The sequence below is a fragment of the Agrobacterium sp. rho-13.3 genome, assembly GCF_033957765.2.
Taxonomy (GTDB): domain Bacteria; phylum Pseudomonadota; class Alphaproteobacteria; order Rhizobiales; family Rhizobiaceae; genus Agrobacterium.
Genome location: NZ_CP192775.1, coordinates 1,681,886 through 1,739,556, shown reverse-complemented (window position 1 = coordinate 1,739,556; position 57,671 = coordinate 1,681,886). Strand labels below are relative to the sequence as shown.

Below are 57,671 nucleotides of genomic sequence, written 5' to 3'. Positions count from 1 at the left end.
AGCCGTGCTCGACATCCTGCCTGATACCCACAACGGTGCGTTTACGAAAGAAGATGGCGAACGCGTTCTTGATGCGGAGGGCAAGCGCGTTGTCTGATTTGCTCGCCGCCGATTTCGAACATCTTCGAGTACCAGACGTCCAGTCACTGCGTCCCGTTCCTTCGACACACAAGCCGCGCATCCTGATCTTGTATGGATCGCTCCGCGATATCTCGTATAGTCGCCTGCTTGCGTGCGAGGCAAAACGGCTGTTGGAACATTTCGGATGTGAGGTTCGTATGTTCGATCCGAGTGGATTGCCACTTCCGGATGAAGCCCCGCCAAGCCATCCAAAAGTGAGGGAATTGCGTGATCTCTCAGAATGGTCAGAAGGCCAAGTATGGGTAAGCCCAGAGCGTCACGGCGGCATGACCGGCATTATGAAAGCACAAATAGACTGGATACCCCTTTCCATCGGATCCGTGCGCCCAACGCAAGGTAAGACGCTCGCAGTCATGGAAGTGTCCGGCGGCAGCCAGTCTTTCAACGCGGTCAACCAAATGCGTATTCTTGGACGATGGATGAGGATGATCACGATTCCAAACCAATCGTCGGTATCTAAGGCATTTCAAGAGTTCGATGCCGATGGCAGAATGAGGCCGTCGCCATTCTATGACCGTGTCGTGGATGTTTGCGAGGAACTGGTAAAGTTCACACTCCTCACCCGCGATGCGTCTGACTATCTCACAGACCGCTACAGTGAGCGGAAAGAAGATGCCACAAAGCTCGAACAGCGTGTGGCGTTAAAGTCGATATAAATGCCGAGGTACAATTAAAACAATCGAGACCGTCTCTTGCGAGACGGTCCAACATTGATTGAAGCCGATTGATCAGCTTACCACGCACAGTCCTCAATCATGAACGTAAAGCCATCACCCCCACTTCATCTCGCCCTTTGCGACTTTGGCACCGAGTTCGAGTGAGCTTGCGTCCTTGAGGTCCGGGTAGCGCTTTTTCATAGCTACGATGACTGCTGCGCTGTCTTTGCCTTTTTCGACTTCCTCTTCGAAGGCGAGGAGGTAATCGCGAGTGAATTTCACGGCTTCGATGCCCTGTGGGGCATCTTCTGACTGGTGGCCCGGAATGACGATTTTGGGATTGCGGGCGATCAGGCTTTCTAGCGCTTTAACCCATGCTGCACGCTTTTCAGCGGTGCCTTCGTCTGCCACCCAAACGTGGATGCCGGACGAAACGAGGACGCCGCCGAAGACGGCTTCCAATGATGGCACCCAAAGGTAACGGCGATCGTGCATGGTGGTCACGTCAACGATTTCGATGCTTGTGCCTTCGATCTCCAGCTTGGTGACATCGAATGCCGTCGGGATGACGACGTCGGCGAGCTTTTGCGGGCCGTTTTCTTTAAGTTGCGGACCCCAGACGTCCAGCTTGCCCTGAACGTTGGCTTTGATTGCTTCAACTGTGGCCGGGTTTGCGATGATTTTGGCTTTTGGAAAAGCATCGGCAATTGGGCGCAGGCTGAAATAGTAATCCGGGTCGTTGCAGCTAATGTAAACGGTTGTCAGTTCTTTTCCTGTCGCCTTGATGGCACCGGCCACTGCGCGACCGTCCGACAATGTGAAACCGCCATCCAAAAGAATGGCTTCTTTTTTGCCCGTCAAAAGCACAGGTGTACGGCGAAAACCGGCTTCATCGGCCTGAAACACTTTCCAGTTCAACGCGCCGTCAGCGGCGTGGATGGCAGACAGCGGTAGGACCGTAAGTGTGGTTGCAGCCGCAGAAAGCTTCAGGGCATCGCGTCTCGTAAACATGGGTTTCCTCTTTTATTCTGATTGCCGAGTGTGTGCGGATGAAACCATCTCGCCAAAGTCTAAAATATAGACCTTGAGGCAAAGCTATGATAATCGGTGGGGCCACACAAGAAGTCATCTTTCCCTGACAAGGTCATTCAGCGCTGACCCACGGGCATAAGGAACTGAAATGACAGGTAAATCAGAAAAAGACGATACGTTCTCCTTCGAGCAGCCGTGCCCTATTCGGGACGTTCTGGACCGCATTGGCGATCAATGGAGCCTGCTGGTTCTGGAATCGCTTGAAGCGGAAACCAAGCGGTTTAATCAGTTGCTGCATGAGATTGGCGACATATCCAAACAGATGCTTTCCAAAACGCTGAGGCAACTGGAACAGGATGGTTATGTGAACCGCACTGTTTATCCGCAGGTGCCGCCCCGCGTGGATTATGAGCTGACGGAGTTGGGCCGCTCTTTTCTTGCGCCTTTGAAAACCCTGGTGGGGTGGGCCGATACGAACCACCGCGCGATTGTGGATGCGCGCCAGAAATATGACGCGCGCACCGGCACGCTTTGACCTTAACTCAAAACGGCCTTGTCCGCTCTGCGGCTGCGTGCAGGCACCTTGCCCGGTTTGCCGAACAGATAGCCCTGCGCTTGCGCGCAGCCCTCATCCACAACCATGCGGTATTGGCTATCGGTTTCGATGCCTTCTGCTGTCACCGGCAGGTCGAGGCTGCGGCCGAGGCCGATGATGGCGCGGACGATGGCGTGGGCGTTTTCGTCCTGTTTCATGGCGGCGATGAAGCTGCGGTCGATCTTGATTTTATCGAACGGAAAGCTGCGCAGGTTGCTGAGCGAGGAATATCCGGTGCCGAAATCATCCATGACGATGGTGATGCCGAGTTCCTTCAATTGCCGCATGGTGGCAAGCGTGACGGCCCTGTCTTTCAGCAGCGCGGCCTCTGTCATTTCGAGTTCGAGGCGCGAGGGTGCGAGGCCGGTTTTTTCCAGCGTGTTGCAAATCGTATAGGCGAGATTGGCCAGCGAGAATTGAACGGGTGACACGTTGACCGCGACTTTTATATGCGGCGGCCAACCCACTGCTGTGGAGCACGCTTCATGCAATATCCACTCACCCAGGGTGATGATGATGCCGCTTTCTTCCGCAATGGGGATAAAGACATCTGGCGGGACCATGCCGCGTGTGGGGTGTTGCCAGCGCACAAGCGCTTCGTAACCGGCGACTTCGCCGTTTTCCACGGAATGCACGGGTTGATAAAGAAGCTCAAGCTCGTTGCGGCTGATGGCCTGGCGCAGATCGGATTCCAGCCGGCGACGTTCTCGCGTTTCGAGGTCCATCGCAGCATCATAGAAGGCAACGATGCCACGGCCATTAATCTTGGCGCGGTAAAGGGCCATATCAGCAGCGTGCATCAGGGTTTCGCTGTCATCGCCATTGGCTGGGAACGTTGCGATGCCGATTGTGACGCCGACGGCTGTTGGATCGCTGACGTAATCCATCTCGCGCCGGAAGGTGGACAGGATGTGTTCGCCAAGGGTGCGGGCTTCATCGCTTGTCGTTCCGAAAGCGGTGAGGATGACGAATTCATCCCCGCCCAGTCTTCCCACAAGGTCGCCTTCGCGTGAGGCGCGCTGCAATATTCTGGCAACGGCTCTCAGAACACGGTCCCCTTCCGCATGGCCGAACAGGTCGTTGACCGCTTTGAACCTGTCGAGATCGAGCGCCAGAAGCGCAAACTGATCATCGTTTTGGGCAATGGTGATGTGATTTTTCAGCCGCTCCTGAAACAGCGTGCGGTTGGCAAGGCCGGTGAGAACATCGTGGCGGGCCAGATATTCGACCTCGCGCTGCGCCCTGCGCTTCTCGGTCAAATCACGAACAGCCATGACTTCGCAAGGACGTCCGCGATATTCGATTGTCCGGACCGCAAGTTCGAATGTGCGGGATCTATCGCCCCGGTTCGGAACGGCTTCCACACCAACGGCACGGGCAACATGTGCGGGTATACCATCATCGGCGTGCATCAGGTCATCGGCATTTTCACCAATGAGGGACGCTTCGCTGGCATCGAAAAGCTGTGCGAAACGCGCGTTGACCTCAACGATGCGGCCTTCCCGCACCACCGCCATACCATCCAGCGTTGCGCCGACAAGGCCTTTCAGGTCCACGAGGTAGCGGTCTATCAGGGCGGCAGCGCCGGTGATGGCCAGCACGACGAAAGTAACGCCGCTGATGGCCGCCATCAGCACCAGACGATCAAACCCATCGATATCGGGTCCGTGCATGGTCGGATCGGGGATGAGAATTGTCGAGGACATGGCGGTGAAATGCAGCGCCAAGATGCCGAGGATGGATGCGCTGGCGGACACCACGACCTGTTGCCAGCCGCGCAGGTGCTTGAACGCTACGAAGGAGAGCGTGAAAAGCACAGCGGCGACAGCCGTGCCGACCAGGATGGGTGTGATGTGGTAATCAATACGGGCGGCGACCTGCATTCCTGTCATACCGATGAAATGCATGGCGCCGACAGTCAGGGTAATGGTGACGCCGGAAAGGACTGCCGCAGCTTTTTTATCCCACAAAAACTGAAGGCTGACCCAAAAGCCGAGGACCGCAACGACCGCAGATAACCCCGTGAACGGAAAATCAAAGCCGATGGGGACGCTTCCCTGATAGGCCAGCATGGCAATGAAATGCGTTGCCCAGACGCTGAGGCCCGACGCAAAGGCAGCAACCAGCACCCATGTGGGTCTGCGCTTCAGCGGACTTTCATCTGCCCGAAGCAGGAGATGATAGAAGGACAGCATTCCGAGTAGTGCGATCAAAGCCGCAAGAATAACGATCCGTCGATCATGTTGTACAGCAACACACTCCAGTACAGCGAACACGGCGACTATACTCCCAATGATGAGCAACTGGCTTAGTTTATTAGTACAGTTCAATTTAGAAATTACTAATGCAAATTGTGATGGGTCATTGGGCACAGGAAAAAGCCCGCGAAAAGCGGGCTTCAACAGGTCAAAAAAATTTCGCTGGGAATGATCTGAATGATCAGATTTCCGGGCAACCGCGTTCGTTTGCGAAGGTAATCGTATCAGAGCCGCGGCGGGTGTAGCCCTGCACGACGATGCGTCGAGGTGTAGAGCGGACGATTTCCGGATCGCGAAGACCGGATTGACGCGCTGCGGATCGGGCTTCGCGCTCACTGCATCCCCGCATCGGAGGGCCACGGCGGTCCATATCACGGTCACGATCACGAATGACCGGGCGGATACCATCGCGCCCAACGCGTAGTTCTACGTCCTGCGCACTGGCAGAACCAGTCATAGCAAAACCTGAAACCGCCATCGTGGCGGCAAGACCGGCAATTTGGATCACCTTGAGCATATTTCCTCCTCGGTGCCTTTTTGCGGCACCCGACAATGTTCACGGGCCTATAACGCGAATTTGCGTTGCTTGTTCCGTTTTGTGAGCAGGAAAGAAAAACGCCCGACCATGACGGCCGGGCGAAAGGTTCAAGCAGCGACGTCTGCCGTGAACGCCGACTCGATGAGGGTCTTCGTGTAGGCGGCAGTGGGGTTGTGGAAGACGGCGTCCGTTTCGCCCTCCTCCACGATCTTTCCGTCCTTCATCACGATCACGTAGTCCGAAATCGCCTTGATGACCGAAAGGTCATGGCTGATGAAGATGTAGGACAGGCCGTGCGCTTTCTGAAGATCACGCAGCAGATCGATGACCTGCCCCTGCACAGACCGGTCGAGCGCAGAGGTTGGTTCATCGAGAATGACCACATCCGGTTTGAGGATGATGGCTCGGGCAATCGCGATGCGCTGACGCTGGCCGCCGGAAAATTCGTGCGGATAACGGTTGCGGGCAGCAGGGTCGAGACCCACCTCCGTCAGCGCCTCGATGGCACGCTTGTCCCGTTCGGCACGGCTGAGTTGAGGCTCATGCACATAGAGACCTTCGGTGATGATCTCACCCACCGTCTGGCGTGGCGAGAGGGAACCGTAAGGATCCTGAAACACCAGCTGAAGCTGGCGGCGCATGGGCCGCATGGCTTTTCTGTCCAGACCGGAGATTTCCTTTTTGCCGAAGAACAGCCGTCCCGTCGATGGCGTCAACCGCAACAAGGCACGCCCAAGCGTGGATTTTCCCGAACCGGACTCACCCACGATGCCGATGGTCTGGCCTTGCCGCAGATTGACCGTCACACTGTCCACGGCGCGGAATGCGGTGGCTCTTGTGAAGAGGCCACCGGGGATTTCGTAATCCACGGTGACGTTCTGACCGGAAAGGACAAGCGGAGCATCCGGCCCTACCGGCGGCTTGTGACCGCTGGGTTCGGCATCCAGAAGCATCTTTGTGTAGTCCGCCTGCGGGCGCTCGAAGATATCTTCCGTGGTTCCGGTTTCGACGATCTCGCCGCGACGCATGACAGCGACGCGATCCGCAAAATGCCGGACAACACCCAGATCATGGGTGATGAGGACGACAGCCATGCCGAAACGCTGTTGCAGCGATTTCAGCAGGTCGAGGATTTGCGCCTGAATGGTCACATCAAGAGCCGTTGTCGGCTCATCGGCAATCAGAAGATCAGGCTCGTTGGCGAGAGCCATGGCAATCATGACACGCTGGCGCTGACCGCCGGACAGTTCATGCGGATAACTATCGATGCGCCGATCAGGGTCGGGAATCCCGACGAGTTTCAGCAAATCGAGAACGCGGGTGCGCGCTTCGCTTCGGCTGCATCCCCGGTGGTGGATAATGGGTTCGGCAATCTGCTTGCCGACTTTGTAAAGCGGATCAAGCGAGGTCATCGGCTCCTGGAAAATCATGGTGATTTTCGCACCGCGAATGCCGTTCAGCTCATCGACCGGAAGATCGATGAGTTCGCGGCCCCGGTATTTTGCTGAGCCCTGAACACGGCCATTGGCGGCTAGAAGACCCATGATGCCCATCATGGTCTGGCTTTTGCCGGAACCGGATTCTCCGACGACGGCAAGGGTTTCCCCCTGCCGCACGTCGAGATCGATGCCCTTGACGGCACTGACCGTGCCATCCGGTGTGGTGAAATTGACCTTGAGGTCGCGGACAGTGAGTATGGTTTCAGATGTCGTATTCATGTCAGCGATCCTTTGGATCGAGTGCATCACGCAACCCGTCGCCCACAAAGTTTAGTGAAAACAGGGTCAGCACGAAGAATGTGGCCGGGAATATCAGCAGCCATGGAGCGGACTGGATATTCTGCGCACCTTCTGAAATCAACGCGCCCCAGCTCGTCAGCGGCGCTTGCACACCAAGGCCGAGGAAGGACAGGAAGCTTTCCAACAGGATCACCTTCGGCACCACCACGGTGACGAACACCACGACCGGGCCGATGGTGTTGGGAATGATGTGACGGCGAATGATCTGCCAATCCGTCAAACCCAAGGCCTGTGCAGCCCCGACGAACTCACGCCGCTTCAACGCCAAAGTCTGGCCACGCACGATGCGCGCCATATCCAGCCATTCCACCGCGCCGATGACGAGGAAGATGAGAATGAAACTTCGCCCGAAGAACACCACGAGCACGACAACGAGGAACACGAAGGGCAGCGAATAGAGAATTTCCACAAACCGCATCATGGTATTATCGACGCGACCGCCGATATAACCCGCCGTTGCGCCATACACGACGCCAATGCCCAATGACACAAGGCTGGCAAGAACGCCGACAGCGATGGAGATTTGACCGCCCAGCATGACGCGAACGAGAAGATCACGCCCGTTGCTGTCCGTGCCGAAGAAAAAGTATTCACGATTCACATCGCCTGAAATTTTCAGGGTCAGGCCATTGTCTTCGGTGGCGACGACTTTGGTATTTTCGAACTCGTTGGCACGGTCGAAATAGCGGGTCGTGCGCGGATCGATCTCGGTGGCGGAGGTAACGGTTGCGGTGAAGGTCTGGCCTTCAACGGCAAATTCCTTCAGTTGCACACGGGCTCTGCCGGCGATGTCCTCCACCACACCCTGAAGGTTGGCGACATCCGGACGTGCATCCAGACTTGGCGGCACGGAAACATAGGACGAAAACACCTGATCATAGGTGTGGGTGAGGAAATGCGGCCCCAGAAACGAGAACAGCGTAATCAGCACCAGCATGACCGAACCGGCCATGGCAGCGCGATTCCGCCGGAACCGCATGGTGGCAAGTTGGAAAAGACTGCGGCTTTTGACCGAAGGCAGGGGGGCGATAGTGCCGGGGATATCAGTCATGTCTGACCCTCGGATCAAGCAGGCCGTAAAGAATATCGACCACTAAATTGAAAACAATGACGAAAATGGCGATGAGAACGACGGTTCCCATGACCAGCGTATAGTCACGATTGATGGCACCCAGAACGAAATAGCGACCGACACCGGGAATGGTGAAGATCGTTTCGATCACGGCGGAGCCAGTGAGAAGCGCTGCAGCGCACGGCGCAAGGTAAGACACGACCGGCAACATGGCGGCGCGCATGGCGTGAATGATCACGACGCTACGGGCCGGAAGGCCATAGGCTTTGACGGTGCGAATATGATCCATGCGCAAGGCTTCGATCATGGAGCCACGTGTCAGGCGGGCGATAACCGCAAGCTGCGGCAAGGCCAGCGCAATCATCGGCAGGATGAGATACCGCAACGACCCATCACCCCAACTTCCTGCGGGCAGAAGCCCGAGCATAATTGAGAACACCAGCGTCAAGACGGGTGCCACAACGAAGTTGGGCACAGTGACGCCGACAGTGGACACCGACATGATGGAAAAATCGAAGGCGCTATTTTGTCTCAGCGCGGCAAAGGTGCCAGCGGTGATGCCACCGACCAAGGCCAGAAGCAGCGAATAGAAGCCAAGTTCCAGCGAGTAAGGCAGTCCCTTGCCAATCAGTTGGGCAACGGTGTTGTCCTTATAGATATAGCTGGGTCCGAAATCGCCGGTGACGGCATTGCCGATATAGATGAAATACTGGCGCCACAATGGTTCATTCAGATGATAGGTTTTCATCAGATTTTCCATGGTTTGCGGCGGCAGAGGCCGTTCAAGATTGAACGGACCGCCCGGTGCAAAACGCATCAGGAAAAACGAAATCGTGACGACGATAAACAACGTCGGCACGGCGCTCGCCAAACGGCGCAGGATAAAAGAGATCATATGTTTTCAGGCTCCGGGCATGGCACGGCGGTTTGAGCCGCCGTGCCAGCACTGCTTATTCGGAAACGCTCAGGAAGCGGCTGAGGTGCTCATTGGCTGCATTGTCTTCCCAGCCTTTGACGCGCGTAGACACCAGCCACAGATCAGCCTGCGTGAGAAGCGGTGCAACCGGCTGCTCTTTCATGAGGATCGTTTCAGCGTCGTGCAAGAGCTTGGAGCGGGCAGCCTCGTCCTTCTCGTCGTAAGACTTCTTCAACAGGGCATCGAATTCAGGATTGTTGAATTTCGAGTAGTTGAAGGTCTTGTTGGACGACAGCGAGAGCGCGAGGAAATTCTCCGCATCCGCATAGTCGGCAACCCAACCGGCGCGGGCAACGTTGAACTTGCCGCCTTCCTGCAAGTAGCCATAGTGCGAGGCAACGTCGAGGTTCACCAGCGACACTTTGGCGCCGAGGCTGTTCTTCCACATATCGGCAATCGCAGTGGCAACGCGCTCGTGGTTCGGGTTGGTGTTGTAACGGATTTCGATGTTGAGCGGCTTGCCGCCTTCACCATAACCGGCTTCCTTGACGAGCTTTGCGGCTTCGTCTTCACGGTCCAGCTGCGACAGCGTGGCGAAATCAGCCTTGGCTGGCTCGCCGTAATTCGCCATGCCCGGAGGCACCATGGAGTAAGCAGGAACCTGCGATCCGTTGTAGATTTCCTTGGCAAGAAAATCACGGTCTACGGCCATGGAAAGCGCGCGACGAATGCGAACGTCATCATAGGGCGCTTCGCGGGTGTCGAAGGTGTAATAATAGGTCGCAAGTGTTGGGGACACGTGGACCTGTTCACCGTAGGACTTGCGCAGACGCGCCAGCTGGTCAGCGGAGAAATTGTACGCGAGGTCCATTTCCTTGGCTTCAAAACGGCGAACCGATGCGGCCTGATCGTCGATCGGGTAGAAAATGACCTTATCGATCTTGGTGTTGGCGGCATCCCAGAAATTGGCATTCTTCACGACAGTCAGGCTGTCATTGGGAACGTGTGCCTGAAGTGTGTAGGCACCGTTCGACACCATGATGCCGGGCTTTACGAAGTCCGTGCCGTTCTTCGTGACGCTTGCCTTGGAGACAGGTAGCGCGGTCTGGTGCGCGAGAAGTTCAAGGAAGAAAGGCGTCGAGCGCTCAAGCGTGATTTCCAGCGTCTTGGCATCCACTGCCTTTACGCCGAGTTCCTCAGGCTTGGCTTCGCCCTTGTTGATCTTTTCGGCATTCTTGATGGGATAAAGAATGTTTGCGTATTTCGCAGCGGTCTTGGGGTCTTCTACGCGCTGGTAGGAGAAGACGAAATCTTCAGCCGTAACAGGAGTGCCATCCGACCACTTTGCATCAGCGCGAAGCTTGAAGGTGTATACGGTACCGTCATCCGAAAGGGTCCAGCTTTCCGCAGCGCCAGGCACGATTTTGCCTGCGGCGTCATAAATGGTGAGACCTTCGTAAAGGTCTTTCAGAATGAAGGCTTCAATGTTGATCGAAGTCTGAGCCTGATCGAGAGTTTGGGGTTCCCCGGAATTGCCACGATGCAGAACGGTTTCTGCAAGAGCTGAACTGGCGCCAATCAGAAGCGAGCCTAGCAGGATTGCGGCGCGCGTTGTTGTTTTTGTCGAAAGCATTTTTTTATTCTCCCAAAAAAAGTCGAGAGCCCGCAAACAAGGACATAATCAGCGCAGGCGCACCCCCCAATATTTATCAGCCGGACAATTTAGAAATCTGTCGGGTGCTTGCTGTGGAAAACTCGCCACGGAAGAGCATGGAATACCACTTTCGTTTTTTATCAAAATGAAATAGAAACGAAAGTCAAACATCATCGCCTTTATCCGATTATACAGCATATGAGGCTCAAAGCTCATGTTTTTCACACCGCGCCAGCTGGAAATCATAGGTCTGGCCAAATCCGAAGGCAAAGTGATCGTCGAAGATTTGGCGTTACGGTTTTCAGTGACATCGCAGACGATCAGAAAAGATCTGAACGAACTGTGCGAAGGCCGGGCTTTGACGCGCATTCATGGCGGCGCGATTTTTCCCAGCAGCACTGAAAATGTACGGTATGAGGCGCGGCGCTCTATCGCAGCCGGTGAAAAACAGGCGATAGGCCGGGCGGCAGCAGCGATTATTCCGAACAAATCATCGCTTTTCATCAACATCGGAACCACAACCGAATCCGTTGGCGAAGCGCTGATGAATCATCACGAATTGATGGTGATTACAAATAATATCAACGTTGCCAATAGGTTGCGCATATTCCCATCCATTGAAGTGGTGATAGCTGGCGGCGTCGTGCGCGGCAGCGATGGCGGCATTGTGGGCGAAGCTGCGGTCGATTTTATTCGGCAATTCAAGGTGGATTATGCGGTCATCGGCGTATCGGCCATCGACCAGGACGGCGCGCTGCTGGATTATGACTTGCGCGAAGTGAAGGTGGCACAGGCCATCATCGCCAATGCACGGCATGTAATCCTGGTGTCGGATTCCAGCAAGTTCGACCGCACAGCACCGGTGCGAATCGGCCATCTTTCGCAAGTTCACACCTTCATTACGGATCGCTGCACAGCGCCGTCCGTGCGTGCAATCTGTCGCGAGAGCGATGTGCGGCTGATCGAAACCGAAGCTGACGCGGTTTGAGCGTAAACCGATTAACATTCGTTTGACATTCGATTTATTTTCGCTTTAACTCCTCTCAATTTCGGATTTCCAATAATAAGCGGCCAAGACGCCGCATCAGGGAGAGTTTCAGTGACTGAGAATGCGGTCCGCGATATTTTCGTGATCGGTGGCGGAATCAATGGGTGCGGCATTGCACGCGATGCTGCCGGACGTGGGTATTCCGTGACACTGGCCGAGATGAACGATTTCGCATCCGGCACGTCTTCGGGCGCGACCAAACTCATTCACGGCGGACTGCGGTATCTGGAACATTACGAGTTTCGTTTGGTGCGCGAAGCTTTGATGGAACGCGAAGTTCTGTGGGCCATGGCCCCGCATATCATCTGGCCGATGCGTTTCGTTTTACCGTTCCACAAGGGCGGCATTCGCCCTGCGTGGCTCATTCGTCTGGGGCTTTTCCTGTACGACCATCTGGGCGGCCGCAAGTTGCTGCCCGCCACGAAATCTCTTGACATGCGCCGTGATCCGGCGGGCAAGCCGCTGAAACCGCTGTTTACCAAGGCTTTCGAGTATTCGGACGGATGGGTGGATGATGCGCGGCTGGTGGTGCTGAACGCTCGCGACGCTGCGGATCGCGGTGCAGACATTATGAGCCGCGCCAAAGTGGTTTCTGTTCGTCGCGATGGCGGTTTGTGGCATGTGGACGTGAAAGACACGATCACCGGCACGGTCAAAACCGTGCAGGCGCGCATGTTGGTCAACGCCTCCGGTCCTTGGGTGGACAAGGTGCTGTCCAATGCGGCAGGAAAAAATCAGGTTCACAATGTGCGGCTGGTTCAGGGCAGCCACATCATCGTGAAAAAGAAGTTCAACGATCCGCGTGCCTATTTCTTCCAGAACCCCGACAACCGCATCATTTTTGCTATCCCTTACGAGACGGATTTCACGCTGATAGGCACCACCGACCGGGATTATCAGGGCGATCCGGCGGACGTTAAAATCAGCGGCGAAGAAACCGACTATCTTTGTAACGCGGCAAGCGAATATTTTGCTGAACCCGTCACCAAAGATGATATCGTCTGGACTTACTCTGCGGTGCGTCCGCTGTTTGACGATGGCGCATCCAGCGCACAGGAAGCGACGCGGGATTATGTTCTAAAGCTTGAAAACACAGGCGGCGAAGCACCATTGCTCAACGTTTTCGGCGGAAAACTGACCACCTATCGTCGTTTGGCAGAACATGCGCTGGAAAAAGTGGCTGAAGCAATTGGCGACAAGGGTACGCCATGGACGGGCAAAAGCTCGCTTCCGGGCGGTGACTTTGCAGCCACGGGTTACGAGACTGAAGTTAAGAAACTTCAGGGAAAATATATTTTTCTATCCGAACGCCAGGCACGCCGGTTGGTTCGCCTCTATGGTACGAAGGCAAACGCCATTCTGGGAGACGCGACGAGTGCGGATGCGCTGGGCCAACATTTTGGCGGCGATCTTTACGAGCGCGAAGTTGAATGGCTGATGCGTCAGGAATGGGCCAGAACAAGCGAAGACGTGTTGTGGCGCAGAACGAAACAGGGCTTGCATTTCTCGAAAGAGGAAACGGCTGCACTGGAGAATTATATGGCGGCAATTGCCGCATAGCGGACGCCCGCAAGGGCTTATCGCTCTGACAATTGGACGCAGACATCTTGCAGGTTGGGAGGCCTCGGGACAGCATGCTCGAATTACGCAACATAGCGAAGATGGTGGGTGGTGATTACCACATTTACCCAACCAGTCTTACCCTCAAGCGGGGCACATTGAATGTGCTGCTGGGGCCGACGCTGTCTGGAAAAACATCGCTGATGCGGCTGATGGCCGGTTTGGACAAACCGACCGAAGGACAATTGCTGTTCGATGGCACGGATGTGACCGGCAAACGCGTGCAGGATCGCAGTGTGGCGATGGTGTACCAGCAGTTCATCAATTACCCGGCGCTAACAGTGTACGAAAACATCGCCTCTCCGATGCGGATTGCGAAGAAGGACAAGGCGACCATTGACCGCGAAGTTCGCCGCGCCGCCGACCTTCTGCGGCTGACGCCCTATCTTGACCGCACGCCGCTGAACCTTTCCGGCGGGCAGCAGCAGCGCACGGCACTGGCCCGAGCCATCGTCAAGAATGCAAGCCTTGTGCTGCTTGATGAGCCGCTTGCCAACCTCGATTACAAGCTGCGTGAAGAATTGCGCGAGGAACTACCGAAGATTTTCGCATCGTCGGGCGCGATCTTCGTTTACGCAACAACCGAGCCTTCGGAAGCCCTGCTTCTGGGCGGCAACACGGCCACCATGCATCAGGGCCACATTGCTCAGTATGGCAGCACCATCGAGCTTTACCGCAATCCGATTGATCTGGTTTCGGCAAAAACATTTGCCGATCCACCGCTGAACATCATTGGGCTGACGCGCTCAGGCGCTTCGTTTCTGCACAATGGTCAGCCCGTATTTCCAGTGCCTGCGCATCTGGCAGGCATTGCGGACGGCCCGGTAACGGTGGCGTTTCATCCGCATCATCTTTTCCCGACACCGGCCCATGCCGGCACGGTGAAGCTTGGCGCGAAAACGCTGATTTCGGAAATTGCCGGTTCGGAAAGCTTCATCCATGTCGACTTTGCAGGCAACCGCTGGGTGATGCTGACGCGCGGCATTCTGGATATCGAGCCGGACCGCCAGATCGATATCTACCTGGATACCCGCCATCTGATGGCGTTCGATGCGAGTGGCCGCTCGCTTGCAACCCCGCAACAAGCAGCCGCGTGAGGAGAAGAGACCATGGCACGCATCAGTCTCGACCACATCCGCCACGCCTACAACGCTAAAGCCAAAGCGGCGAACGACTACGCCTTGAAAGAGGTGAATTACGAGTGGAGCGACGGCGGTGCCTATGCTCTGCTTGGCCCATCCGGTTGCGGCAAAACCACCCTGCTGAACATCATTTCCGGTCTCATCAACCCGTCGGACGGTCGTATTCTGTTCGACGGCAAGGACGTGACAAACCTGCCGACGGAGCAGCGTAACATTGCGCAGGTGTTCCAGTTTCCAGTCATCTACGACACGATGACGGTTTACGACAATCTCGCCTTTCCGCTGCGCAATCGCGGCGTTTCGGAAACGGATGTGGACCGCCGCGTCAATGAAATTCTGGAGATGATCGATCTGTCGTCCTGGGCCAAACGCCGGGCGCACCGCCTGACGGCTGACCAGAAGCAGAAGATTTCGCTGGGTCGCGGACTGGTGCGCAACGACGTGAACGCCATTCTGTTCGATGAGCCGCTGACGGTGATCGACCCGCATATGAAGTGGGTGCTGCGCTCGCAATTGAAGCGGCTGCACAAACAGTTCGGTTTCACCATGGTTTATGTAACACACGACCAGACCGAGGCCATGACCTTCGCGGACAAGGTGGTCGTTATGTATGACGGCCAGATCGTGCAGATTGGCACGCCTGCCGAACTGTTCGAGCGGCCAAGTCACACCTTTGTCGGATATTTCATCGGCTCTCCGGGCATGAATTTTATGCCCGTGGCGCTTGATGGCGCACAGGCGCGGATCGGCGAACAGAATATTGCGCTGGCAACGGCGCCGGCTGTGAAGGCGGGCGCGAAAACCGAGCTGGGTATTCGGCCAGAATTTATATCTCTCGGGCGCGAAGGAATGCCGGTTTCGATCAGCAAGGTCGAGGATATCGGGCGACAGAAAATCGTCCGTGCCAGCTTTGCCGGACACCCGCTGACGGTGGTGGTGCCCGAAGATGGAAATATTCCATCGGAGCCTCACGTTACTTTCGATCCCAAAGCGATTGGCATTTATGCCGATAGCTGGCGCGTTGGCACGGGAGCCTGAGCCATGGAAAAAACGGTCAACAACAAGGCGTGGTTTCTGGTCATCCCGGTTCTGATCCTGGTGGCGTTTTCGGCGGTCATTCCGCTGATGACGGTGGTGAACTATTCCGTTCAGGATACGTTTGGAAACAACCAGTTCTTCTGGGCGGGAACCGACTGGTTCGTGCAGATGCTGCATTCGCCACGGTTCTGGGATGCGCTGGTGCGCAACCTGATTTTCTCCTTCGTCATTCTGGCAATCCAGATTCCTCTGGGCATTCTGATTGCACTCAACATGCCGAAAACCGGCCTTGGCGTGCCGGTGTGCCTCGTGCTGATGGCACTACCGCTTCTCATTCCGTGGAATGTGGTTGGCACCATCTGGCAGGTTTTCGGGCGCGTCGATATCGGCTTTCTCGGCCATTACCTTTCCAAGCTCGGCATCGATTACAACTATACACAAGACCCGGTGGACGCATGGGCAACCGTCATCATCATGGATGTGTGGCACTGGACGAGCCTCGTGGTGCTGCTGTGCTATGCCGGTCTGGTGTCCATCCCCGATGCCTATTATCAGGCGGCGCGCATTGATGGCGCATCGCGTTGGTCGGTGTTCCGGTTCATTCAACTGCCAAAGATGAAGCGGGTTCTGCTGATTGCCGTGCTGCTGCGCTTCATGGACAGCTTCATGATCTACACCGAACCCTTTGTCGTCACCGGGGGCGGACCCGGCAACTCCACCACGTTCCTGTCAATCGACCTTGTGAAGATGGCGGTCGGTCAGTTCGACCTTGGACCCGCGGCGGCGATGTCGATCATCTACTTCCTGATCATCCTCGCGCTATCGTGGATATTCTACACCGTCATGACCAACAGCGACGAACAGGCTTGAGAAAGGAGAACACCATGAGCAATTCCAAATCCATCACCCGCTTCTCCTTTCTCATTCCGACGATCTACATCGTCTTTCTGCTGCTGCCGATCTATTGGCTCATCAATATGAGCTTCAAGGACAACGGCGAAATTCTGGGCGCGTTTTCGCTGTGGCCGCAAAACCCGACCCTGCGAAACTACACGGTGATCTTCACCGATCCGGCCTGGTATAACGGCTACATCAACTCCATCATCTATGTGGTGATGAACACGGTGATTTCGGTCGCTGCCGCGCTGCCCGCCGCCTATGCTTTCTCGCGCTATCGCTTTCTGGGCGACAAGCATCTGTTCTTCTGGCTGCTGACCAACCGCATGGCGCCACCCGCGGTTTTCGCCCTGCCCTTCTTCCAGCTCTATTCGGCCTTCGGGTTGATCGACACGCATATTGCAGTTGCGATTGCGCACTGCCTGTTCAACGTGCCGCTGGCGGTATGGATTCTGGAAGGCTTCATGTCTGGCGTGCCGAAGGAAATCGATGAAACCGCCTATATTGACGGTTATTCCTTCCCGCGCTTTTTCGTGAAGATTTTCATGCCTCTGATCGCAAGTGGAATCGGTGTCGCGGCCTTCTTCTGCTTCATGTTCTCGTGGGTGGAACTGCTGCTGGCAAGAACGCTGACAACGACTGCGGCAAAACCGATTGCCGCGACCATGACCCGCACCGTTTCCGCATCCGGCATGGACTGGGGCGTGCTGGCCGCAGCCGGTGTGCTGACCATCATTCCGGGGGCGCTCGTGATCTATTTCGTTCGAAACTACATCGCCAAGGGCTTCGCGCTCGGTCGCGTCTAACAAAGGAGAAGATCGATGAATTTTTCCTGGATGGCATGGACGCTGCCAACGGCGCTGTTTTTCACCACCATTCTGCTGCTGCTGATCGGCATGGCGGTGTGGGAATATGTCTCGCCCGGCGGCAATCCGCGTGTCGGTATTCTGCGGTTTGAGACAACGCGCGGCGATCGGCTTTTCGTGTCGCTGCTCGGCTCGGCATTTATCCACCTTGCATGGCTGGGCCTCGTCGGCCCCGGCCTCTGGTGGGCACTGGCTCTTTCGGTTGTTTATGCGATTGGCGTGTTCCGCTTCGTGTAGGCTAACCGACTGAAATATCGGGCAGGAGGACAGCCCGGTTCTATCTATCTGAAGCAATCGTAACCACTGGGAGGATGATTATGCGAGTGCATCTTTTGACAACAACGGCAGCGATGCTGCTGGCTATATCAGGCGTGGCAAACGCCGGCATGAATGAGGCCAAGACTTTTCTGGATAAGGAAATCGGCGATCTCTCCAGCTTGAGCCGCGCCGATCAGGAAAAGGAACTGCAATGGTTCGTTGATGCTGCAAAGCCATTTGCGGGCATGGACATCAAGGTCGTTTCGGAAACCCTGACGACACATGAATACGAATCCAAGGTACTGGCCAAAGCCTTTACCGAAATCACCGGCATCAAGATCACCCACGACCTGATTGGCGAAGGCGACGTGGTGGAAAAGCTGCAAACGCAAATGCAGTCCGGTGAAAACATCTATGATGCCTACATCAACGACAGTGACTTGATCGGCACCCATTGGCGTTATCAGCAGGCACGTAACCTGACGGACTGGATGGCGAACGAAGGCAAGGACGTTACCAATCCCGGTCTCGACCTGAAGGATTTCATCGGCACGAAGTTCACGACGGCACCGGATGGAAAGCTCTATCAGTTGCCAGACCAGCAGTTCGCGAACCTGTACTGGTTCCGGTATGACTGGTTCAACGACGCCAAGAACAAGGCAGATTTCAAAGCCAAATACGGCTATGATCTCGGTGTTCCGGTCAACTGGTCGGCCTATGAAGACATTGCCGAATTTTTCACAGGACGAGAAATCAACGGCAAAAAAGTCTACGGCCATATGGACTATGGCAAAAAAGACCCGTCGCTCGGATGGCGCTTTACCGATGCCTGGCTTTCCATGGCCGGCAACGGCGACAAGGGCTTGCCGAACGGCCTGCCGGTGGACGAATGGGGTATAAAGGTCAACGAAAAGTCCCAGCCGGTTGGGTCTTGCGTCGCACGCGGCGGTGATACCAACGGACCTGCTTCGGTCTACGCCATCCAGAAATATCTTGATTGGTTGAAGGCTTACGCGCCTCCAGCAGCGCAGGGCATGAACTTCTCCGAATCCGGTCCCGTTCCGGCGCAAGGCGAAGTGGCACAGCAGATTTTCTGGTACACCGCGTTTACGGCAGACGCAGTCAAGAAGGGTCTGCCCGTGGTAAACGAGGATGGTACGCCAAAATGGCGTATGGCCCCCTCCCCGCATGGCGTTTACTGGAAAGACGGCATGAAGCTTGGTTATCAGGACGTGGGCTCCTGGACTTTGATGAAATCCACGCCGGTTGACCGCGCCAAGGCCGCATGGCTTTACGCACAGTTCGTGACATCGAAGACCGTGGATGTGAAGAAGAGCCATGTGGGCCTGACACTCATTCGCGAATCCTCGATCAACCACGACAGCTTCACGAAACGCGCCAAGGATCTCGGCGGTCTGATCGAGTTCTATCGTTCGCCTGCCCGCGTTCAGTGGTCTCCAACCGGCACCAACGTTCCTGATTATCCAAAGCTGGCGCAGTTGTGGTGGCAGGCCGTGGGCGATGCATCGTCCGGTGCGAAAACCGCACAGGCAGCGATGGATTCGCTCTGCGCGGAACAGGAAAAGGTCATGCAGCGTCTGGAACGTGCTGGCGTTCAGGGCGAAATCGGACCGAAGCTGGCTGAAGAGCATGATCTGGCATACTGGAACAAGGACGCCACATCCAAGGGCAACCTTGCACCACAGCTGAAGATCGGCACCGAAAAGGAAAAGCCAATCACCGTCAACTACGACGAACTGGTGAAGAGCTGGCAGAAGTAATTCAGCACACTTGAAACATAACGGGGGCGGCTTGCTGCCCCCGTTTTCTATTTGGCGCGGATACCACAGTTCGCGTGTGTCCTAGTCAGGTTCGTTTTTTTCCAAGTCATCAACACTATGCGCCATTAAATATGACTTAAATTATCCTGTTTGTGCGGACCGTAAACACGGGTTCAGCGCGCTACATTTATTGGCTTGAACATGACGACTATACCGGCGGAAAATTTAGACGCACTTCCCACGCGCGCCTCCGACAAAAAGCTATTCTCCATCCTCGGAGCGCTTTATCTCGGACAGGGAATACCAAATTACCTGCTGCTCGTGGCGCTGCCGCCCATCATGCGCGAAAGCGGCGCATCGCGAACGGCCATCGGGTTGTTTTCCCTGTTGATGCTGCCGCTCGTGCTGAAATTCGTCGTGGCGCCCTATGTGGATCGCTGGGCGCTGTGGCCAAAACTTGGCCATCGTCGCGGCTGGATTGTGCCGACACAGCTTCTTGTTGCGGCTGGCATTGCCTCGCTGGCCTTCGTTGATCCGCAGCAGGCTGGCATTCTGTTTGCCATCTGCTTTACGATCACGCTGCTGTCTTCGGTTCAGGACATCGCGACCGACGGATATGCCGTGCGGCACCTGACGGATGCCACCCGCTCTTTCGGCAATGCGGTGCAGGCCGGTGCCGTGGCGCTGGGGGTGTTGATCGGCGGAACCGCGGCTCTCGTGCTGTTTCACAACATCGGCTGGCAACCCACGATTCTGTTGATTGCCGCGCTTGCTCTTTTGCCCATGATCGCAACGGTGTGGATGGGGCAGGACACGTCCGAGCCATTGGCTGCGGAAAAGCGGGATCGCCCCAGCCTTGTGAGGTTTTTCCGCCGTCCGGATGCATGGATCATCATGGGATTTGCCCTGACCTACCGCGCCAGTGAAGGTTTGGTGCGCGGCATGGAAGGCACCTATCTGGTGGATATCTCCGTTCCGGTGGACTGGATCGGTTATCTTTCTGGCGGTGCCGCCGCAACGGCTGGTCTTTTGGGCGTGGGCATCGTTGCGGTCATCATCCGAAAAGCTGGACTGACCACCACACTCATTCTACTGGCGGGACTTCGAAGCCTCTGCTTCCTTGCCTTCACGCTGAATGCTCTGGGCATCTGGCCGGGCATAGCCGTCGCCATGAGTGCCTCGGCCTTCCAGACCATGATCCGCTATATGGAACTGGTCGCCATCTATTCGTTCTTCATGCGCTCCTCTTCCAAGGATCAGCCGGGAACGGACTTCACCATTCTGACCTGCGCAGAACTGGTCATCTATTTGGTCGGCGCATCATCCGCTGGATTTTTCGCAGACAAGGCCGGTTACGCTGCCCTGTTCGGAACGGCGACCATCCTTTCCATCCTCGGTGCCGGGCTTTCCATCTGGATGCTGCGCATCATCAACGCCCGCGCACGCTGAAGTTCAAGCGTACATGCGGCGTAGATCGGACGGGCGCGCATCATAGCGAGCCCGGAATGTGCGGTTGAAATAGGACAGATCGTTGAAGCCGCAATCATAGGCCATCTGGCTGATCGACAGGGTCGAGCCGTCTTTCAGAATTTTGTCTTTTGCCAACGCCAAACGTCGCTCAAGCACATATTTGGAGAAGGTCGTGCCTTCCCGGCTGAAAAACTTCTGAATGGCGCGTGGGGTTACGCCCTGAAGTTCAGCGACGTCTGCAATCGAGAAATTGCCATTGGCCAGATTGTTTTCAATCACGGCTTTGATGGACGCCATTCGGGTCTGCGGGGCTTCTTGTGCCGCTATGCTGTTGACGTGCTGCGTCAAGACCGGCAGCAGATCGTAAAAATGTGCGACCATCATCGCCGCATCCTGTTCGCTTTGATATTCCTGCCGCAACAGATAGCCCGCATAGTTCGTCAACAGACCAAGCGGCAGGCAATCGGTCGATAATTTCTTCATGATCAACGGCTTGAGGTGATCGGACATGCCTGCGATGGCATAGGCAGGCATATGGGCGCAATCGAAACGCCCGCCTTCAGGCAGCTCTATATTCGACGATGCGTCCGCAGGCACGAAGATGATGTCATGCGGGGCGAGTTCTATTCGCTTATTTCTATGCTGGATGACCAACGGCCCATCGATTGCGCGCATGATGACGACATCCGAGCCATTGACCCCACGCGCCATGAGATTGATCGACACTCTCGGAAAATAGATGGTGGCGAGCGACAGCGACACATATTTCCAGAACAGCCCGGTAACACCGGAAAGATCGCCGCCGGTGACGTTGATCGTGGCTTCTCCCAGCATATCGAGCAGGATCGTCCGGCAGACTATTCGGCTCTCGCGGTCTGGCAACGAAAGCGTACCGAATTTGAGCGGTCGAATGGTTTCCATGTCTAAGCCAGTCTTTCCAGTTGATGTTCGCATTTGTCCAAGTGAGGTTCGCAATTCTCCAAGCAGCGCATGACGTTTAGCTCATAAAACATGAGTTAAATAGTATTGATTTTATAATTCGATCGCCAGGGATCAACGACGGTCGAATTTGCATGCAGCAGGGGGCATTATGAGCAGAAAGATTATTGGCGGCGCAAGCGTTTGCGCGTTCGCCGTCAGCGCGATGATGAGCACGGGCGCGGTGGCACAAGAACAGGTCCAGGCCGACCAATCACAGAAAAAAGACAGCAATCCGTCGGCCACCGTTCTGGAAACCATTGTCGTGACGGGCGGGCGAACCCCGCAACAGATTTCCGAAACCGCCAAAACCATCTATGTCGTTGAAGGCGATGAAATCTCGGCGCAGGCCAACGCTGGAAAATCATTGCAGCAGATTCTGGCCGACACTGTTCCCAGCTTCGATCCCGGTAGCGAGGGCGCTAGAACGTCTTTCGGTCAAAACCTCCGTGGCCGTACGGCACTCGTTTTGATCGATGGCGTTTCGTTGAACTCCGCGCGCGCCCTGGGACGGCAGTTTGATTCGATCGATCCGTTTAATATTGCACGAGTCGAGGTTCTCTCCGGTGCGACGTCCATCTATGGCGGCAATGCGACAGGCGGTATCATCAACATCATTACGAAAAAAGGCAAAAACGCGGAGCCGGGCCTGCATAGCGAAATCACCACCGGTGTCAAAAGCGGCTTTGGCGGCAGCCAGGATTTTGACCGAAACGCGAAAGCAGCAGTCACATACAACGCGGAAAACTGGGATGCGCGCCTTTCCATCGCCGGCAACCGCGATGGCGCTTTTTATGACAGCCACGGCGACATGGTGATGCCTGACGTGACCCAGACATCCACCGCGTTCAACAAACGTCTGGACATTATGGGCTCAGCCGGTTTCCAGTTCGATGACACTCGACGGTTGGAAATCTCCGGCCAGTATTTCGACAGCAAACAAGACCCGGACTACGGCCTCTTTTATGGCGCGGGCCTCGCCGGCTTCGGAAATCCAAGCCTTTTCGAAGCACGTTCCGGCTACGAATCGGACTTCAATCCACGCACGCGCCGCAAGATGGTAAATGCGACCTATACCGATGACGATTTTCTGGATCAGCAACTTCTGGTGCAAGGCGCATTTCGCAGGGAAGAACTGCAATTTGCTCCCTTCACGTCGGGCACATATTTTTCAGGAACATCACAGGATACGGATTACTATACGGTGAGAGCCGCACTTGTTGCAGAGCCTTTGGATGGTCTGAAAATCACCTATGGGGTTGATGCCGACCACGATTCTTTCTCTTCAACACAGAATATTTTCAATTTCGCGCGCGCGGCAGCAACGGGCGGTCTCGATTTCGACACCATCGGTATCACCGGTCGCTACCCCGATATTGACGTGTCCACCATCGCCGGCTTTGCGGAAGCGTCCTATGAAGCGACCGACAAGCTCACCTTGTCCGGTGGAGTTCGCTACCAGTTCGTTCACACGAAAGTCGGCAACTTCGTTGGCGTTGCGCAGCAGATTGCCATTCTTCAGGGAACCCTGGCATCGGCGGACGCCATTCCCGGCGGGACGGTCAATTACGATGACTTTCTGTTCAATGTCGGCGCAACCTATGAAGTTACCAATACCCAGCAGGTTTACGCCAACTTCAGCCAGGGTTTCGAACTGCCTGACCCGGCCAAATATTACGGCGTGGGTCGCTATTCCGGCGGCACACTTCTCAGCAGTGTGAATGTCGCCCAATCCGCCCTGCAAGCCATCAAGACGAATTCCTTCGAGATCGGATATCGACTGGATGACGGCACCTATAATTTGGAAACTGCCGCTTATTATTCGCTCTCCAACAAGTCCATCAACCTCAATTCAACGACATTAGCCGTCGAACTCAAGGACGAAGACAAGCGGGTTTATGGCATAGAGGGCAAGGTGGGTGCGAAGCTGGATTACGGTTTCGATACCGGCCTATTCGGTCAGTGGGTCAAAACCGAAGTGAAGGGCACCAGCGGCTGGCAAGATGCGACCGTGCAATCTGCCAGCGTTTCCAAACTTGGTGGCTATGTTGGCTGGACAGATGACGCGCTGAGCCTGAAATTTGCCGGACAGCACATTTTTGACCTGACGGACGCTCAAAACTTCAAGATCGACGGTTACACGCTTTTCGATCTGACGGGCAGCTACAAGTTTGAGACGGCAAACACGACCCTGAATTTTGGCATCCAGAACCTGTTCGACACAGACTATACGACCATCTGGGGATCCAGATCCAAGGCACTCTACAGCGGACTTGTAGGCTCAGCCGTCGCAGACGCCATCTTTGATTATAAGGGCCGGGGCAGAACCTTCGGTGTTTCTCTGACCAAGGTTTTCTAATTGCGTCATAGTTTATGGCAAACTTCTGAAACACAATAAAAAGGACCGGCCAGTGGCCGGTCCTTTTAACGCGCAAAAACTCAGGAAATAACCGGATCGAGCGAGCCGGATGCGTAGCGCTTGGCCATATCCCGCAGCGGAATTGGCGTGATCTTGCTCGCCTGTCCTTCAGTCCAGAACAGTTCGAAACGCTCTTTACAGAGCTTGGTCATCGCCTCACGCGCTGGCTTCAGGTATTTGCGCAGATCGAACTCGGCTGGGTCTTCTGCAAGAACCTTGCGGATTTGGCCGGTGATGGCCATCCGGCAATCCGTATCGATGTTGATCTTGCGAACGCCGTTCTTGATGCCGCGCTGAATTTCTTCAATCGGCACACCCCAGGTCGGCTTGATCGCGCCGCCATAGGTGTTGATGATGTCCTGCAAATCCTGCGGCACGGTGGAAGAACCATGCATGACAAGGTGCGTATTGGGCAGCTTGCGGTGGATTTCTTCGATGACGTTCATGGCCAGCACGGAGCCATCCGGTCTGCGGGTAAACTTGTACGCACCGTGACTGGTGCCCATGGCAACGGCCAGCGCATCCACCTTGGTTTCGCGCACGAATTTTACCGCCTCATCCGGGTCTGTCAGCAATTGGTCGTGCGAGAGCTTACCTTCGGCACCGTGTCCGTCTTCCGCTTCGCCCATGCCGGTTTCCAGCGAGCCGAGAACACCCAACTCACCTTCAACGGAAATGCCGCCATAATGCGCCATGTTGGTGACCTGACGGGTGACATCGACGTTGTAATCCCAATCGCCCGGTGTCTTGCCATCGGCTTTCAGGGAACCATCCATCATGACCGATGTGAAACCGGCCTGAATGGCCGTCATGCAGCTTGCCGCTTCGTTGCCGTGGTCCAGATGCACGCAAACGGGAATATGCGGATAGATTTCGACAACCGCATCCATCATATGCTTGAGCATGATATCATTGGCGTAGGCGCGCGCACCACGCGATGCCTGCATGATGACGGGCGAATTGGTGGCATCCGCCGCATCCATAATGGCCAGCGCCTGCTCCATATTGTTGATGTTGAAAGCAGGCACGCCATATCCGTGTTCCGCTGCGTGATCGAGCAACTGACGGAGCGTAATTCGAGCCAAGATATTTCCCCCTAAACTGGTAAATCTTATTTATTTGGCATGTCGCGATACCATCGTGTGCAACCTGCACAGCGCTTGCACTATTGCCGCCTGAGAAAGAACTATCCAGCCTTTTTTTGACCTCCGCGATTCCAACAATCGATTAAATTGTTACTTCTTTCACTCCGCCTCGATGACAAGTCCTTTTGTCAGCTCCAATGCCTGCCGTTCGAACAGGCCACGATAGATTCCGCTCTTTTTCTGGATAAGGCTGAGATGGGTTCCCTCCTCGGCAATCGCGCCGTGGCTGAACACCAGAAGCCGATCCAATGAGCGCACTGTCGACAGACGGTGCGCGACAACCAGCGTCGTGCGGCCCTGCATCAACCGTTCCATGGCGTGCTGGATCAACATTTCCGATTCCGAATCCAGACTGGATGTTGCCTCATCCAGAATGAGAACAGGCGCATCCGCAAGGAAGGCACGCGCAATGGCAATGCGTTGGCGCTCACCACCGGAAAGCTTCACGCCGCGTTCCCCCACCAGCGTGCCATAACCCTTCGGCAGAGCCGTGATGAAGCCATGCGCGCTGGCAAGTTTTGCCGCGTTTTCAATTTCCGTCTGCGTCGCGTTCGGCCTTGCATAAGCAATGTTTTCGGCCAGCGAGCGGTGGAACAGAATGGGTTCCTGCTGAACGATGGCAATCTGCTGGCGCAACGACATTTGCGTCACCTTGGAAATATCCTGCCCATCGATGCGGATGGTTCCATCGCTGACATCATGCAAACGCTGGATGAGCTTGATGAATGTCGTCTTGCCAGAACCGGAATGGCCAACAAGCCCCACCCGCTCACCGGGTTTGATGGTGACGGAAAAATCCTTATACAGCGGAGACAGATGTTTGCCGTAATGGAAGCTGACCCGGTCAAACTCGATACGGCCTTCATCGATCAGCAAGGCTTTGGCGTTCGGCACGTCTTCAATGCCAAGCGGTTGGTCATGAATGGATACAAGTTCTTCCATATCATTCACAGACCGCTGCAAGTTACGGATATGCATACCGATTTCCCGCAGATATCCTTGCAGGATAAAGAACGCAGTCAGCACAAAAGTGATATCACCCGCATTGGCCTTACCGCTTGCCCAGAGCAGCAACGCAAGACCAACAACGCTAGCCCGCATAACGCTCAACAAACCCGCTTGGAGTGTGCCATTGATTGTGCCGCGCGTCCATGTCCGGCGGGTTCTGTCTCTCCATTTGCCCATAACGCGCGTCAGGCGGTGGTCTTCGCGGTCTTCCGAACCGAAGGCTTTCACCACCGCATTGCAGGTCACGGCATCAGCCAGCGAACCACCGAGGCGGGTATCCCAACTGTTGGCAAGGCTTGCCATTGGCGCGACATAGCCCAACGCCATACAGACGGTGATGACGACGAACAGCAATGATCCCACGCCGACCAAGAGACCCATCATCGGCCAATACCACGTCATCAGAATGGTCGAGCCAATGAGCATGATGACCGATGGAAAGAGTGCGACGAAGACGGTGTCGTTCAACAGGTCGAGCGCCCACATGCCGCGTGTGACCTTGCGCACGGTGGAGCCGGCAAAGCTATTGGCATGCCAATCAGACGAAAAGCGCTGAATGCGGTGAAACGAATCCGCCGCAATATCGGTCATGGATTTCAGCGTGAAGGTGATGATCGTCATAAACGTTATATGCCGAAGGATGACGGCCACAACGGCAAGCCCCATGAGCCAGCCGAACGCTGAAAGCGCTGCGTTCCACACCAGCGGATCACTGGCATGGCCGGACACGACAGCGTCCACCAGCAAACCGGCGAACATGGGTGTCAACACATCCGCTAGTGTCGAAAACAGGACCGCGCAAAGCATCAGTCCCACGCGGGCGGGTTGTTGACGCCAATGCGTCCAACAGAAGCGAAAAACGCTGCGAAACGCCTGACTACGGCGCATTTTAAAAGCAAAAGACATGAACAGCATCCCGGCAATGGCCGGGTCCCACGATACGAATGAAAGATGAAATCCGCGCTTTGATTGATGCGCGAAAAGATTTTGGGAAAATCAGGAGGTGACCGAATGATGCGGTCTACACGTCAATCTCTTGATGAAAGAGAAAGAGGGCTTCAGCCCTTAATGGCGGATGCCACCGGGGAGTCGGAAAAATATGCCATGAAATACCTCCCTCGTTACGTTGATGCATTCACCATATGCAACTTATCGCAAAACGCCAAGATGGTTTGCTGGACTAAAACTCACTAAACCTCTGGGTGCGGCAGAGTTGCCACAACGGGCTAAAGCCGATGACACAATGAATTTAAGGCCATCAAATCATGGCGCGCCATATCGTGTCAACCACTCACGCAAAGTCATTACACCCCTCACCGAAAAGAAGAATTTTTCTCCTAGTCAGCGGCCATTTTCTGGATGATTATTTGGCGACTTTAAGCCACCAAAGAGAGAAGATCGAACTCTAACCTTATGCTGGAGCATGCAATGACTTTGCGTATCAATCAGGCCGCCCCCGATTTCACCGCGGACACGACCCAAGGGCCGATCAGTTTCCATGAGTGGATTGGTGATAGCTGGGCCGTTTTGTTCTCGCACCCAAAAAACTTCACGCCGGTGTGCACGACAGAACTTGGTGCGATGGCTGGCCTCGATGGCGAGTTCAAGAAGCGCAACGTCAAGGTTATCGGCATTTCGGTCGATCCGGTCGAAAGCCATGCCAAGTGGAAGCAGGACATTCAGACCGCAACCGGTTTTGAAGTTGGTTATCCGCTGATCGGTGACAAAGGCCTCAAGGTTGCCAAGCTCTATGACATGCTTCCTGACGATGCAGGCAGCAGCTCGGAAGGCCGCACGCCTGCGGACAACGCCACGGTGCGTTCCGTTTACGTGATTGGTCCCGACAAGAAGATCAAGCTGATCCTGACTTATCCGATGACGACGGGCCGCAACTTCGATGAGATTTTGCGCACCATCGACTCGATCCAGCTGACCGCAAAACACCAGGTCGCAACACCTGCAAACTGGAAGCAGGGTGAAGACGTCATCATCACTGCCGCGGTTTCCAACGAGGATGCGATTACGCGCTTCGGCTCCTTCGATACCGTCCTGCCATACCTGCGCAAGACAAAGCAGCCGCAGGCCTGATCAGGCCTTTCAATATCTTATTTTCCAGGCGGCTCCGACCTTTTGGTTCGGAGCCGCTGTCGTTTGGGCACCTTTCGTCTCGATAGGCAAAACCACCAAACGACCGGTATCGACGGGTCGTTTTTTTCGCAGCAGCCGCAATCTTTAGAAGATTGAAGGCCGCAATTTTCTATTTTTCCCGTAGATTTTTACGATAAATTATGGGGAGCCAAATTGATGAAGTCCATTTCAAGCCTTTTGGCCGGTGCGGTCGCCGGTCTTCTTTTTTCAGCCCAGGCTTACGCACAGGATTTGAAAGAACTGCGGATCGACTGGGCCACGTATAATCCCGTCAGCCTGATTTTGAAGAATGACGGCATTCTGGAAAAGGAATTCGAAAAAGACGGCATCAAGGTGACTTGGGTGCAGTCTGCCGGCTCCAACAAGGCTCTGGAATTTTTGAACGCCTCGTCGCTGGATTTCGGCTCGACGGCGGGCGCTGCTGCCCTGATCGGTCGTATCAACGGCAATCCGATCAAGGCCGTTTACGTCTATTCCCGGCCTGAGTGGACGGCGCTCGTCACACGCAAGGACACCGGCATTTCCAAGGTTGCGGACCTGAAGGGCAAGTCCATCGCCGTGACGCGGGGCACAGATCCGCACATTTTCCTCGTGCGCGCCCTGGCCGATGCGGGCTTGACGGAAAAGGACGTGTCGCTGGTTCTGTTGCAACACGCCGATGGCAAGCTTGCGCTTCAGCGCGGTGATGTTGACGCGTGGGCCGGTCTTGACCCGATCATGGCATCTGCCGAAGTGGAAAATGGCGACGTGCTGTTTTACCGCAATGCCGCCAACAACAGCTGGGGCGTGTTGAACGTGCGCGAGGAATTCGCCAAGGAGCATCCTGACGTCGTCAAGCGCGTGATCGGCGCTTATGAAAAGGCGCGTGCGAAAGCCATTGCCGAACCTGCACAGTTGAAGGCAGCGCTCGTTGCCGCAACCAAGCTGCCGGATGCGGTTATTGCCCGCCAGTTGGAGCGCACCGACCTGAACTATTCGCGCATCGGCAACGAGCAGGCAGCAACCATCGAAGCGGCAGGTCTTGCCCTTCAAAAAGCAGGTGTCGTGAAGCCGGATGTCGATGTGAAGGCAACCGTTGCCGCCCTCATCGAACCATCCTTCAGCCAAGCTGCTGTCGGACAGTGATGAAAGCAGGGCAGTGAGCCATGGCTGTGCTGGAAACCCTTATCGCGAAACAACGGGTCGAAGCCGACAAGGGAAAACTCAAGAGGTTTTCCCTTGTCGATCATCCCGTCATAGGCATTGTTCTACCCGTTGGCCTGCTCATCCTGTGGGAAGTGCTGGTGCGGGGCGGCATTGTGGGTGGACGCCTCATGCCTCCGCCCTCGCATATTGCCGGCACGATCTACGCGCTGGCGGCGTCTGGCGAACTCACCACCCATATCGGCGTAACACTGTGGCGCGTGGCGACCGGATTTATTGCCGGTGCAGCCGCCGGCACGGTGCTTGGCGCGCTGACCGGATATTCGGCGCGTCTTTCGCGCATCTTCGATCCCACATTGCAGGCACTTCGCTCCATTCCGTCAATCGCCTGGGTGCCGCTGTTCATCCTGTGGTTCGGCATTTTCGAGGCTTCGAAGGTGGCGCTGATTGCGGTGGGCGTTTTCTTCCCGGTCTATCTCGGCGTCAGCGGTGCTGTGACGAATGTGGATCGGCGCATCGTGGAAGTCGGTCGTGTTTTCCGCCTCAAAGGACGGCATTTGATCACGCGTATTCTGCTGCCCGCCGTGCTGCCGGATTTTGTGCTGGCACTGCGCGCAGGGCTGGGTCTGGGCTGGATGTTTGTTGTTGCCGCTGAATTTATGGGAGCGTCCGAAGGGCTGGGTTATCTTTTGGTGGACGGACAGCAGCTTGGAAAACCGGATCAGATCTTTGCCGCCATTTTGATTTTCGCTGTGCTGGGCAAACTCACCGATACGCTTCTTCTGGTGATAACCGCTCCGTTTCTGCGCTGGCAAGACACCCACATTCGAAAGTCGTGACCATGTTTCAGATCAATGCGCTGACGAAGGTGTACCCGAACGGCACACATGCGCTCGAAAACTTCTCCCTTTCGGTAACAGAGGGCGAAGTCGTCGCCATCATCGGCGGTTCCGGCTGTGGCAAAAGCACGCTGCTGAGATTGATTGCCGGGCTGGAAACACCGAGCCGGGGCGAGGTCAAACTGCACAACCGGGTGGTTCGCGAACCGGACGCGCTGGTGAACATCGTGTTTCAGGAACCGCGCCTGTTTCCGTGGCTGACCGTCGCAGACAATATCGCCTTCGGCATCCAGCATCTCGGCGCCAATGAGCGGCGGGAGAAAACCGAAGCGGCGCTGCGGAAAATCGGGCTGCATGGCTACGACAAAAAATGGGTCAAGGAACTGTCCGGCGGTCAGGCGCAGCGCGTCGCATTGGCCCGCGCACTGGTGACAAGCCCGGAAATTCTGCTGCTGGATGAGCCGTTCTCTGCGCTGGACGCCCTCACCCGCACGGATTTGCAGGACCATCTGACAGAGCTTTGGACCGACAATAAAACGACGATGCTGCTCGTCACTCATGACATCGAAGAGGCGGCGTTTCTCGCAGACCGCATCATCGTCATGAAGCCGTGGCCTGGCCGCGTCTTTCACGAGGTGGCTGTGGATTTGCCGCGAAAACGAGACCGAAATTCCATCGCTTTCGTTGAGCTGAAACGTCATTTGAATGTGCTGCTGGAACAGTCCTTGCAGGATTCAAGAAAAGCATATGCGCTTGCATAAGGAATGCTGTGGGTTACACCGGTTTCAGGCAAGGCGATCTGAGAAGATATGAAAATGCAGCAGGGTCATAAACGTCCGGTCGTTGCGGTTATTGGCGGCGGGTTCAGCGGTGCGGCGCTGGCAATTCACCTCCAGACATATCTGCCCGCCGGTGTTGCCGTGCGGACGCTGGTGTTTGAACCCCGCGAGACGCTGGGAACCGGCCTTGCCTATTCCACATCAGAGCCGACCAGCCGCATCAATGTGCCAGCCGGGCGGATGACGGTTTATCCTGACCAGCCGGAACATTTCACGGATTATCTGGCCCGCACCGACGCTCTTGCCAGTGACGCGGATGCCGTGCTGGAAAACGGAAACGCCTATCCTCAACGTTCGGTTTTCGGCGCCTATGTGACCTCGGAAATCGCTCCTCTTTTGTCATCGGGCACCGTCACGCATCATCGCTCGCCGGTTGTTCACGTCGAACACTTGCCGGATGGATGGCTTTTGCAAACCGCAGATGGTGAAGAGCATTTTGCCGATATCACCGTCATCGCCACCAGCCATCCCCCTCCGGATATTCCCAGATCGCTTTCGCATCTCGCTGGTCATGCCAAACTTGTTGCGGATGTAAACGCGCCAAACGCATTCAAAAACATCTCTGCCGATGACCGCGTGTTGATCGTTGGAAACGGCCTGACTGCGGCAGATGCTTTTGCCGCGTTGAAACAGCGTGGGCACAAAGGCAATGTGCTTTCGGTGTCACGCCGTGGCTTGCGATCTCGCGGGCATCCTTCCACGCCGCAGGAGCCGTTTGGTGATTTTGTGAACCCGCCACCACGCTCCGCCTCGCAACTGCTGAAACGCGTGCGCCTTGCCATTCGTGAGGCCGAGACAGCTGGCTTCAGCTGGCATGGCGTTATCGATGCCGTGCGGATACAAGGCGGCGGAATCTGGAAAGCACTGCCGCTCGCAGAACGTCGCCGCATTGCGCGCTGGGTGCGGCCATTCTGGGATGTGCATCGTTTCAGGATCGCGCCGCAGGTGGAGCGGGAACTGGACAAGGCTGTGGCCTCGGGCAACTTGCACATTGAAACGGGAGCCTTGAGGTCCGCGACAACAGATGCCTCCGGAAAATTCCAGATCGGCATCAGGTTTCGGGGCGACGCCGAGCCGTCTTCTATCGAAGTCGATGCAATGGTTATCACCACCGGCCCGGCCCATGGCGGCATTCTCTCCTCGCAACTCTTCTTGCAGGAATTGGCGAAGGCTGGCCATCTGACCAACTGCGCCACGGGTCTTGGCATTCTGTGTGATGAGCATTCCCGCGCCATCGACCAAAACGGCAAGCCTGTCGAAACGCTGTTGATCGCTGGCCCACTGGCGCGTGGTACGTTTGGGGAACTGATGGGCCTGCCACAAGTGACCGAACACGCGGTGTTTGTGGCACAGGAAGTCGCTCAATTGCTGTCTGCATCGGCCAAAACAGAGCCGGTCACACGTAGTGCATAAGGAAAGCGCCCTAAGCCACTCATAAATCTATGCTTTATCGAGACAAAGGAAATGCGGTGGAACCGGGAGCATTGCACTCGGGGAGATAAACTCTCTATTCCCGCAGTATTTTGGAATAAAATTTCTTATTAATATGGATGAAATTACTAAGCTTCGGCCAACTTGATATTTGCGCGCGATGAGACACTTTGAGGATTTTCGAATGAGCAAAACAGATACACCCCTTGATTTTCTTTGGTTTATTCCCTCCTCAGGAGATGGCTCTTATCTCGGCTCGGATGACCTTTCGCGCCCTTCCGACCCCGCTTATTTTAAAGAAATCGCGCAGGCCGTTGACCGCCTTGGTTATTCCGGCGTGCTTATTCCCACCGGCGTAGCCTGCGAAGAATCCTTCATTCTTGCAGCAAATCTCGCGGCTTATACGGAAAAGCTAAAGTTCCTCGTGGCAATCCGTCCCGGCGTCGCGTCTCCTGCTTATTATGCCCGTCTGGCCGCCACGCTGGACCGCGTATCACAAGGTCGCTTGCTGCTGAACATCGTGGCCGGTGGCAGCGCGCAGGAGCTTGCAGGCGATGGCCTGTTCCTTCCGCATGACGAACGTTATGCCCATGCCGAAGAGTTTTTCGAGGTGTTCAACTCCCTGATTGAAACGGGTGAGGCACATCTGGATGGCAAATACATCAAGGCCCACCATGCAAAGCTCGGCCTGCCACCTGTTCAGGAACCGCGCCCGCCCATCTACTTCGGCGGCTCTTCGGATGCGGGCATCGAGTTTTCCGCTGGCATTACCGACAAATATCTGACGTGGGGCGAACCGCCTGCGCAGGTGGCAGAAAAGATTGCCAAGGTGCGCAAGGCTGCAGCTGCAAAGGGTCGCAACGTCACCTTCGGTATTCGCCTGCATTTCATCGTTCGCGAGACAGATGAAGAAGCCTGGGCCGATGCCGACAAGCTGATTTCCAAGCTTTCCGATGACACGATTGCCGCCGCACAGGAGGTGTTCTCCAAGGCATCTGACTCCGTCGGTCAGGCGCGTATGCAGGCACTGCACAACGGCCGCAGGGACAAGCTGGAAGTTTACCCCAACCTTTGGGCAGGCATCGGCCTAGTCCGTTCCGGTGCGGGCACGGCGCTCGTCGGCTCGGCAAAAACCGTGGCAGCACGCCTGCGCGAATATCAGGAGATCGGCATCGATACCGTCATCGCGTCGGGTTATCCGCACCTTGAAGAAGCGTACCGCGTGTCTGAACTTCTGTTCCCAGAAATCGGCCTCGGTGGCCCACGCAACCAGATCCGCTCATCCTTCGGTGCAAAACAGGTGTTTGGCGGCGGTGGTCATGGCGGCAATGTGAAGGTTGCGTCCGGTTCGTAGGCGCCGCGACAATAACGATCATCAGGATGAAACAAAACAGGCCGCTCTCATGCGGCCTGTTTTCCTATTGATATTACACAGTCTCAACCATTATCGCGCTTGAAAATCCAGTCGTGGTCCGGGTGGTTCTGGAACCGCCACTTGCGCATCGGGCCAGCCATGACGTTGAGATAATACATCTCGTAGCCATAGGGCGAGCCGCAGGGGTGATGACCTTTCGGCACCAGCACGACGTCTCCGCTGGATACCGCCATGGTTTCATCCAGTGAACCATCTTCGGTAAACACACGCTGAAAACCGAAACCCTGATCCGGGTTGAGGCGATGGTAATAGGTCTCTTCCAGATAGGTCATGTCCGGATAATTGTCCTCATCATGCCGGTGCGGCGGATAGGATGACCAGTGACCTGACGGCGTGAAAACCTCCGTGACCAGAAGACTATCGGCCACATCACGGTCTTCCATGGCAATCGGAAAGATGTAGCGCGTGTTGGCACCCTTGCCGCGTTCGCTGAGTGAAATGCCAGTAGGGCCGATGACTTGCGCTTCGCGACCCGGCTTGGCGGGGGCTGTGCAAACGCCGATTGTGCAGTCACTGGTCGCCGTCACCGACCATGACGAGCCAGCCGGAATATAGACGCAGTGCGGTGGCTTGCGCTCGAACACATTCATGCGGTCGCCTAGTTCACCGAAGTGCTTGTCTTGCGACGACACCTCCGCCTTGCCTTCCACCAGAACGAGAATGACTTCGGTTTCGTTGGTCTGTTCAGTCGCGACCTCGCCCGGTTTCAGCCGGTAAAGACCGAAACCGACATAACCCCACTCAGCACTTTCCGGGGTGATATCATGGACCTTGCCGGTTTGCCCGGTTGGTTTGCGAAGCAGATTTGCCATCTGTCGTCTCCTAAAGCATTTCCAGCAAAAGTGCGAAGCGGTTTTGCGTCCGGATAATGCGTTAAAATAAAGAGTTAAAGCATGTGGCGTGAATCCTTTTTCACGCCATATGCTTTAGTTCAGGCCTTGTCCAGCCCGGCTTCTTTGGCGAAAGCGCGCAGGGATTTCAGGCCAAGGCTCTGATATTCAAATGGATTGCGCACATCGGGATCTTGCTCGGCTTCAATCACCAGCCAACCGCTGTAATTGTGTTCGGCAGCGATTTTGAGAACGGGCGGGAAGTCCACGCCACCCTCGGCATCGCCCGGCACGGTGAAGACACCACGGCGCACGCCTTCGAGGAAAGAAAGCTTCTCGTCCCGCACTTGGCTCGCGATCACCGGGCGGACGTTCTTTGCATGGATATGACCGACGCGGCCCATGTATTTTTTGGCCAGACGTTCCGGGTTTCCACCACCAAACAGGCAATGGCCGGTGTCGAGCAAAAGCCTGGTGTGCGGACCGGTATTGTCCATCAGCCGGTCAATTTCGTCTTCGCTTTCAACGATGGTGCCCATGTGGTGATGGTAGACCAGCGCAACGCCCTGATCGGCAGCGAATTTTGCCAGCGCTTCCACGCCCTCGCCAAACCTTTTCCATTCGCTGTCCGCAAGCTTTGGACGGTCGTTGACCGGTTTAGCATCATCGCCGTGAATGGCGTTGGAGGTTTCGCAAACGATGATGACCTTGGAACCCATAGCTTTCAGAAGATCAAGCGCAGGCTGAATGGCCGCTTTCTCGTCTTCGATGGAATGGGTCAGAAGGTTCAGCGAATGCCAGCCGGAAACGTAGCGCAAATTGCGCGGCGCAAGCACGGCTTTCAGCGCATCCGGTTCCTGCGGAAACTTGTGACCTTTTTCGATGCCATCGAAACCGATTTTGGACGTTTCATCCAGGCACTGGTCAAGGCTGATATGTGCGCCAAGCGTGCGGTCGTCGTCATTGCTCCAGGCAATGGGGTTTGTGCCGTAAAGAACCATGATTACTGTCTTTCCTTCAACGCCGCTTCGTAAGCTGCGCGTGCATTGTTGACTTCTTCTCGTGCCGAGACTTCCGGCACCGCGACATCCCACCAATATCCGCCCGCATCCGGTGTGGGGTAAGGATCGGTGTCGATGACGATGACGGTTGTTACCGTCGCTTCACGCGCCGCATTCAATGCCGTTTCCAGCTCCGCAATCGAAGAGACCTTGTGTGCATCCGCACCCATGCTGGCAGCATGGGCGGTGAAGTCTATGGCGATTGGGTTGACATTGGTGTGAGCGTAAAGATTGTTGAACTCCGCGCCGCCAGTGCCCATCTGCAACCGGTTGATGCAGCCGTACCCCCGGTTATCGGTGATGACGAGCGTGATCTTCACGCCCATGGCAACGGCGGTCGCCAGTTCCGAATTCATCATCATGTAGGAACCATCGCCCACCATGACGATCACGTCGCGGTGCGGCTCTGCCATTTTGATGCCAAGGCCACCGGCAATCTCGTAGCCCATGCACGAGAAGCCGTATTCCATATGATAGGACAGCGGCAGCTTTGCCTTCCAGAGCTGGTGCAGCTCTCCCGGCATGGTGCCTGCCGCGCACATGACAACCGTATTGTCCCGCGAGGACCGCTGCACCGCGCCGATGACCTGCATATCGGTCGGCAAGCTGTTGGCGTCAGAGGGGGCCGCCGTCACCGCGTCCGCTTTCGCAAACCACTCCTGTTTCAAGCCCCCGTCAGGCGCATTAAAGCGATGGCTTCCCAAAGCGTTTGACAGCTTCTCAAGCCCCACCTTTGCATCTGCCGTCAGGCTGATGGCGTTGTGCTTAGCGCTGTCATAGGGCTGCACATTCAACGCCAGCAGCTTGCGGCCAGGATTTTTAAACAGTGCCCACGAACCAGTCGTGAAATCCTGAAAGCGAGTGCCGATGCCGAAGACCAGATCGGCCTTTTCCGCAATGGCATTGGCGCTGTCTGCACCCGTCACACCCACAGGGCCGAAATTCAGATCGTGGTCCCACGCCAGTGCGGATTTGCCTGCCTGCGTTTCGATGACAGGGATGGAGTGTCGTTCGGCAAAATCCTTAAGCGTTTTTGTCGCGCCCGAAAAATGCACACCGCCGCCAGCGACGATGACCGGGTTTTTTGCGGCTTTCAAAGCAGCAACGGCCTCTTCAAACTCGGCAATATCCGGTTCAGGACGACGTTGACGCCAGACTTTTTTCTCAAAAAAGCTGGCCGGATAATCAAAGGCTTCCGCCTGCACGTCCTGACAAAATGCCAGCGTGACCGGGCCGCAATCGGCAGGATCGGTCATGGTGCGGAAGGCGCGGGGCAGAGCGGTGAGAAGCTGTTCAGGCCGGGTGATACGGTCGAAATACCGGCTGACAGGCTTGAAGCAATCATTGGCCGAAACCGTGCCATCACCGAAATCTTCGATCTGCTGCAACACCGGGTCCGGTCCGCGATTGGCGAAAACATCGCCGGGAATAAGCAGGACAGGCAAGCGGTTGACGTGCGCCAGCGCTGCCGCCGTGACCATGTTGGTCGCACCGGGGCCGATGGAGGACGTCACAGCCATGGCGCGACGGCGGCCGAGTTGCTTGGCATAAGCAATGGCGGCGTGGGCCATGGATTGTTCATTCTGGCCGCGATAGGTCGGCAGCTCATCGCGAATGCCGTAAAGCGCCTCTCCCAGACCAGCCACATTACCGTGGCCGAAAATGGCCCAGACGCCAGAAATGTATGTTTCGCCATCTTCGTTCATCTGCGCAGCCAGATAGCGCACCAGCGCCTGCGCTGCTGTCAAACGGATTGTTGTCACGCTGCCTCTCCCTTGTTTTTTTCGGCGCGCGCCTTATCCCAGATACGGCACAGGGCATCGTAGCGTTTCACCATGTCGCTGATTGCAGCCTCATCGCTGATCGTGCCAGCCAGCCACGCACGCGCCGCATCGGCAAAAATCGTGCGCCCCACGGCAAAGCCTTTCACCAGATCGAACCCTGCGGCCAGACGGAAGCTGGTCTCAAGTTCGTCCTGCGGTGCATCCAAACCGAGTACCACAATGCCCCGCACATAGGGGTCATTCCGATGCACGGCATCCGTCGCGTTTTTCCACGCGGCTTCCGTTTTCATCGGCTCCAGCTTCCACCAATCGGGGTAGACGCCGATCTCATAGAAACGGTCGATAATCTGTGCCGCCGTCGTATCATTGACTGGTCCAACCTTGGACGGAATGACCTCCAGCAGCAGCTCCAGCCTGTTGCGGCGCGCAGCCTGAAACAGACGGACAACAGTGTCTTCCTGTTGCTTACGCAATTCGGGCGTATCATCTGGATGATAGAAGGCGAGAACCTTGACGACATTGTTGGCCGCCCATTCGTTCAGGCCGCCAAAATCAAGGCCGAGTTCCGGCTCCAGCGTCAAAGGACGCGAGCCCGGCCATTCGACCGGTCTGCCGATCCATAGGTTCGTGCCGCTCGCCTCAAACAGCGCGTCACGGCCCAACCGGCTATCGCACAAAATACCATATCCCGCTCTGCTGCCAGACACCCGAAGTGCGGCCTGCAAACAAAGCTTTTTGAATTCGCCAATATGCGCGTGATCAGCCCCAACCTCATCGGCCATGGCTTCAAGCTGCATACGGTGATCAAAGGCGAAAACGCGCATGGTGTTCCAGTCACCCTTGCGATTGGTTGCCCAATGCACCTGCTCCAGCGCTTCGTCTTTACGCAGCGCTTTGTTTTTGATGCCGGTGCGGAAGAAATATTGCAGCTCTTCCCAGCTTGGATAAGCAGGCGTGCAGCCATGGCGCGATACGGCAAAAGCACCGCAGGCATTGGCAAATTTCAGCGTTGTCGGCCAGTCCTCACCACGCAGCCAGCCACGGAACAGGCCAGCCATAAAGCCATCACCCGCGCCCAGCACGTTGAAGACTTCGATCGGGAAACCCTCGCCCGCTTCGCCATCATCCAGACTAGCCGGAATATCTGCCGGGAAAACAACGGCACCCATCGGTCCGCGCTTGCACACCAGCGTCGCATTGGAAACCCTGCGAACGGCGTTTAATGCCTCCAGCGTATCGGTCGAGCCGCCGGCAATATGGAATTCCTCTTCCGTACCAACGATAAGGTCGAACAGATGTAGCGTCGATTGCAGCTTGGCCGTGACCTTGGCGGATTCCACGAAGCGGCTTTCGCCATCGCCATGGCCTGCCACACCCCAGAGATTGGGCCGATAATCGATATCGAGCGCGGTTTTTGCGCCGCTTTCCCGCGCAATGTTCAGCGCTTTCAGGACGGCCGCTTCCGTTTTTACGTTGGACAAATGCGTACCTGTGACACAGACGCAACCAGCATCTGCGACGAAATCAGGATCGATATCATCCTCGCACAGCGCCATGTCCGCGCAGTTTTCGCGGTAGAAAATCAGCGGAAATTGCGATTGGTCGCGAATGCCGAGCAGGACCAGCGCCGTCAGGCGTTCCGGATCGGTCTTCACACCGCGAACATCGACGCCCTCGCGTACCAATTGTTCACGAATGAAGCGGCCCATATGCTCATCGCCCACGCGGGTAATGACGGCGCTTTTCAGGCCCAACCGCGCCGCACCGGCAGCGATGTTGGTGGGCGAACCGCCGATGTATTTATTGAAAGAGGACATATCCTCCAGACGACCGCCAATTTGCGCGCCGTAAAGATCGACCGACGAACGGCCTATCGTAATGAGATCGAGCGTTTTCACGTTCCTCCTCCTCCTTCGCGTGTTGAACGCGACTCCCGCGATTGGAACGATGCTCCACCATCGCCCCTGACTTTTCTATTTTTGGATCATAAATTCCATTTTCTGAATTTTCAACATAAATATTCAAATTTGGCGTTGTGTCCCCACACCCACGGCAAGAGCAATCGCAACACAGAGCGTGGCCGACAGCGAGCGGAATGCGCCGAAATCGACTTCGGAGACCGTCAGAATTGTAGCGCCCAGCTTGCGCAAGGGACTGACGGCAGTGTCCGTAATCGCCACCACCGGCACCCGACGTGCAAGGCTGGACGACACAAGCTCCATCGTCTCCGCAGAATAAGGAGAAAACGTGATGGCCAGCACCACGTCGCCATATCTGATGGCGCTATCGCTGTGGAGTTGCCCGACGGATGCGTGCAACATGGCGGGCACGCGCATTTTTTCAAACGCATAAGCAAGATAACTGGCCACGGGAAAAGACCGGCGCAGGCCAACAATGTGGATCATGCTGGCGCTTGACAGCACACGAATGGCGGCCTCAAACTCCAGCGGATCAACGGTATTCAGCAGATTTTCCAGGGACGCACGCCCGGCCTCGACGAACTCGGCCAAAAGCAGCGTTCCCTTGTCGTCGCCGCTGTCGCGCAGATTGTTGAGTCGTGTCGTATAATCCGGCCAGCCGCCGGTGTAATTTTCCCGAAACAGACGCTGCATGTCCGAAAAGCCGGAAAAGCCCATGATCTGACAGAATCGCATGAAGGCAGACGGCTGAACGCCCGCCCCTTCCGCCAGTTCCGCGACAGTCGAAACGGCGATGCGCTCTATATTGGCGGCAACATAATCCGCGCATTGGCGTAGCCGTTTGGGCAAACCATCCGCCACGGCCAACAATCGTTCCTGAAAGGCATCAACCGTTGCCGGTGCCGCATTTGCGTTCATGCCGCTTCCTCTTTTTCTATTATGATTGGAAAACATCCTAGCAAAATGGAATTTCCATTCCAAAAGATTTTACAGGAATTTTACAATCATTCCACAGTCAGAACCACGAGGTTACTCCACTGCTGACAATTCATCGGGTGACAGTTCCGGCCCAACATGGCATAGGGAGCCGAATTTCCCAGCTTATCGGTTGCCCTTCCATGATCCGCATTGAAAATATCAGCAAATCCGCAAGTCACCGCATTCTTTTCATCGAGGCTTCGGCGGCGCTGAACCGTGGCGAAAAGGTTGGGCTTGTTGGCCCGAATGGCGCTGGCAAAACGACGCTGTTCCGCATGATTACGGGACAGGAGCAACCCGATGAAGGTCAGGTCGCATCGGACAAGCATGTGACCATCGGTTACTTCAACCAGGATGTCGGCGAAATGGCTGGCAAAAGCGCCGTGGCCGAAGCGATGGAAGGGGCTGGACCCGTCAGCGCCGTCGCCACCGAGCTGCGCGAACTCGAAGCCCGCATGGTTGACCCCGATCAACTGGACCAGATGGACGAAATCATCGAACGTTACGGCGAGGTGCAGGCGCGTTACGAGGAGCTTGACGGTTATTCGCTTGAAGGGCGTGCGCGGGAAGTTCTCGCGGGCCTGAGTTTCAGCCAGGAGATGATGGACGGCGATGTCGGCAAGCTTTCCGGCGGTTGGAAGATGCGCGTGGCGCTGGCCCGCATTCTTCTGATGCGGCCAGACGTGATGCTGCTCGACGAGCCGAGCAACCACCTGGACATCGAAAGCCTGATCTGGCTGGAAAATTTCCTGAAAACCTATGACGGCGCATTGCTGATGACTTCGCATGACCGCGAATTCATGAACCGCATCGTCAACAAGATCATCGAAATCGATGCGGGATCGCTGACAAGTTACTCCGGTGATTACGGTTTTTACGAACAGCAGCGCGCTCTGAACGAGAAGCATCAGCTGGCGCAGTTCGAGCGTCAGCAGGCCATGCTTGCCAAGGAAATCAAGTTCATCGAACGCTTCAAGGCCCGCGCTTCGCACGCATCGCAGGTGCAGAGCCGCGTCAAGAAGCTGGAAAAGATCGACCGCGTCGAGCCGCCAAAGCGCAGGCAGAGTGTGGCGTTTGATTTTCTACCGGCACCGCGTTCCGGTGAAGATGTTGTTTCGTTGAAACAGGTTCACAAAACCTACGGCACCCGCACGATCTATGAAGGTTTGGACTTCATGATCCGCCGCAAGGAACGCTGGTGCATCATGGGTGTGAACGGTGCGGGCAAATCCACGTTGCTGAAGCTGATTGCGGGCACCGCAGAGCCTGATACCGGCAGTGTGAATGTCGGCGCCAGCGTCAAGCTCGGCTATTTCGCGCAGCATTCCATGGACTTGCTGGATGGTGACAGCACAGTTTTGCAGTGGCTGGAACAGCGTTTCCCCAAGGCGGGACAGGCACCGCTTCGCGCGCTTTCCGGCTGCTTTGGTTTTTCGGGCGACGACGTGGAAAAGAAATGCCGGGTTCTGTCCGGTGGTGAAAAGGCGCGTCTGGTGATGGCCGCCATGCTGTTCGATCCGCCGAATTTCCTCGTGCTGGACGAGCCGACCAACCACCTTGATCTCGACACGAAGGAAATGCTTATCAAGGCATTGAGCGAATATGAAGGCACCATGCTGTTCGTTTCGCATGACCGTCATTTCCTTGGCGCGCTGTCCAATCGCGTGCTGGAACTGACGCCGGATGGTGTCCACCAATATGGCGGCGGCTATACGGAATATGTCGAAAGAACAGGCGCGGAAGCTCCCGGCCTGTTATAATTCGCCTCAAGCTTTGCCGGGAGAGAGCGGCAAAGGTCTGGGAGGAATGGAATGAGCAAGGCGCAGATCGTTGGCTGGGCACATGGCCAGTTCGGTAAATCCACATTGGAAAACACGGAACAGCTTATGGCCTCCGTGGTCAGTCCGGCTATTGCGCACGCCGGGATCGACGTTGCTGACATCGATGGCATTTTTGTCGGTGTCATGAACAATGGCTTTTCCAAACAGGACTTTCAGGCCGCACTGGTTGCCATGAGCGACGAGCGGTTGGCGCACACACCTGCGGTTCGTTTTGAAAACGCCTGCGCCACGGGTTCGGCCGCGCTTTATAGCGCGATGGATTTCATCGAAGCCGGTCGTGGTCGCATCGCCCTTGTGGTGGGTGCGGAAAAAATGACCGCGTTGCCGACCGCAGAGGTTGGCGATATTCTGCTTTCCGCCTGTTACCGCGCCGAGGAAGGCGATATTCCCGGTGGCTTTGCTGGTCAGTTCGGGCGCATCGCGCAGGCTTATTTCCAGCGTTACGGCGACCGTTCGGAAGAACTGGCGATGATTGCGGCCAAAAACCACGCAAACGGCGTGGCTAATCCTTTCGCCCATATGCGCAAGGATTTCGGTTTTGAGTTCTGCAACACGGTTTCAGACAAAAACCCCTATGTGGCCCCACCGCTGCGCCGCACGGATTGCTCACTGATTTCGGATGGCGCTGCCGCGCTTGTTCTGGCGGATGAGGAAACCGCCGCAACCCTGCACCGCGCCATCGGTTTCAGGGCACGAACGCAGGCCAATGACATCATCGCTCTCAGCCGCCGTGACCCGCTTGCCTTCGAGGGAGCGCGCCGCGCATGGGTAGGTTCACTGGAACGTGCGGGAATTGCGCTGAATGATCTTTCTCTGGTGGAAACACATGATTGTTTCACCATTGCCGAACTCATTGAATATGAGGCGATGGGCCTAGCGAAACCGGGTGAAGGTTATCGCGTCGTGCGCGAGGGCATAACGGCCAAGGACGGGCGGTTGCCGGTCAACCCGTCTGGCGGTTTAAAGGCAAAAGGCCATCCGATCGGGGCCACCGGCGTTTCCATGCACATATTGGCCGCGATGCAGCTGACCGACGATGCAGGCGACATGCAAATTCGAAACGCCAAGCTGGCAGGCGTGTTCAACATGGGCGGAACCGCCGTTGCGAACTATGTGTCGATCATGGAACGGGTGAAGTAACCCGAAATCAGACAAGCTCTGTGGCAAGCGATGATGAGGTGACAACTCTGTTGCGGCCTCGTTCCTTTGCCGTCAACAAGGCTGCGTCGGCGCGGTTCACGACGTTGATGACGGGACCATCATCCGGCGCCGAGGCGACACCGATTGATATCGTCACCACACCCAAAAACCTGCCGCGGTCAGACAGAGGCGCGGTTGCCACCCGCCCGCGCAGCACGTCTGCAAACTCTGCGGCGTTTTTCTCATCCAGATCATCAAGAAAAACCGTGAACTCTTCGCCGCCAAAGCGAAAAACGTGCCCCTTGCCCGACGTTGCCGCCACCAGAATTTGCGCAACGTGCTTTATAACCGCGTCACCCGCATCATGGCCGAACTCATCGTTAAAACGCTTGAAGTGATCGATATCGATCATCAGGCAACTTTGAGGCGTTTTCGTTTTGCTTTTTGCCAGACGGTTGATGGCCTCATCCAGCGAACGGCGGTTGAGAAGCCCGGTCAGCGCGTCTCTTGTGGCAAGCCCGGTCAGCCTGTCACGAAGCTGGAGGTTGGCAATGGCCAGCCCCAGATTTTCCGCAATCAACTCAAGATAAATGCGTGCATCGCGCACCAGAGATGGTGTTTCGGATTCCAGATAGAGAAGACCAACCGTATCGCCAAGCGCCGTCAATGGAACGCATAGCGAGGTGACATTGTCGGTCGAAACATGCGAGCAGGCGACGTCCTTGTCGACAGGATCGCTCAAATGGGGTCGTCCGCGCCGCAACCCCCAGCATTCGCTGGGTGGCAGACTTTTCTGCGCGTGCCGTGGCTCGAGCCACATCCCCTGCACCAGCAGATGACTGTGCGTTTCATCGTGAATGAACAGATTGCCGGCAATTTCGGGAAAGATTTGCGGCATATAGAGGGTGACGATATCGGCGACTTCGTTTTGCGTCTGGCACGCTTGCAGCCTGTGCATCATCTGAAGGATCAGATCCTTGATCCGCTGATCGCGCCGCAGTTCCGCATCCAATCTTTCACGTTCCAGCCCATTGGAGCGAAACACCTCTATGGCCGTGTTCATATCGCCAATCTCATCGCGCCTGTTGAGGTGTGGCACAACGACTGCGAAATCCTGTTTCGCAAGCCGGTTGATGATGCCCGTCATGGCGATGAGCGGGTTTGCGATGCGTTTTTTGACGACGAAATACAAAACGCCAAGAAACACAGTCGCGGTCAGCGTCAACATGATACGGGCGATGAGGCCGAACAGGTCGCTGCGATCACGCGCTTCTGCAAGTGCCGCACTGGTGCGCTGCGAAATGAGAGCACGAAGTTTCTCGACATCTGCCGTGAGTGCGGAATAGGCGGCGTGGTGGTCATCGCCAAAGATAATCTGCTGCGCATCTGGCTGCCGCCCGGCACGAAACGCCAAGATGGCGCGGCGTTCAAGCTCATCGAGCTTGTCGGCGCCTGCCGTTATCTCCTTGAAAATGGACAACTCTTCTTCACTTGCCCCGTCCCCGGTCGCAACCTTCGCATGCTGTTCGAAATCGCGCTCCTTGCTTTCATCGACATAAAATGCGGCAAGGTCGCGCTCATCACCGCGCATGATATAAAGCCGGGCTTCATCCGTGCGTTTCTCGGCTTCAAGTTCCAGGTCGTCGGCCAGTTCAGCCAGCACAAGATGTTGCTCAACGGCCAGTCGTTCATGGAGGGCATAACGAGAGGAGAGAATGAACGAAACGCCAGCAAGCAAGGTCAGCAACACCGTTGCGACATAGGCCCAGTTCGTAATCGCGCTAATTCTCATAGGTCTTTCTCCAGCGCCCTACTTATACGACTGTCGAGGAAACATAAAGTTTATGAGCAGCGAGGTGAAACCTAAAAAAATGCGGCCTTCGCGGCCGCATTGGTCGAAAAGGCTTTGTCCTGATGACGCCAAGGGGTGACTAAAACAGCGCATCAGCGAAAAGATCATCATCTTCCGAGGCGGATGTCGTGCTTACAGCGGCAGTGGCACGAGATGACGACACGGCTGCGGGCAGATAGCGCACATGCACGTCGCGCTCCTGCGCCATCGTATAGAGCTTATAAACGCGGGTGCTGAATGGTTCGATCTTCTGGCTAAAGCCGGAAACATCCGCATCGAACCCTTCCGATAACTGTGCAGCGATCTGGCAGCATTCATTGAATGTGTTACCAAGCTCGCTTTCGAAATCCAGCGTCACCACCGCAGAGCTGATACGGCTGAAAACGGCCTGACCTTCTTCGGCAAGAGCATCCATGCCGCTATCCATCTGTGTCTTGGCGTGGCGCACCGCTTGCAGTGCCTGATCCAATGGACCTGCGAGATCTGCGGAAAGCCCCTGCCCCTGCTGCACCAATTGCTGCGTGGCGGTTTCGACGCGCTGCAGTTCTTCGACGATTGCATCGGCAGGCGTTTCCAGTTTGCCTGCGAAGACCCGCATTTCACCACTGACAACGTTGACAGAGCGGCCCGCATCGCCAAGCTTGGAGCAGCGCAGGTTGGAATTCAGCGCCATGTAATGAATATCGATCTTGATGGAGCGCAAAATCTCAATGCCGCGCGACAGTTCCTGTGCGCTACTGGTCACAGAGCGCACGACGTCATCGGCATCGGCGCTACTTTCCTGAACGCGTGCAGCGAGATTGCAGGCTTCGAGAATGCCCTTTTCCATCAGCGCCAGAACGTTGCCATCACCATTCGAGGTGCGATCAATCAACTCGTCACGCAGAGACAGGATACGGGCGGCATCATCCGCAAAGCTGGAAATGCTGGCGAAAATCTTGCCGCAATCCCGTTGGAAGTCGGCAGCGGTCTCATCCATCTGCGCGCTGGCCAATTGCAGAACGGCTTCGCGCAACACGGCATATTCACCGTCATCAAGGTCTTTTGCCTCGGCGGACGCACTGAACTCGTCCAGCATTTGCAACATGCCCTGAATATGTTCGATGCGCTGGCGGGTAATATCGCCGATCTGTAAGGAGGACAGAACCGAGCCGATCTTGCCTTGAATGGTCTGGGCGATTTTCTTCACCTGAGCGGCGATGTCCGCCATCTCCTTGTGCTGCAGCGATATACGCGCAGAATTTTCGTTCAGGCCTTTGATGATCTGGGGAATGGTGGTGCTGAAATCGACCGATGTGCTGGACGACAAAGAGCGCGCCTTGACGAGTTGCGAGCGCATCGTCTCCAGGTTGGCGGCAAAGCGCCCGACTTCATCTGCACCGGACTGAATGCGTTCACGAATTTCATCGGCGAAACCGGCAAACTCGGTCAACCCCGCACCCGTGATTTTGACGGTGATGGCGAAGGTTTTCAGATAGCGGATCGTTTCATGGATATCGTCGATGTGACCGCGTGTTGACGAGCACATCTCTGCCAGAGACTTAAAGCCCGCCTGCCTGTTCTCTTCGGTTTTTGGCAGTCGCGCGAGATCATCGATTGTTTTACGCAGACCCTCAACGGTGTTTTTGGCCGTCTTCCCATCGAGGGTGCCCGTCATGCCGTCAAGAATGCCGATGAGATTGCTGAGAATTTCCATCACGGAAACGAGGACTGCGCCGCCATCAAGAAATGTCTTTTCGATCCTTGCGTGTGCCGCGGTCAGCTTTGCGCTGAATTCAGCCTGCCGGTCGATTTTATAAGTCGTTTTTGGCTTCAGCATCGTATTCATCGTCGTTTTCCGATCTTGCGTTATGGGTGAACGCTAGGCGGATTTAGAAAACGACAGGTAAATCACCGGAACTTCCGAAGCCTAAACAATGTTTACAGTTAACAGTTGAGACTAATAGCTTGGTTAACGGATTACGTGAAGACATCTGCCCTTCGATGGCGCAATTCAGTTGCGCCATTTGTTTGCATCACTCGGTGCATCATCCTTGTTGAAGAAGCGCGATGCTGCTTCGGTTCTGTTGCGCACGTTCATCTTCTTGTAGATGTTGCGAACGTGAACCTTGACCGTGTTTTCCGAGAGATGGAGCCGGTCGGCGATGATCTTGTTCTGCGTACCTTTGCACAGAAGATCAAGGATCTGCACTTCGCGTGTGGTCAGCGCCGAGAACTCGTTCCGGCGAGCCACGAGCGCATCGGCACGATTGGCCACAACAGCGCGTGTATCGTAAACGGTGCTGCTGGAGACCTCTGGACCCGCTGTTAGCCTTCCCAGCAAAGCAGAAGGAAAATGCTCCCCGCCCTTTAAAAGAAGATCAACGGCTGCCATGAAAACATCAAGACGCAGGTTGAGCGGTAGCACACCATCTATAATGCGCGTCTCGACCAATTGCTTGAGGTAGGCTTCGATCATATCGATGGCGTCGATGACCAGTGCGATTTGGGCATTGGGATGTTTTGAACGCACCTCGGACAAAATTTCACTCAATCTGGCACCGGACAGTCGGTACAGCAGCACAAGCTTCATTTCATGCATCTGACCTTCCGGGACAGATGCGGCTGCGCCAGCACTGACAACGTCGCAAGCCGGAAATTTCTTGTCCAACGCCTCGACGAGACATTCAGAGAAAAGATCCGCATTTGCCACGACGAGTATAGTACCCGCCGTTGATAGCGTCCTGTTATTCACCTTGGATTCTATAACTCGCGATGCAACCATGAACATATACGCCTCCCTAAAGCGTTACGCAGATACACTGTTCTTTGCTACAGGGGTGGCTATGCTTTGGATGGCCTTTGGAAAGGCTTATCCAATCCCCCAAATCATCATGCATTAGTTATTTATTAATCATTAGAAATAGTACAAAAGCGGACCGAAATAAATTGCCCAAATGGATTAGTGTGGCCTAAGAAGCATAATAACGAAGGAATTTTTCATTTTTCTAATGCATTCCCTAAGTCGTAACTAAAATAAATCTAAAAAAATACGCGATAAGATTGAATAAAATACGATATATAATCATTGATTGAGTATATTAATGACAGCTCATCATAGTTTTTACCACTTCGCATCGCGATCATAGGTGATAATTTTGCACCGCATGTCTATCTGACAGGCCTGCACGCCGGAAGATCGTGCCAATTTCGGCCATAACCCGTTTGCGCTCGCAGCACCCCTAATCACAGTGGTTACCGAATGCTTAATCCCATTTAGCAACTGGAAACATATGACCATCTCAGACACATTCGGCCCCGTTGCAACAGACAGCAACCGGTTCGGCCCAACTTCATCACTTGTGTTTGCGTAAGATGTAACGGGCCAATCCGAAAAAACGACCAGACAAGCTGAAGCATGAAATCTGCAATCGTTCGCGACTGTGGAGTTGGATATGCGCATGTTCGTGACCGTGTCTTGCGCATTCCCAAAAGCAATAGCCTGGAAACTCAGGCGACCAAGCCGCAGACGATCCGTACTGTTTACGTCTGTTACTGTTTGAACCTCGGAGTGAGCGCGAGTAAAATCCCATTTAAGATGAGAGGGATTTCGAAAGCTGCTCCGAACTTTTTCGGAGGAACTTGAAATGGGACAACCACATCAGCCAGCCGCATCTGGCGACGAAATCACCACAGTTGGCGCTCTAGCTGACGGTTTTGCCAACACAGCAACCGAGGACAGCAAGGTCGATGACAGCAACGTTGGCGTTGCCAATGGTGGCAACCGCGACAACACCTATGATGACCACAGCACCAATGTGGATGTTGACGCAAAGATCGAAGTTGCGACCGACAACGGCAACAACCGCGACAACGCTTACAACTGGGAGTATGACAGCAAAACGTCGACTTCCAACTACAGCGACAACGACACGAATTCGAACAACAAGACCATCAACGACAACGACACATCCGTGAAGAGCGACTACGACTGGAGCTATGACAGCAAGTCGTACAGCGACAACGACACGAAGGTTGTTACGAACACACACACAGACACCGATACCAAGACATTCAGCTATACTGACAATGATACGGACATCAAGACGACCACCGACAGCTTCAACGACACGACCACAAAAAGCGACTACGACTTCTCGACTATTGAGCATGTCAAAGATGTCGGAAACCTTGGCGTTGCTGGTGGCGATATCGCTTTCGATATCGGCGATGATTTCTCTTTCTCGCTGAATGTCGACAATATCCTGAACAACTCGCTGAATGGCGAAGGCAATGACTCTGCATTCAATGCAATTCAGGCCAACCATCTGTCAGATCAGGATACTGCCTACAACATCACGATGGACAACCAGTATCTTGACAACCATCTCAAAGCAGATGGCGGCTCGGCTGATGCTGGCGGCATGGATATTGACGGCAAGGGCTGGGATCTCAAGGCGGGCGATGACGTCTCCAGCGCGGCTTCGGCAAATGCTTCGGCTATTGTCGCAAACTCCGGTGTTCATCTGGAACTGGTGCAGGGTGCAAACCTTCTCACCAACTCCTTCGAAGGCAGCTCTGTCGGTCACGACTCTCACGTTTCGAGCGTTGGCGACGATACCGGCTCCTAATACCTCTCTCTCTAGATCAAAAGACTGCACCGGCGGAAGCCGGTGCAGTTTCCGGTTGAACAACCGGTAGACCGCGTTGAACGGCAATGCCGCCCAAGGCCGATTTCCGGCCGTAAAACCGGCAGCTAGACCAAAGCGGGTTTGAGGAGGAGGGACTCATCATGTACACCGACAAGATTTCTGAAATGATCACTCAGTTCATCGGCTTCTTCGAGACATATATCGATGAAGCACGGATGAGAACGCATTACTCGGAAGGACACGCTCCCCTAGATGGGAATGCTTTGCCTCCAGCAGACGATGTGAGAAGTTTTTACGATAGCTATAACAATCCCCTTGAGGATTACGATCCGGGCGTGAAATATCGTGCCGGACATTATGATTTGCATTATTCGCACGCACGTCAGGCGCAGTCCTTTGAGGATGCCCTTCGCAGGCTCTCGGAAATCGCCTCGCGTGACCTCGTTGTCCCACATTACAAAATGCCCGGTCAGGGCGGCGGTTACGAGGAACAGCCGGAACTTATGCTTTATGCCGGTCCTGGTTCTGTGATCGCGCATGTTTCGCAACTGAATCTGTTGCAGGATGATGACTATCTGAACATGACAGATAGCGTGAACACGATGCGTGACACCTCGTTTGTCACCTTGCGCACGATGGAGTTCTACGCAGAGGCGGCGCAATTCAACCCGTTCAGCAGCTATCATCGCACAGACACGTATGAAGGCCTTCAGGCCATTTCGAAAGACCTGCACGACTACATCGACCATGCGAGAGAGAATGATGTTTCATCGCTCGGCACGGGAGAGCATCAAGATTTTGTTCTGGCATCCCACTCCATCAGCGGCACCTACATGAACGGTGTGGCTGTCGAGGCGCGACCTGACGTCAACGATTTCATGCCGGACCGCGGCATTGCCAAGCCACCGGGTGACCCGGAGGAACATGACGGCCCAATCGAAGTCCATAATGGGGACGGCAATAGTCTCGATGTCGCCGCAGGTGCAAACCTGGTGGCAAACATCGTGGCCATTACCAACACGGGTATCATAGCACCCGTAACGGCTGTCATGGGTGACTACCACCAGATTGATGCGATCACGCAATCGTACGTCTACAGCGACCGCGACCAAATCGGCTCAACATTTTCAACACACGAAGATCATGCGGCAACTGTTGCCAACAATATCGCAACGTTCCAAAGAACCGTTTGGGGCGAAGGCACCGAGAGCAGTAGCTCCGACAGCTCCACCGAGGCCACGATTTTCCCAACGGCATGGCGCGTCAGCTACATTGAAGGCGATGTCTCCTTCGTTCACTGGATCGAGCAGTACCACTTCATCAGCGATAACGACACTATGACGGTTACGACTGCCGGTGCCGATGTGAGTGTGCTGACGGGTGGAAACAGCGCGGTTAATCTGGCGAATTTCCTTGGCATCGGAGTGCAGTATGATCTGGTCATCGTCGGTGGCAATGTCATCGATATGAACATGATTTCCCAGATCGCTATTCTCTACGACAATGACTGGGCGCGGGCGCTTGAAGGCGCATCATCGGGCAGCGTGGTCCAATCCGGCAATAACCTCATCTGGAATGAAGCGTCGATCCACAATGTTGGCGCCAACGATCGTTTCGACGCTATGCCGGATTATATGGTCGAGGCGGCAAAGGCGATCAACGACCGCGACCCACACATGCCGGACGGTCTGTCAACGGATCCAAACTTCGCAGGCTACGCAGGTCTCAACGTTCTCTACATCACCGGCAATCTTTATGACGTCACCTACATCAAGCAGGTGAGCGTGCTGGGAGATTCCGACGATGTAACGCTGGCGGCGTCAAAAGTTCTTGCGAACAACGAGAATGCCACCATCCATATCGATACCGGCAGCAATACCGTGGTCAATGTTGCCAGCATCACCGATTACGACAGCTTCGGTGGTTCCACCTATGTCGCAGGTCACCTCTATTCCGATGCGATTCTTATTCAGGGCGGCATTATCGAACATGACCCAGCGCAGCCGCATCAGGCCGGTGGCCAACTGGCGAACGAAGTCATTGCCTTTCTGGACGATGGCGATCCGACCAACGATCACAACGATGTCACGATCACGTCTGGACATGACCTTTCTTGGTCACAGGCTCATCCAGTGGATGTCATGCAAACGGCTGTGGCCTGATAGGCCTTTCAGGGGAACGTTGAAATGGATCACATTTCGAGAAACAAGATCGAGCAGGGGCGCGTTCTTGACCTCACCGGTGGAAAAGACGGTGAGATCGACAAGGACCTGACAGAAGCCTGCATTACCGCCATAAATGATGCGGTGGATAATTTACGTCAGCTTTCATCTGCGACGAGGGCAGACGCAGCACCGGTGCCAGAATCTAAACCTGAGCCCAAACCGACACCGGAGATAGTCATCGAAGCGCGCGTGTCCCCGGAACCTGAGATTGCGCCCGTTTCACCGCTGTCGCGAGAAGCCCCGACCGAAAAGGCTGATCTCAAATCCAGCCCGGAAATCCCCTTTGCCAAAACCATCGACAACAATGACGGTCCAATTCGTGAAAACGAACGCCGACCCACCACGGGTGGTGGCGGTGGCGGCAAGGAACCGGATTTCAGCGGCGGCGGCGGCGGCGGCGGTGGCGGCGGTGGAAACCAGCACGGTTTTCACAAACGCAGTGAGCCGGTCAACTTCGCAGCAAGCCTGGCGAAAGGCATAGCCGCAATTCGCCGCAATATGGTGATTGTGATGCTGTTCACCGTTGCGATCAACGTTTTGCTGCTGGCAATTCCTCTCTATTTGTTCCAGATTTCGGACCGCGTTTTGACCAGCCGTTCCATGGATACGCTGGTGATGCTGACGATAGCCGTTATCGGCGCGGTTCTACTGCAAGCCTTTATGGACTCGATCCGCCGCTTCATTCTGATGCGCACGGCGGTGGAACTGGAAGTTCAGCTCGGCGCCCCCATTCTCAGTGCGGCGGCCCGCGCTTCGCTGCACGGGACCGGCAAGGATTATCAAACCCTTCAAGACCTTCAGCAACTTCGTTCATTTCTGACATCAGGGACGCTGATTGCGTTTTTGGATGCGCCGTTGATGCCGCTTTTCGTGCTGGTGGTTTATCTCGTTCACCCCCATCTCGGCATCATCATCATGGCATGTTGCGCAGTGCTCTTCATCATCGCATGGCTGAACCAGAAGTTTACGGCACGCCAATTCTCCGAAGCGAACGGCTATCTCAGCCGCGCCAACTTTCACCTCGATAGCATGTCGCGCAACTCCCAGATCATCAACGCTCTGGCGATGATCCCGGAGGCCGTTAAAATGTGGGGTCGTGAAACCGCCGGCTCGCTGAAATCGCATGTCGCGGCGCAAGACCGCAACATCATGTTCTCCGGCGTTTCCAAAGCCTGCCGCATGATTACCCAGGTTGCGCTGCTGGGCTGGGGTGCGCATCTCTCGCTTGCGGGTGAACTGACAGGCGGCATGGTGATTGCGGCATCCATCGTTTCCGGACGTGCGCTTGCGCCCATCGAAGGCGCGATCGAAGGCTGGCACCAGTTCAACAAATCCGCCTCGGCCTATGGGCGCATCAAGCAATTGCTGATCAGCTCTCCCCTCAACTTTCCACGTCTTCGCCTACCCAACCCAGAAGGCCGACTGGATGTGGAGCGCATTCTGTTCGTCCCTCCACCACAGAAAAAGGTGATCCTGAACGGTATCTCCTTCTCTCTGAAAAAGGGTGAGTCGCTGGCCATTATCGGGAATTCCGGCTCTGGCAAGACAACGCTTGGCAAGATGCTCGTCGGTTCCATCATACCAACCTCTGGTAACGTGCGCCTGGACCTTATGGATCTGCGCAACTGGGACCAGCGGCAGTTTGGTGAAAGCATCGGTTATCTTCCGCAGGACGTGCAGCTTTTTCCCGGCACCATCAAAGCCAATATCTGCCGTATGCGTGACGATGTGGAAGACAGGCAGATTTACGAAGCTGCGGTGCTGGCTGATGTGCATGAACTGATTGCGGGCTTTCCTCAAGGCTATGAGACCGTGGTTGCAGCAGATGGCGCACCACTTTCCGGTGGACAGAAACAGCGCATCGCCCTTGCCCGCGCCTTCTTTGGTGATCCGAAGTTCGTGGTGTTGGACGAGCCGAACTCCAACCTTGATACCAATGGGGAACAGGCGCTGGCGAAAGCAATACTTCATGCCAAGAAACAGGGCATTACCACCGTCACGATCACCCAGCGCCCTGCCCTTTTACAATGCGTGGACAAGATCATGGTTCTGAAAGACGGCTCCGTTGCCATGTTCGGCGAGCGGATGGAGGTGCTGAAAGCGCTATCCGGCAATAGAGGTCCGCAGACAAATCAATCTCCGCAAATCGAGGGATAAAAGTCATGGTTTTCAAGAAAAAAGAAAAGAAGCCGGAAACCGGGCAGCTGGAATGGTATAGCGAAGTGCCGCGCTCCATCCGCATGTATAGCGTGACAGGACTTGCCGTGCTGTTCGCCTCGTTCGGCAGCTTTGGGTATTGGGCAGGCACGGCACCTTTGGCCTCTGCCATCATTGCGCAAGGCAGCTTTGTCGCAACCGGCAGCAACAAGATCGTTCAGCACCTTGAAGGCGGCATCATCAAGGAAATGATGGTCAGCGAAGGTGATGTCGTCAAAGAGGGGGATGTTCTTGTCGTGCTCGACAAAACAGCCGCACTCTCGAACGAGCGCATGATTAACCTGAAACAACTTCGTCTTGAAACGATCGTCACGCGCTTGCGTGCCGAAGCGCAGGGTGAAAAAACGTTCAAAATACCCGACATCGTGATGGCGCAAGCCAGCGATCCCGATGTAAATGCCATCATTCAGGGCCAGAACGTTGTGTTTCACAGCAAGCAGATCAAGCTGGAAGAGCAGCTCAATCTGGTTGAAAAAAATATAAAATCCCTCGAGTTTCGTTTTACGGGATATCGTGGACAGAAGACATCGTTTGAGCGTCAGCAATCACTTCTGGAACAGGAACGGGATTCCAAAGCAAAGCTTGCGAGAGATGGCGTTATTCGTAAAACGGATATGCTGGCGCTGGAACGCGCTATCGCCGATGCTATGGGTGACATTTCCCGACTTGATGGTGAAATGAACCAGAGCGAAGCGGAAATCGCGAAGTACCGTCAGGAAGCGGTTATTGCTGTCAACTCGACCAAGCAGGCAGCACTGGATGCGCTGGAAACCGCGGAAGCCGATCTTGACGGCGTGCGCCAGCAATTGCGTGAGGCATCGCAAATTCTGGACCGCACGATCATCCGTTCACCCGTCAACGGCACGGTTATTCGCTCCTATTACCACACCGCGGGCGGCGTGATCACCACCGGCAAACCCATCATGGAAATTCTGCCGGCCCACGTTCCGCTTATTCTCGAAGCGCAAGTTCTGCGAACCTCCATCGATCAGTTGCATGAAGGCCAAACAGCAGCGGTTCGCCTTTCAGCCCTCAACCGCCGCACGACGCCGGTGTTGGATGGCAAGGTCTTTTATGTCTCTGCCGACAGTATCGAGGAAAATTCGGGGCTACAGGTGAAGGACGTCTATATCGTTCGCGTTCAGATATCGGATGAAGAACTTGCCAAGGTGCATGGCTTCCACCCGGTTCCCGGAATGCCCGCGGACGTGTTGATACAAACGTCTTCGCGCACCTTCTTCGAATATCTCGTCAAGCCCATCGAAGACAGCATGTCCAGAGCATTCAAGGAACGGTAAAACAACTCTCGCTAACCTGCTGAATTCCCACATTGGCCTGAAAATCCTTATCGATTTTCGGGCCAATGCTGTATGATGGAGGTCTTGTGTAGGCGGGAGAGTTGAAATGGCGGCGATGTCTGACGTTTTGTTGCTGGTCGGTCGCCTCAACTATGTGTGGACGAACACGGAAAGCCTTCTGATCTACGTCATCGCGCATCTTCTCAAGGTCGAAAAAGAAGCCGCCGTGATCGTATTTCTCACGCTGAACACGACGCGGGCACGCATGGATTTGGTCGAACGCCTTGCCAAGCTTCGATCCACATCGGCCGCCGACAGAAAGGCAGTTCTCGGCGCGATGGCGCGTCTCAAGAAAGAGTCAAAGACGCGCAACAAGTATAATCACTGTATCTATTCCTTCGATGAAAATGGCGACATTTCCAGCACGCAACTCATGAGGCTTGTGGAGGATGACAAGCAGGTTCGTTACGGCAAGGTGGAGCCGGTGGATGCTGCAGAGATACAGCTGCTCGAACGATCGATTTCGGAAATCGCCGATATCAGCAAAGACATCTGGGCTTTCATCAACAGCAGCAAATACGTTTCCGGCGCCCTATAAAACCGCCCGCCGGAAGGTGAGATTGAAACGTGCCCGCCCTGCGCTTTCATGCACGCCTTCCTTCAAAGGCAGAATGCCGTGATAGAACAGGCGCGATGGCCCACCCCAGACGACGACATCACCATGATTGAGCAGATATTTGCGCACCGCGTCCTTGCGATCCAGCCCGCCGAACTGAAACGTGGCAGGTAGACCCAGCGACACCGAGACGATGGGATTGGTGAAATCCTTCTCGTCCTTATCCTGATGCAGCGACATTTTCGCGCCTGGCTCATAACGGTTGATGAGGCAGGCGTTGGGGACGAAATCAGGAAACCCGGCTTGTTTTGCTGCACTGACCGCCAGCGTCATGAAACGATCCGGCATGACAGGCCACATTTTTCCGCTGACCGGATCGTTCTTTTCATAACGATATCCCCGGCGATCCGCGACCCAGCCAAATGTTCCGCAATTCGTCATGGCAACCGACATGGAAAAACCACCGGGTGTGACCATGTGCCGGAACGGAGCCGCGTCCGAAATGCCTTCTATCTCTTGCAGCAAGTTGTTCGCGTCTTCCAAGGCGTAGCGGTTCAGCAGCCATGCACCTGCGGCCATCTCTTCACGCGAAGGCTTTTCAGCATCCAGCCTTGAGAACAGGTCTTGCATCATACGGCAGTCAACATGTTCAAGGCGTTTACAGATGGATGAAGCAAGGGGCGATAACCGGCTCGTAAGGTGCGAATCGTCGACGGTGGCGTCAGCAATCCGTCGACGAAGGGTAAGGTGGTCGCATGTTCGTAACCCTGCGCGCCCCAACGATACGGCTTTCCCTTCGTAACAAGAAAAGCATCACCGCCAGCAGCAATCATCGCGCCATCCGGCAGTTCATTGAGGGGTGAAAGCAGCATATTCAGGCGTTTGCGGCGGGACTGGAGCCGCTCTTTGTGCAAAACGACATCGATATCCCCAGCCGACGGCAATGGCGTCTTGTTGCCCATGGCCCAGGCGGCCCGGAACCGATCCGCATCATCGCGGCGGCATTGAAAACAGGGGCGATGGCCAGCAGCGAGCGCCGTAGCCTCATCGAAAAAGAAAAGCTCCGTCCAGCTTCGTGTCGCCATCACATCGCGGCGCACATTCTTGTAACTA

Annotated in this window: 46 protein-coding genes (2 of these 46 running past the window's edge); 27 read left to right on the top strand and 19 right to left on the bottom strand. The window is 55.5% G+C overall.

Translation table 11 applies throughout. From position 1 onward, the window contains the following. Both arsC and arsH read left to right on the top strand, forming a co-directional pair. A protein-coding gene (gene arsC / locus RMR16_RS22700) for an arsenate reductase (glutaredoxin) (protein WP_320197874.1) crosses the window boundary here: on the top strand, positions 1–97 show its 3' portion. The gene continues 332 nt to the left of window position 1, outside the view; the window shows 97 of its 429 coding nt (coding positions 333–429); its start codon lies off the left edge, out of view; its stop codon occupies positions 95–97. After that, positions 72–797, top strand: coding sequence for an arsenical resistance protein ArsH (gene arsH, locus RMR16_RS22695; RefSeq protein ID WP_320198009.1), 726 nt, complete (start codon positions 72–74; stop codon positions 795–797). Before arsC ends, arsH begins: the two co-directional genes overlap by 26 nt. Positions 798–911: 114 nt before the next feature. Here the strand turns inward: arsH and RMR16_RS22690 are convergent, their stop codons facing one another. After that, a complete protein-coding gene (locus tag RMR16_RS22690; protein ID WP_320197873.1) occupies positions 912–1,808 on the bottom strand; it encodes an MBL fold metallo-hydrolase in 897 nt (298 codons plus the stop codon). A gap of 169 nt (positions 1,809–1,977) precedes the next feature. Between RMR16_RS22690 and RMR16_RS22685 the strand changes: the two genes are divergently transcribed. Further along, positions 1,978–2,364 carry a winged helix-turn-helix transcriptional regulator gene (locus RMR16_RS22685; protein ID WP_320197872.1) on the top strand — a complete coding sequence of 129 codons (387 nt, stop codon included), beginning with the start codon at positions 1,978–1,980 and terminating at the stop codon, positions 2,362–2,364. Positions 2,365–2,366: 2 nt separating this feature from the next. On the opposite strand, the gene RMR16_RS22680 is transcribed toward RMR16_RS22685, so the two are convergent. The 6 genes from RMR16_RS22680 to RMR16_RS22655 all read right to left on the bottom strand — a co-directional run bounded on the left by RMR16_RS22680 (position 2,367) and on the right by RMR16_RS22655 (position 10,640). Beyond that, the gene (locus RMR16_RS22680) at positions 2,367–4,700 is read right to left on the bottom strand and encodes a bifunctional diguanylate cyclase/phosphodiesterase (RefSeq protein ID WP_320197871.1); all 2,334 of its coding nucleotides are present in this window, start codon (positions 4,698–4,700) and stop codon (positions 2,367–2,369) included. 163 nt (positions 4,701–4,863) lie between these two features. After that, complete coding sequence (locus RMR16_RS22675; RefSeq protein ID WP_320197870.1) at positions 4,864–5,199, bottom strand: hypothetical protein; 336 nt, start codon at positions 5,197–5,199, stop codon at positions 4,864–4,866. A gap of 128 nt (positions 5,200–5,327) precedes the next feature. Continuing rightward, the gene (locus tag RMR16_RS22670) at positions 5,328–6,938 is read right to left on the bottom strand and encodes an ABC transporter ATP-binding protein (RefSeq protein ID WP_320197869.1); all 1,611 of its coding nucleotides are present in this window, start codon (positions 6,936–6,938) and stop codon (positions 5,328–5,330) included. A 1-nt stretch (position 6,939) separates the two neighbouring features. After that, positions 6,940–8,070, bottom strand: a complete 1,131-nt coding sequence (locus tag RMR16_RS22665) for an ABC transporter permease (protein ID WP_320197868.1) — start codon at positions 8,068–8,070, stop codon at positions 6,940–6,942. After that, a complete protein-coding gene (gene oppB / locus RMR16_RS22660; RefSeq protein ID WP_320197867.1) occupies positions 8,063–8,986 on the bottom strand; it encodes an oligopeptide ABC transporter permease OppB in 924 nt (307 codons plus the stop codon). The genes RMR16_RS22665 and oppB overlap by 8 nt, the downstream gene beginning before the upstream one ends. A gap of 55 nt (positions 8,987–9,041) precedes the next feature. After that, positions 9,042–10,640 carry a peptide ABC transporter substrate-binding protein gene (locus tag RMR16_RS22655; protein ID WP_320197866.1) on the bottom strand — a complete coding sequence of 533 codons (1,599 nt, stop codon included), beginning with the start codon at positions 10,638–10,640 and terminating at the stop codon, positions 9,042–9,044. 235 nt (positions 10,641–10,875) lie between these two features. On the opposite strand from RMR16_RS22655, the gene RMR16_RS22650 reads away from it, so the two are divergent. From RMR16_RS22650 to RMR16_RS22610, 9 genes are all read left to right on the top strand, one after another. Beyond that, positions 10,876–11,649 (top strand): DeoR/GlpR family DNA-binding transcription regulator, encoded by a 774-nt coding sequence (locus RMR16_RS22650; protein WP_320197865.1) that lies wholly within the window; start codon positions 10,876–10,878, stop codon positions 11,647–11,649. Positions 11,650–11,760: 111 nt separating this feature from the next. Continuing rightward, complete coding sequence (gene glpD / locus RMR16_RS22645) at positions 11,761–13,269, top strand: glycerol-3-phosphate dehydrogenase (protein WP_320197864.1); 1,509 nt, start codon at positions 11,761–11,763, stop codon at positions 13,267–13,269. A 74-nt stretch (positions 13,270–13,343) separates the two neighbouring features. Continuing rightward, entirely contained in the window at positions 13,344–14,426 is a 1,083-nt protein-coding gene (locus RMR16_RS22640; RefSeq protein WP_320197863.1) for an ABC transporter ATP-binding protein, read from the top strand. 12 nt (positions 14,427–14,438) lie between these two features. Then, positions 14,439–15,509, top strand: coding sequence for an ABC transporter ATP-binding protein (locus RMR16_RS22635; RefSeq protein ID WP_320197862.1), 1,071 nt, complete (start codon positions 14,439–14,441; stop codon positions 15,507–15,509). A 3-nt stretch (positions 15,510–15,512) separates the two neighbouring features. Beyond that, positions 15,513–16,379 (top strand): carbohydrate ABC transporter permease, encoded by an 867-nt coding sequence (locus RMR16_RS22630; RefSeq protein ID WP_320197861.1) that lies wholly within the window; start codon positions 15,513–15,515, stop codon positions 16,377–16,379. Positions 16,380–16,393: 14 nt separating this feature from the next. Further along, on the top strand, positions 16,394–17,212 hold the full coding sequence (locus RMR16_RS22625) for a carbohydrate ABC transporter permease (protein ID WP_320197860.1): 819 nt from the start codon (positions 16,394–16,396) through the stop codon (positions 17,210–17,212). A 15-nt stretch (positions 17,213–17,227) separates the two neighbouring features. Further along, positions 17,228–17,509, top strand: coding sequence for a DUF2160 domain-containing protein (locus RMR16_RS22620; RefSeq protein ID WP_320197859.1), 282 nt, complete (start codon positions 17,228–17,230; stop codon positions 17,507–17,509). Positions 17,510–17,589: 80 nt separating this feature from the next. Continuing rightward, on the top strand, positions 17,590–19,311 hold the full coding sequence (locus RMR16_RS22615) for an ABC transporter substrate-binding protein (RefSeq protein WP_320197858.1): 1,722 nt from the start codon (positions 17,590–17,592) through the stop codon (positions 19,309–19,311). A gap of 201 nt (positions 19,312–19,512) precedes the next feature. Further along, complete coding sequence (locus tag RMR16_RS22610; RefSeq protein WP_320197857.1) at positions 19,513–20,760, top strand: RhtX/FptX family siderophore transporter; 1,248 nt, start codon at positions 19,513–19,515, stop codon at positions 20,758–20,760. Between the two features lie 3 nt (positions 20,761–20,763). Here the strand turns inward: RMR16_RS22610 and RMR16_RS22605 are convergent, their stop codons facing one another. Continuing rightward, entirely contained in the window at positions 20,764–21,702 is a 939-nt protein-coding gene (locus RMR16_RS22605; RefSeq protein ID WP_320197856.1) for an AraC family transcriptional regulator, read from the bottom strand. A 169-nt stretch (positions 21,703–21,871) separates the two neighbouring features. Here RMR16_RS22605 and RMR16_RS22600 point away from each other — a divergent pair, with 169 nt between their 5' ends. After that, a complete protein-coding gene (locus tag RMR16_RS22600) occupies positions 21,872–24,118 on the top strand; it encodes a TonB-dependent receptor (RefSeq protein ID WP_320197855.1) in 2,247 nt (748 codons plus the stop codon). A gap of 80 nt (positions 24,119–24,198) precedes the next feature. On the opposite strand, the gene fba is transcribed toward RMR16_RS22600, so the two are convergent. Beyond that, entirely contained in the window at positions 24,199–25,263 is a 1,065-nt protein-coding gene (fba, locus tag RMR16_RS22595) for a class II fructose-bisphosphate aldolase (RefSeq protein ID WP_320197854.1), read from the bottom strand. Between the two features lie 159 nt (positions 25,264–25,422). After that, a complete protein-coding gene (locus RMR16_RS22590; RefSeq protein WP_320197853.1) occupies positions 25,423–27,237 on the bottom strand; it encodes an ABC transporter ATP-binding protein in 1,815 nt (604 codons plus the stop codon). A 522-nt stretch (positions 27,238–27,759) separates the two neighbouring features. On the opposite strand from RMR16_RS22590, the gene RMR16_RS22585 reads away from it, so the two are divergent. The 6 genes from RMR16_RS22585 (at position 27,760) to ssuD (ending at position 34,085) form a co-directional block, all read left to right on the top strand. Then, positions 27,760–28,419, top strand: coding sequence for a peroxiredoxin (locus tag RMR16_RS22585; protein WP_320197852.1), 660 nt, complete (start codon positions 27,760–27,762; stop codon positions 28,417–28,419). A gap of 216 nt (positions 28,420–28,635) precedes the next feature. Then, a complete protein-coding gene (locus RMR16_RS22580) occupies positions 28,636–29,604 on the top strand; it encodes an aliphatic sulfonate ABC transporter substrate-binding protein (protein WP_320197851.1) in 969 nt (322 codons plus the stop codon). Positions 29,605–29,624: 20 nt separating this feature from the next. Next, positions 29,625–30,461, top strand: a complete 837-nt coding sequence (locus tag RMR16_RS22575; RefSeq protein WP_320197850.1) for an ABC transporter permease — start codon at positions 29,625–29,627, stop codon at positions 30,459–30,461. A gap of 2 nt (positions 30,462–30,463) precedes the next feature. Then, positions 30,464–31,222, top strand: coding sequence for an ABC transporter ATP-binding protein (locus RMR16_RS22570; RefSeq protein ID WP_320197849.1), 759 nt, complete (start codon positions 30,464–30,466; stop codon positions 31,220–31,222). 54 nt (positions 31,223–31,276) lie between these two features. Then, positions 31,277–32,713: an FAD/NAD(P)-binding protein gene (locus tag RMR16_RS22565; RefSeq protein ID WP_320197848.1), complete on the top strand. Its 1,437-nt coding sequence runs from the start codon at positions 31,277–31,279 to the stop codon at positions 32,711–32,713. Between the two features lie 202 nt (positions 32,714–32,915). Continuing rightward, entirely contained in the window at positions 32,916–34,085 is a 1,170-nt protein-coding gene (gene ssuD, locus RMR16_RS22560) for an FMNH2-dependent alkanesulfonate monooxygenase (protein WP_320197847.1), read from the top strand. An 83-nt stretch (positions 34,086–34,168) separates the two neighbouring features. On the opposite strand, the gene iolB is transcribed toward ssuD, so the two are convergent. The 5 genes from iolB to RMR16_RS22535 all read right to left on the bottom strand — a co-directional run bounded on the left by iolB (position 34,169) and on the right by RMR16_RS22535 (position 40,678). Further along, positions 34,169–34,978 carry a 5-deoxy-glucuronate isomerase gene (gene iolB / locus RMR16_RS22555; RefSeq protein ID WP_320197846.1) on the bottom strand — a complete coding sequence of 270 codons (810 nt, stop codon included), beginning with the start codon at positions 34,976–34,978 and terminating at the stop codon, positions 34,169–34,171. 119 nt (positions 34,979–35,097) lie between these two features. Next, positions 35,098–35,997 (bottom strand): myo-inosose-2 dehydratase, encoded by a 900-nt coding sequence (iolE, locus tag RMR16_RS22550; RefSeq protein ID WP_320197845.1) that lies wholly within the window; start codon positions 35,995–35,997, stop codon positions 35,098–35,100. 2 nt (positions 35,998–35,999) lie between these two features. Next, positions 36,000–37,820: a 3D-(3,5/4)-trihydroxycyclohexane-1,2-dione acylhydrolase (decyclizing) gene (gene iolD / locus RMR16_RS22545; protein ID WP_320197844.1), complete on the bottom strand. Its 1,821-nt coding sequence runs from the start codon at positions 37,818–37,820 to the stop codon at positions 36,000–36,002. Continuing rightward, positions 37,817–39,739: a bifunctional 5-dehydro-2-deoxygluconokinase/5-dehydro-2-deoxyphosphogluconate aldolase gene (locus tag RMR16_RS22540; RefSeq protein WP_320197843.1), complete on the bottom strand. Its 1,923-nt coding sequence runs from the start codon at positions 39,737–39,739 to the stop codon at positions 37,817–37,819. Before RMR16_RS22540 ends, iolD begins: the two co-directional genes overlap by 4 nt. 123 nt (positions 39,740–39,862) lie before the next feature. Then, positions 39,863–40,678 (bottom strand): MurR/RpiR family transcriptional regulator, encoded by an 816-nt coding sequence (locus RMR16_RS22535; RefSeq protein ID WP_320197842.1) that lies wholly within the window; start codon positions 40,676–40,678, stop codon positions 39,863–39,865. 200 nt (positions 40,679–40,878) lie between these two features. On the opposite strand from RMR16_RS22535, the gene RMR16_RS22530 reads away from it, so the two are divergent. Continuing rightward, positions 40,879–42,498 (top strand): ABC-F family ATP-binding cassette domain-containing protein, encoded by a 1,620-nt coding sequence (locus RMR16_RS22530; protein ID WP_320197841.1) that lies wholly within the window; start codon positions 40,879–40,881, stop codon positions 42,496–42,498. A gap of 51 nt (positions 42,499–42,549) precedes the next feature. Beyond that, complete coding sequence (locus tag RMR16_RS22525; RefSeq protein WP_320197840.1) at positions 42,550–43,719, top strand: acetyl-CoA acetyltransferase; 1,170 nt, start codon at positions 42,550–42,552, stop codon at positions 43,717–43,719. A gap of 7 nt (positions 43,720–43,726) precedes the next feature. On the opposite strand, the gene RMR16_RS22520 is transcribed toward RMR16_RS22525, so the two are convergent. Beyond that, positions 43,727–45,511 carry a sensor domain-containing diguanylate cyclase gene (locus tag RMR16_RS22520; protein WP_320197839.1) on the bottom strand — a complete coding sequence of 595 codons (1,785 nt, stop codon included), beginning with the start codon at positions 45,509–45,511 and terminating at the stop codon, positions 43,727–43,729. 499 nt (positions 45,512–46,010) lie between these two features. On the opposite strand from RMR16_RS22520, the gene RMR16_RS22515 reads away from it, so the two are divergent. Further along, positions 46,011–46,706: a copper homeostasis protein CutC gene (locus tag RMR16_RS22515; RefSeq protein WP_413785947.1), complete on the top strand. Its 696-nt coding sequence runs from the start codon at positions 46,011–46,013 to the stop codon at positions 46,704–46,706. 858 nt (positions 46,707–47,564) lie between these two features. On the opposite strand, the gene RMR16_RS22510 is transcribed toward RMR16_RS22515, so the two are convergent. Continuing rightward, positions 47,565–48,341 (bottom strand): helix-turn-helix transcriptional regulator, encoded by a 777-nt coding sequence (locus RMR16_RS22510; protein WP_413785929.1) that lies wholly within the window; start codon positions 48,339–48,341, stop codon positions 47,565–47,567. 856 nt (positions 48,342–49,197) lie between these two features. Here RMR16_RS22510 and RMR16_RS22505 point away from each other — a divergent pair. The 5 genes from RMR16_RS22505 (at position 49,198) to RMR16_RS22485 (ending at position 56,540) form a co-directional block, all read left to right on the top strand. Next, entirely contained in the window at positions 49,198–50,181 is a 984-nt protein-coding gene (locus tag RMR16_RS22505; RefSeq protein ID WP_320197837.1) for a fibrinogen-binding protein, read from the top strand. A gap of 161 nt (positions 50,182–50,342) precedes the next feature. Beyond that, positions 50,343–52,364, top strand: coding sequence for a hypothetical protein (locus tag RMR16_RS22500; RefSeq protein ID WP_320197836.1), 2,022 nt, complete (start codon positions 50,343–50,345; stop codon positions 52,362–52,364). Between the two features lie 24 nt (positions 52,365–52,388). Next, a complete protein-coding gene (locus RMR16_RS22495; protein ID WP_320197835.1) occupies positions 52,389–54,584 on the top strand; it encodes a type I secretion system permease/ATPase in 2,196 nt (731 codons plus the stop codon). A 5-nt stretch (positions 54,585–54,589) separates the two neighbouring features. Then, the gene (locus tag RMR16_RS22490) at positions 54,590–55,942 is read left to right on the top strand and encodes an HlyD family type I secretion periplasmic adaptor subunit (RefSeq protein WP_320197834.1); all 1,353 of its coding nucleotides are present in this window, start codon (positions 54,590–54,592) and stop codon (positions 55,940–55,942) included. 106 nt (positions 55,943–56,048) lie between these two features. Further along, positions 56,049–56,540: a hypothetical protein gene (locus tag RMR16_RS22485; RefSeq protein ID WP_320197833.1), complete on the top strand. Its 492-nt coding sequence runs from the start codon at positions 56,049–56,051 to the stop codon at positions 56,538–56,540. Here the strand turns inward: RMR16_RS22485 and alkB are convergent. Beyond that, positions 56,535–57,188, bottom strand: a complete 654-nt coding sequence (gene alkB / locus RMR16_RS22480) for a DNA oxidative demethylase AlkB (RefSeq protein ID WP_320198007.1) — start codon at positions 57,186–57,188, stop codon at positions 56,535–56,537. The two genes, RMR16_RS22485 and alkB, sit on opposite strands and share 6 nt — an antisense overlap. Then, on the bottom strand, positions 57,188–57,671 hold the 3' portion of the coding sequence (locus RMR16_RS22475) for a hypothetical protein (protein ID WP_320197832.1). Its footprint extends 155 nt past the window's final position; the window shows 484 of its 639 coding nt (coding positions 156–639); its start codon lies off the right edge, out of view; it ends in the stop codon at positions 57,188–57,190. The genes alkB and RMR16_RS22475 overlap by 1 nt, the downstream gene beginning before the upstream one ends.

Coding starts and splice junctions, on each gene's coding strand:
- RMR16_RS22605 (WP_320197856.1), bottom strand. CDS start 21,702: ATGGAAACCATTCGACCGCTCAAATTCGGTACGCTTTCGTTGCCAGAC.
- RMR16_RS22600 (WP_320197855.1), top strand. CDS start 21,872: ATGAGCAGAAAGATTATTGGCGGCGCAAGCGTTTGCGCGTTCGCCGTC.
- RMR16_RS22490 (WP_320197834.1), top strand. CDS start 54,590: ATGGTTTTCAAGAAAAAAGAAAAGAAGCCGGAAACCGGGCAGCTGGAA.
- oppB (WP_320197867.1), bottom strand. CDS start 8,986: ATGATCTCTTTTATCCTGCGCCGTTTGGCGAGCGCCGTGCCGACGTTG.
- RMR16_RS22570 (WP_320197849.1), top strand. CDS start 30,464: ATGTTTCAGATCAATGCGCTGACGAAGGTGTACCCGAACGGCACACAT.
- arsH (WP_320198009.1), top strand. CDS start 72: ATGCGGAGGGCAAGCGCGTTGTCTGATTTGCTCGCCGCCGATTTCGAA.
- RMR16_RS22585 (WP_320197852.1), top strand. CDS start 27,760: ATGACTTTGCGTATCAATCAGGCCGCCCCCGATTTCACCGCGGACACG.
- RMR16_RS22495 (WP_320197835.1), top strand. CDS start 52,389: ATGGATCACATTTCGAGAAACAAGATCGAGCAGGGGCGCGTTCTTGAC.
- RMR16_RS22620 (WP_320197859.1), top strand. CDS start 17,228: ATGAATTTTTCCTGGATGGCATGGACGCTGCCAACGGCGCTGTTTTTC.
- RMR16_RS22650 (WP_320197865.1), top strand. CDS start 10,876: ATGTTTTTCACACCGCGCCAGCTGGAAATCATAGGTCTGGCCAAATCC.
- alkB (WP_320198007.1), bottom strand. CDS start 57,188: ATGCAAGACCTGTTCTCAAGGCTGGATGCTGAAAAGCCTTCGCGTGAA.
- RMR16_RS22510 (WP_413785929.1), bottom strand. CDS start 48,341: ATGTTCATGGTTGCATCGCGAGTTATAGAATCCAAGGTGAATAACAGG.
- RMR16_RS22625 (WP_320197860.1), top strand. CDS start 16,394: ATGAGCAATTCCAAATCCATCACCCGCTTCTCCTTTCTCATTCCGACG.
- iolB (WP_320197846.1), bottom strand. CDS start 34,978: ATGGCAAATCTGCTTCGCAAACCAACCGGGCAAACCGGCAAGGTCCAT.
- RMR16_RS22615 (WP_320197858.1), top strand. CDS start 17,590: ATGCGAGTGCATCTTTTGACAACAACGGCAGCGATGCTGCTGGCTATA.
- RMR16_RS22525 (WP_320197840.1), top strand. CDS start 42,550: ATGAGCAAGGCGCAGATCGTTGGCTGGGCACATGGCCAGTTCGGTAAA.
- RMR16_RS22610 (WP_320197857.1), top strand. CDS start 19,513: ATGACGACTATACCGGCGGAAAATTTAGACGCACTTCCCACGCGCGCC.
- RMR16_RS22535 (WP_320197842.1), bottom strand. CDS start 40,678: ATGAACGCAAATGCGGCACCGGCAACGGTTGATGCCTTTCAGGAACGA.
- RMR16_RS22565 (WP_320197848.1), top strand. CDS start 31,277: ATGCAGCAGGGTCATAAACGTCCGGTCGTTGCGGTTATTGGCGGCGGG.
- RMR16_RS22640 (WP_320197863.1), top strand. CDS start 13,344: ATGCTCGAATTACGCAACATAGCGAAGATGGTGGGTGGTGATTACCAC.
- RMR16_RS22630 (WP_320197861.1), top strand. CDS start 15,513: ATGGAAAAAACGGTCAACAACAAGGCGTGGTTTCTGGTCATCCCGGTT.
- RMR16_RS22685 (WP_320197872.1), top strand. CDS start 1,978: ATGACAGGTAAATCAGAAAAAGACGATACGTTCTCCTTCGAGCAGCCG.
- RMR16_RS22655 (WP_320197866.1), bottom strand. CDS start 10,640: ATGCTTTCGACAAAAACAACAACGCGCGCCGCAATCCTGCTAGGCTCG.
- RMR16_RS22530 (WP_320197841.1), top strand. CDS start 40,879: ATGATCCGCATTGAAAATATCAGCAAATCCGCAAGTCACCGCATTCTT.
- RMR16_RS22580 (WP_320197851.1), top strand. CDS start 28,636: ATGAAGTCCATTTCAAGCCTTTTGGCCGGTGCGGTCGCCGGTCTTCTT.
- RMR16_RS22590 (WP_320197853.1), bottom strand. CDS start 27,237: ATGTCTTTTGCTTTTAAAATGCGCCGTAGTCAGGCGTTTCGCAGCGTT.
- RMR16_RS22505 (WP_320197837.1), top strand. CDS start 49,198: ATGGGACAACCACATCAGCCAGCCGCATCTGGCGACGAAATCACCACA.
- RMR16_RS22635 (WP_320197862.1), top strand. CDS start 14,439: ATGGCACGCATCAGTCTCGACCACATCCGCCACGCCTACAACGCTAAA.
- RMR16_RS22665 (WP_320197868.1), bottom strand. CDS start 8,070: ATGACTGATATCCCCGGCACTATCGCCCCCCTGCCTTCGGTCAAAAGC.
- RMR16_RS22575 (WP_320197850.1), top strand. CDS start 29,625: ATGGCTGTGCTGGAAACCCTTATCGCGAAACAACGGGTCGAAGCCGAC.
- ssuD (WP_320197847.1), top strand. CDS start 32,916: ATGAGCAAAACAGATACACCCCTTGATTTTCTTTGGTTTATTCCCTCC.
- RMR16_RS22520 (WP_320197839.1), bottom strand. CDS start 45,511: ATGAGAATTAGCGCGATTACGAACTGGGCCTATGTCGCAACGGTGTTG.
- iolE (WP_320197845.1), bottom strand. CDS start 35,997: ATGGTTCTTTACGGCACAAACCCCATTGCCTGGAGCAATGACGACGAC.
- RMR16_RS22500 (WP_320197836.1), top strand. CDS start 50,343: ATGTACACCGACAAGATTTCTGAAATGATCACTCAGTTCATCGGCTTC.
- RMR16_RS22485 (WP_320197833.1), top strand. CDS start 56,049: ATGGCGGCGATGTCTGACGTTTTGTTGCTGGTCGGTCGCCTCAACTAT.
- RMR16_RS22690 (WP_320197873.1), bottom strand. CDS start 1,808: ATGTTTACGAGACGCGATGCCCTGAAGCTTTCTGCGGCTGCAACCACA.
- RMR16_RS22675 (WP_320197870.1), bottom strand. CDS start 5,199: ATGCTCAAGGTGATCCAAATTGCCGGTCTTGCCGCCACGATGGCGGTT.
- RMR16_RS22670 (WP_320197869.1), bottom strand. CDS start 6,938: ATGAATACGACATCTGAAACCATACTCACTGTCCGCGACCTCAAGGTC.